General features: G+C 70.0%; 48 protein-coding genes and 2 pseudogenes (1 of these 50 running past the window's edge). 31 read left to right on the top strand and 19 right to left on the bottom strand.

All coding sequences use genetic code 11. From position 1 onward, the window contains the following. The 3 genes in view from IU449_RS18165 to IU449_RS18155 are tightly spaced (at most 39 nt apart) and all read right to left on the bottom strand, a layout consistent with a single transcriptional unit that may run on beyond the window. Positions 1-9, bottom strand: partial view of a hypothetical protein gene (locus IU449_RS18165; RefSeq protein ID WP_195003318.1) — the beginning only. Its footprint begins 1,146 nt before the window's first position; the window shows 9 of its 1,155 coding nt (coding positions 1-9); its start codon is at positions 7-9; its stop codon lies beyond the left edge, outside the window. 39 nt (positions 10-48) lie between these two features. Continuing rightward, the gene (locus IU449_RS18160) at positions 49-2,628 is read right to left on the bottom strand and encodes a LuxR C-terminal-related transcriptional regulator (protein WP_324188309.1); all 2,580 of its coding nucleotides are present in this window, start codon (positions 2,626-2,628) and stop codon (positions 49-51) included. Continuing rightward, positions 2,567-4,303 (bottom strand): Hsp70 family protein, encoded by a 1,737-nt coding sequence (locus IU449_RS18155; RefSeq protein WP_195003317.1) that lies wholly within the window; start codon positions 4,301-4,303, stop codon positions 2,567-2,569. Before IU449_RS18155 ends, IU449_RS18160 begins: the two co-directional genes overlap by 62 nt. Positions 4,304-4,633: 330 nt before the next feature. Between IU449_RS18155 and IU449_RS18150 the strand changes: the two genes are divergently transcribed. The 8 genes from IU449_RS18150 (at position 4,634) to IU449_RS18115 (ending at position 16,179) form a co-directional block, all read left to right on the top strand. Beyond that, positions 4,634-6,646 (top strand): IniB N-terminal domain-containing protein, encoded by a 2,013-nt coding sequence (locus IU449_RS18150; protein ID WP_195003316.1) that lies wholly within the window; start codon positions 4,634-4,636, stop codon positions 6,644-6,646. A gap of 43 nt (positions 6,647-6,689) precedes the next feature. After that, on the top strand, positions 6,690-8,579 hold the full coding sequence (locus IU449_RS18145) for a dynamin family protein (RefSeq protein ID WP_195003315.1): 1,890 nt from the start codon (positions 6,690-6,692) through the stop codon (positions 8,577-8,579). After that, positions 8,576-10,105, top strand: a complete 1,530-nt coding sequence (locus tag IU449_RS18140; RefSeq protein ID WP_195003314.1) for a dynamin family protein — start codon at positions 8,576-8,578, stop codon at positions 10,103-10,105. Before IU449_RS18145 ends, IU449_RS18140 begins: the two co-directional genes overlap by 4 nt. 411 nt (positions 10,106-10,516) lie before the next feature. Next, on the top strand, positions 10,517-12,361 hold the full coding sequence (dnaK, locus tag IU449_RS18135; RefSeq protein ID WP_195003313.1) for a molecular chaperone DnaK: 1,845 nt from the start codon (positions 10,517-10,519) through the stop codon (positions 12,359-12,361). Then, a complete protein-coding gene (gene grpE, locus IU449_RS18130) occupies positions 12,358-13,050 on the top strand; it encodes a nucleotide exchange factor GrpE (protein WP_324188308.1) in 693 nt (230 codons plus the stop codon). Before dnaK ends, grpE begins: the two co-directional genes overlap by 4 nt. A 37-nt stretch (positions 13,051-13,087) precedes the next feature. Continuing rightward, positions 13,088-14,251, top strand: coding sequence for a molecular chaperone DnaJ (gene dnaJ / locus IU449_RS18125; RefSeq protein ID WP_195003312.1), 1,164 nt, complete (start codon positions 13,088-13,090; stop codon positions 14,249-14,251). Then, positions 14,251-14,646, top strand: coding sequence for a heat shock protein transcriptional repressor HspR (locus IU449_RS18120; RefSeq protein ID WP_067852289.1), 396 nt, complete (start codon positions 14,251-14,253; stop codon positions 14,644-14,646). Before dnaJ ends, IU449_RS18120 begins: the two co-directional genes overlap by 1 nt. 360 nt (positions 14,647-15,006) lie before the next feature. After that, positions 15,007-16,179 carry an FAD-binding oxidoreductase gene (locus tag IU449_RS18115; RefSeq protein WP_195003311.1) on the top strand — a complete coding sequence of 391 codons (1,173 nt, stop codon included), beginning with the start codon at positions 15,007-15,009 and terminating at the stop codon, positions 16,177-16,179. 6 nt (positions 16,180-16,185) lie between these two features. On the opposite strand, the gene IU449_RS18110 is transcribed toward IU449_RS18115, so the two are convergent. Both IU449_RS18110 and IU449_RS18105 read right to left on the bottom strand, forming a co-directional pair. Next, positions 16,186-16,968 carry an FAD-binding oxidoreductase gene (locus IU449_RS18110; RefSeq protein WP_195003310.1) on the bottom strand — a complete coding sequence of 261 codons (783 nt, stop codon included), beginning with the start codon at positions 16,966-16,968 and terminating at the stop codon, positions 16,186-16,188. Positions 16,969-17,039: 71 nt separating this feature from the next. Further along, positions 17,040-18,200 carry an FAD-binding oxidoreductase gene (locus IU449_RS18105; protein ID WP_195003309.1) on the bottom strand — a complete coding sequence of 387 codons (1,161 nt, stop codon included), beginning with the start codon at positions 18,198-18,200 and terminating at the stop codon, positions 17,040-17,042. A gap of 476 nt (positions 18,201-18,676) precedes the next feature. On the opposite strand from IU449_RS18105, the gene clpB reads away from it, so the two are divergent. The 10 genes from clpB (at position 18,677) to IU449_RS18055 (ending at position 29,121) form a co-directional block, all read left to right on the top strand. Continuing rightward, positions 18,677-21,256 (top strand): ATP-dependent chaperone ClpB, encoded by a 2,580-nt coding sequence (gene clpB, locus IU449_RS18100; RefSeq protein WP_195003308.1) that lies wholly within the window; start codon positions 18,677-18,679, stop codon positions 21,254-21,256. 164 nt (positions 21,257-21,420) lie between these two features. Continuing rightward, positions 21,421-22,248, top strand: coding sequence for a hypothetical protein (locus IU449_RS18095; protein ID WP_195003307.1), 828 nt, complete (start codon positions 21,421-21,423; stop codon positions 22,246-22,248). 23 nt (positions 22,249-22,271) lie between these two features. Next, positions 22,272-23,327 (top strand): hypothetical protein, encoded by a 1,056-nt coding sequence (locus IU449_RS18090; protein ID WP_228805149.1) that lies wholly within the window; start codon positions 22,272-22,274, stop codon positions 23,325-23,327. Between the two features lie 241 nt (positions 23,328-23,568). After that, the gene (locus IU449_RS18085; RefSeq protein WP_195003306.1) at positions 23,569-24,381 is read left to right on the top strand and encodes an SDR family NAD(P)-dependent oxidoreductase; all 813 of its coding nucleotides are present in this window, start codon (positions 23,569-23,571) and stop codon (positions 24,379-24,381) included. Positions 24,382-24,397: 16 nt separating this feature from the next. Then, positions 24,398-24,970 (top strand): orotate phosphoribosyltransferase, encoded by a 573-nt coding sequence (gene pyrE / locus IU449_RS18080; protein ID WP_195003305.1) that lies wholly within the window; start codon positions 24,398-24,400, stop codon positions 24,968-24,970. Positions 24,971-25,021: 51 nt separating this feature from the next. Continuing rightward, positions 25,022-26,086, top strand: coding sequence for a beta-ketoacyl-ACP synthase 3 (locus IU449_RS18075; RefSeq protein WP_195003304.1), 1,065 nt, complete (start codon positions 25,022-25,024; stop codon positions 26,084-26,086). Next, positions 26,079-26,801, top strand: a complete 723-nt coding sequence (locus IU449_RS18070; protein WP_324188307.1) for a lysoplasmalogenase — start codon at positions 26,079-26,081, stop codon at positions 26,799-26,801. The genes IU449_RS18075 and IU449_RS18070 overlap by 8 nt, the downstream gene beginning before the upstream one ends. Beyond that, the gene (locus tag IU449_RS18065; protein ID WP_195003303.1) at positions 26,798-27,127 is read left to right on the top strand and encodes a DNA translocase FtsK 4TM domain-containing protein; all 330 of its coding nucleotides are present in this window, start codon (positions 26,798-26,800) and stop codon (positions 27,125-27,127) included. Before IU449_RS18070 ends, IU449_RS18065 begins: the two co-directional genes overlap by 4 nt. Positions 27,128-27,175: 48 nt before the next feature. Continuing rightward, positions 27,176-27,865 carry a TrmH family RNA methyltransferase gene (locus tag IU449_RS18060; RefSeq protein ID WP_195003302.1) on the top strand — a complete coding sequence of 230 codons (690 nt, stop codon included), beginning with the start codon at positions 27,176-27,178 and terminating at the stop codon, positions 27,863-27,865. 167 nt (positions 27,866-28,032) lie between these two features. After that, on the top strand, positions 28,033-29,121 hold the full coding sequence (locus IU449_RS18055) for a glycoside hydrolase family 76 protein (protein WP_195003722.1): 1,089 nt from the start codon (positions 28,033-28,035) through the stop codon (positions 29,119-29,121). 213 nt (positions 29,122-29,334) lie between these two features. On the opposite strand, the pseudogene IU449_RS18050 reads toward IU449_RS18055, so the two are convergent. Together IU449_RS18050 and IU449_RS18045 are read right to left on the bottom strand one after the other, a co-directional pair. Further along, a pseudogene (locus IU449_RS18050) lies at positions 29,335-29,952 on the bottom strand (DedA family protein); the annotation flags it as partial. A 4-nt stretch (positions 29,953-29,956) separates the two neighbouring features. Then, the gene (locus IU449_RS18045; RefSeq protein WP_195003721.1) at positions 29,957-30,655 is read right to left on the bottom strand and encodes a VTT domain-containing protein; all 699 of its coding nucleotides are present in this window, start codon (positions 30,653-30,655) and stop codon (positions 29,957-29,959) included. 202 nt (positions 30,656-30,857) lie between these two features. Here IU449_RS18045 and fbaA point away from each other — a divergent pair, with 202 nt between their 5' ends. The 3 genes from fbaA to IU449_RS18030 all read left to right on the top strand — a co-directional run bounded on the left by fbaA (position 30,858) and on the right by IU449_RS18030 (position 34,748). Further along, complete coding sequence (gene fbaA, locus IU449_RS18040; protein WP_228805147.1) at positions 30,858-31,907, top strand: class II fructose-bisphosphate aldolase; 1,050 nt, start codon at positions 30,858-30,860, stop codon at positions 31,905-31,907. A gap of 51 nt (positions 31,908-31,958) precedes the next feature. Continuing rightward, complete coding sequence (locus IU449_RS18035; RefSeq protein ID WP_195003300.1) at positions 31,959-33,074, top strand: BTAD domain-containing putative transcriptional regulator; 1,116 nt, start codon at positions 31,959-31,961, stop codon at positions 33,072-33,074. A gap of 219 nt (positions 33,075-33,293) precedes the next feature. Next, the gene (locus tag IU449_RS18030) at positions 33,294-34,748 is read left to right on the top strand and encodes a DUF4185 domain-containing protein (RefSeq protein ID WP_195003299.1); all 1,455 of its coding nucleotides are present in this window, start codon (positions 33,294-33,296) and stop codon (positions 34,746-34,748) included. Positions 34,749-34,787: 39 nt separating this feature from the next. On the opposite strand, the gene IU449_RS18025 is transcribed toward IU449_RS18030, so the two are convergent. Then, positions 34,788-35,852 carry a fused (3R)-hydroxyacyl-ACP dehydratase subunits HadA/HadB gene (locus tag IU449_RS18025; protein WP_228805144.1) on the bottom strand — a complete coding sequence of 355 codons (1,065 nt, stop codon included), beginning with the start codon at positions 35,850-35,852 and terminating at the stop codon, positions 34,788-34,790. A gap of 98 nt (positions 35,853-35,950) precedes the next feature. After that, positions 35,951-38,695 carry a hypothetical protein gene (locus IU449_RS18020; RefSeq protein ID WP_195003297.1) on the bottom strand — a complete coding sequence of 915 codons (2,745 nt, stop codon included), beginning with the start codon at positions 38,693-38,695 and terminating at the stop codon, positions 35,951-35,953. 112 nt (positions 38,696-38,807) lie between these two features. Here IU449_RS18020 and IU449_RS18015 point away from each other — a divergent pair, with 112 nt between their 5' ends. Both IU449_RS18015 and IU449_RS18010 read left to right on the top strand, forming a co-directional pair. Further along, positions 38,808-39,260 carry a DUF3151 domain-containing protein gene (locus IU449_RS18015; protein WP_195003296.1) on the top strand — a complete coding sequence of 151 codons (453 nt, stop codon included), beginning with the start codon at positions 38,808-38,810 and terminating at the stop codon, positions 39,258-39,260. A gap of 7 nt (positions 39,261-39,267) precedes the next feature. Continuing rightward, entirely contained in the window at positions 39,268-40,425 is a 1,158-nt protein-coding gene (locus tag IU449_RS18010; protein ID WP_195003295.1) for an FUSC family protein, read from the top strand. 136 nt (positions 40,426-40,561) lie between these two features. On the opposite strand, the gene IU449_RS18005 is transcribed toward IU449_RS18010, so the two are convergent. After that, positions 40,562-41,338 (bottom strand): site-2 protease family protein, encoded by a 777-nt coding sequence (locus tag IU449_RS18005; RefSeq protein WP_195003294.1) that lies wholly within the window; start codon positions 41,336-41,338, stop codon positions 40,562-40,564. Further along, the gene (locus IU449_RS18000; protein WP_228805142.1) at positions 41,335-41,994 is read right to left on the bottom strand and encodes a hypothetical protein; all 660 of its coding nucleotides are present in this window, start codon (positions 41,992-41,994) and stop codon (positions 41,335-41,337) included. Before IU449_RS18000 ends, IU449_RS18005 begins: the two co-directional genes overlap by 4 nt. A gap of 426 nt (positions 41,995-42,420) precedes the next feature. On the opposite strand from IU449_RS18000, the gene IU449_RS17995 reads away from it, so the two are divergent. The 4 genes from IU449_RS17995 to IU449_RS17980 all read left to right on the top strand — a co-directional run bounded on the left by IU449_RS17995 (position 42,421) and on the right by IU449_RS17980 (position 47,031). Next, positions 42,421-43,710 carry an adenylosuccinate synthase gene (locus IU449_RS17995; protein WP_195003292.1) on the top strand — a complete coding sequence of 430 codons (1,290 nt, stop codon included), beginning with the start codon at positions 42,421-42,423 and terminating at the stop codon, positions 43,708-43,710. Positions 43,711-43,844: 134 nt separating this feature from the next. After that, the gene (locus tag IU449_RS17990; protein ID WP_195003291.1) at positions 43,845-46,445 is read left to right on the top strand and encodes a helix-turn-helix transcriptional regulator; all 2,601 of its coding nucleotides are present in this window, start codon (positions 43,845-43,847) and stop codon (positions 46,443-46,445) included. A 110-nt stretch (positions 46,446-46,555) separates the two neighbouring features. Further along, entirely contained in the window at positions 46,556-46,699 is a 144-nt protein-coding gene (locus IU449_RS17985) for a hypothetical protein (RefSeq protein WP_195003290.1), read from the top strand. A 65-nt stretch (positions 46,700-46,764) separates the two neighbouring features. Next, entirely contained in the window at positions 46,765-47,031 is a 267-nt protein-coding gene (locus IU449_RS17980) for a hypothetical protein (RefSeq protein ID WP_195003289.1), read from the top strand. A gap of 22 nt (positions 47,032-47,053) precedes the next feature. Here the strand turns inward: IU449_RS17980 and IU449_RS17975 are convergent, their stop codons facing one another. Both IU449_RS17975 and IU449_RS17970 read right to left on the bottom strand, forming a co-directional pair. Further along, complete coding sequence (locus IU449_RS17975; protein WP_195003288.1) at positions 47,054-47,659, bottom strand: class I SAM-dependent methyltransferase; 606 nt, start codon at positions 47,657-47,659, stop codon at positions 47,054-47,056. Positions 47,660-47,673: 14 nt separating this feature from the next. Continuing rightward, positions 47,674-48,552: an alpha/beta fold hydrolase gene (locus IU449_RS17970; RefSeq protein ID WP_195003287.1), complete on the bottom strand. Its 879-nt coding sequence runs from the start codon at positions 48,550-48,552 to the stop codon at positions 47,674-47,676. Between the two features lie 235 nt (positions 48,553-48,787). Between IU449_RS17970 and IU449_RS17965 the strand changes: the two genes are divergently transcribed. Further along, positions 48,788-49,807 carry a fused (3R)-hydroxyacyl-ACP dehydratase subunits HadA/HadB gene (locus tag IU449_RS17965; protein ID WP_195003720.1) on the top strand — a complete coding sequence of 340 codons (1,020 nt, stop codon included), beginning with the start codon at positions 48,788-48,790 and terminating at the stop codon, positions 49,805-49,807. A 51-nt stretch (positions 49,808-49,858) separates the two neighbouring features. On the opposite strand, the gene IU449_RS17960 is transcribed toward IU449_RS17965, so the two are convergent. The 3 genes from IU449_RS17960 to IU449_RS17950 form a co-directional block, all read right to left on the bottom strand. Beyond that, complete coding sequence (locus IU449_RS17960) at positions 49,859-50,488, bottom strand: PaaI family thioesterase (protein WP_324188305.1); 630 nt, start codon at positions 50,486-50,488, stop codon at positions 49,859-49,861. A 131-nt stretch (positions 50,489-50,619) separates the two neighbouring features. Further along, positions 50,620-51,210: a methylated-DNA--[protein]-cysteine S-methyltransferase gene (locus tag IU449_RS17955; RefSeq protein ID WP_195003285.1), complete on the bottom strand. Its 591-nt coding sequence runs from the start codon at positions 51,208-51,210 to the stop codon at positions 50,620-50,622. A gap of 268 nt (positions 51,211-51,478) precedes the next feature. After that, a complete protein-coding gene (locus IU449_RS17950; protein ID WP_195003284.1) occupies positions 51,479-51,688 on the bottom strand; it encodes a hypothetical protein in 210 nt (69 codons plus the stop codon). A gap of 62 nt (positions 51,689-51,750) precedes the next feature. Here IU449_RS17950 and IU449_RS17945 point away from each other — a divergent pair, with 62 nt between their 5' ends. Further along, positions 51,751-53,256: a PLP-dependent aminotransferase family protein gene (locus IU449_RS17945; protein WP_195003283.1), complete on the top strand. Its 1,506-nt coding sequence runs from the start codon at positions 51,751-51,753 to the stop codon at positions 53,254-53,256. A gap of 72 nt (positions 53,257-53,328) precedes the next feature. Here IU449_RS17945 and IU449_RS17940 read toward each other — a convergent pair whose 3' ends face one another. Beyond that, positions 53,329-54,429 (bottom strand): CaiB/BaiF CoA transferase family protein, encoded by a 1,101-nt coding sequence (locus tag IU449_RS17940; protein ID WP_195003282.1) that lies wholly within the window; start codon positions 54,427-54,429, stop codon positions 53,329-53,331. Between the two features lie 207 nt (positions 54,430-54,636). Between IU449_RS17940 and IU449_RS17935 the strand changes: the two genes are divergently transcribed. After that, positions 54,637-55,119, top strand: coding sequence for a DUF456 domain-containing protein (locus IU449_RS17935; protein WP_195003281.1), 483 nt, complete (start codon positions 54,637-54,639; stop codon positions 55,117-55,119). 48 nt (positions 55,120-55,167) lie between these two features. Continuing rightward, positions 55,168-55,812 (top strand): LysE family translocator, encoded by a 645-nt coding sequence (locus tag IU449_RS17930; protein WP_195003280.1) that lies wholly within the window; start codon positions 55,168-55,170, stop codon positions 55,810-55,812. Between the two features lie 6 nt (positions 55,813-55,818). Here the strand turns inward: IU449_RS17930 and IU449_RS17925 are convergent, their stop codons facing one another. Together IU449_RS17925 and IU449_RS17920 are read right to left on the bottom strand one after the other, a co-directional pair. Then, complete coding sequence (locus IU449_RS17925; RefSeq protein ID WP_195003279.1) at positions 55,819-56,685, bottom strand: amidohydrolase family protein; 867 nt, start codon at positions 56,683-56,685, stop codon at positions 55,819-55,821. 120 nt (positions 56,686-56,805) lie between these two features. After that, positions 56,806-57,671 (bottom strand): annotated as a pseudogene (locus IU449_RS17920) (pyridine nucleotide-disulfide oxidoreductase); the annotation flags it as partial.

Genomic DNA, 57,671 nt, shown 5'->3' with positions numbered 1-57,671 from the left:
TGTGGCCATCACATCCCTCGCTTCGGCGTAGATCGGCGCGCGCGGTACTCACACGAGCAACGACCCGTGGCCCATGGCGCGGAGCATCGACAATAACTCCGATCGCGATCCGGCACCGATTCGACGCCTGATCCTGGCCACATGGTGCTCCACGGTCTTGGCCGAGATGTAGAGTCGCGCGCCGATCTCGCGGTAGGTCAGCCCGAGCAGGACGAGTTCGGCGACTTCGCGTTCCCGGTCGCTGAGCACAGCGGGCTCGGCCTCGGCGGAACGGGTCGCTCGCGCCGATCGGGTGGCGGGGGCCTGGGCGGCCGGTTCCTGGGGTCGGGCCCGGGTGCGCACAGTGCGCGCCAGTTTCAGCAGTGCGGTCGCGGTCGCGGAGTCCGGGGCCGTGAGCGCGGCTTCGCTGGCCAGCCGGGCGGCGTCCCAGACCAGGCCCGCTCCGGACAGCCCGGCGACCGCCGCCGTCACCGACGGCAGGTCGGCTTCGCCACGCAGGACGAGCACCCAGGTGCGGCCCGCGTCGGCGAGCACGGCGGCGTGTCGGTCACCCGCCTCGGCGGCCTGTTTGAGCGCGTGCGCGGGCGGCAGCAGTTCGTCGGGACGCTCGCGGGCGATCGCGGCCTGCACCCCGTACCAGTGGAAGGCGTTGGACCACGCGGGCGGACTGCCCTGGCGGCGCAGCAGTATCTCGGTCGCCTCCACCAGGGGATGGACCCGCGTTTCGTCGCGCAGCCGGATACCGGCGAGCAGCAGTTCGCCGACGGGCAGGACGGTGAGCAGGTCGGCGTCCACGTCGTCGAACAGCGGGCAGGCGGCGTGCCACGCACGGGTCAAGGCGGTGTGGTCACCGGCACGCCGGGCCAGCCCGACAGCGGCGCCGTGGGCGAGCAACTGGTCGCGCCGGTCCAGACGGGCGAAATCCGCCGAGGCCAGCGTGCGTGCGGCGGCTTTCTCGTTGCCGCCGAGCATGGCTGTCCAGGCGGCGAGCACGGTCAGCTGGGGGGTGCGCAGTCCGGAAGCCGCCGCCCGGCGCAGCGCGTCGCCCGCCCGGCGCGGTTGCCCGCAGCTCAGGCTCAGCAGGGTCGCGACCGGCAGCGCGCCGCACGGCAGGAACCGGGCGATCCCCGCGTCGGCGTGCACGGTCTGGATGAGCGCGGAAATGGCTGTCGCGCTGTCGGACTCGGAACCGTCGAGGCTGCCGCCGAGGGCGGTCGCGATGATCCGGGCGTGCTCGCCCGCCTCGGTGGGCGGCCACTGTCCCGCGGTCGAGGACAGTCCGTGCGCTCCGGCGGGGTCGCCGGTCAGATTCAGCACCGTGGCACCCACCGCCCAGTCCGGGCCCACTCGATCCGCGCCGAGCCAGCGATACAGCTTGGCCGCTCGGCCCGCCAGACCACGCCGGGTCAGCACGCCCGCACAGATCCGCACCGCCGCGGCCAGGTCGTCGGCGGTCGCGTCGGGGTCGGCGAGCACCGGCTCGGCCAAGCGCATCGCGGTCTCGCCGTCGCCGGCGAGGGCGGCGGCCTCGGCCCAGCGCAACGCCAGACGCGCCGGGTCGGCGCCCGCGGCCGTGGCGGCGGCGTAGTAACGCACGGCGGAATCGCCGTGGCGTTCGGCGGCCTCGGTGAGGAAGCCGGCCAGCCGTGGATCGCGCACGCCGGATTCGGCGAGCATCAGCGCGGTGTTGTCACGCAGCAACCCGGACTCCAGCCGGGTGGCCAGCAGGCTGCGCTGCACGGCCACGAACCGGCGGTCGCCGAGCATGGTGCGCAGCGGTGACAGGGCGGGTTCGAGCAGCAGATCGGCGTCGGTCACCAGGGCGGTGGCCCGCGCCCGGTCGATGAGCGAACGGGCGTCGTCGGCGCGCACCGCGAGCACGTCGGTCAGTTCGCCCGCGTCGAGACCGGAACCGGTGATGGCTACGGCGAGGACTTCCAGCAGGTCGGGTTCGAGGCTCTCCAGCTGGGTGCGGGCCCAAGTCGCGACCGCCTCGTCGACCGCGCGCATGCTCGCGTCCAGCCGGGCCGAGCAGGCCGCCGACAGTGCCGCCACGACCCCGCCGCGGATGCCGCCGGTCTGCTGATAAATGCGCTGGACCACCGGGCGCGGCACCATCATGCCGAGTTCCCTGGCGAAGGGCAGCAGCTCGTTGACCCCGAGCGGTCGCAGGTCGAGCACTCGGCCTGCCTGTGCCATCGTCTCGGTCAGCGCCCGCAGGCGCGGATCGTGCGGGCGCGGCTGCATCGCCACGATCACCGTACGATCGCCCGCCTCGACCTCGGCGCGCAACGCGTCCAGTTCCTCCGCGCCCAGCGTGTGGGCGTTGTCCACGATCAATGCCGCGTCATCGTCGCGGGAATCGCGCGGGGAGCCGTCGCGAGCCGACCCGGCCCGGTCCTGGATGCCGATGCCGCCGCCACGCAGCCTGGATCGGATCAGCGTGAGCAGCGTCGACTTGCCGGTGCCGGAGCGCCCCCGGATCAGGCAGGTGACCGGTTGTGCCTCGCGGTCGTCGAGGTCGCGCAGGATCTCGCGGACGTAGGGCATGGAATCGATCGCGATCTCAGCCACCGAGGCCCCCGAGCACGCCGCCGACGCCGTCGCCGATGCCTTCGCCCAGTTCACCGACTCCTTCGCCGACCTTGCCGACGCCCTCGCCCACGCCCCCGACCACTCCACCGAGAGTGTCGCCGACGGTGTCGCCGAGGCCGTCGACGGACGGGGCGGGCGGTGGCGTGTAGCCGCCACCGGGCGAGGGGGCGGGCTGGGGTGCGGGGACAGCCGTGTCGGCGGGGGCTTGTGCACCCGCGGGGACGCCAGGGGCGGGCAGTCCCGCGCCGGGTAGCGCGGTGGCCGATGGTGACCCCGGTTGCACCGCCGGCGAATCGGAGCGCGCGGGTGTTTCCGGGCGGCCGGCGGCCGGCGTGTCACCGGCCCCGGGACCAGAAATGTCCTGGACGTTCGCGGCAGCGGGTGGCACGGGGGCGGTTGCGCCAGAAGCCGGCGGCACGGTGGTCTGTTCGGACGAGGCGGGGGTGGCGGCCTCGCTGGGCAGTCCCGGGCCGACGGCGACAGTGCCCGTGGCGAGCAGGGCGAGGGCGGCGACGGCGGCGGCGAGGACTCCGGCGCGCTGTCCGCTGCCGAGCCTGCGGGGCCGAGGGGTGCGGGGAAGCACGGGGGCGGCGGTGCCTGTCGCAGCGACAGCGATTTCCGCGGTGTCGGCCGCCGCGAGAGTGTCGGGCACGGTGTGGGCGAGGAGGTCGGCGGCGACGACGGCCGCCCCCCTGGCCGCGGTGTGCGCAGGCTGCGGGGCGGCGACCACGGGGAGGCCGAACTCGCCCGATATCAGCTCGGTGACCAGAGGAATCGTTGCGCCGCCGCCGGTGAGCAGCACCCGGTCGAGATCACCGGGCCCGAGTCCCGCCCGGTGCACCACATCGCGGACCAGATCGAGGCAGGTCAGCAGACGCCCGCGTAGCAGTTCCTCGAGTTCGTTGCGCACCAGTCGAATGCGAGCAGCCGAGCCGTCCAGGGGAAACCGAACCGTCGTCGCGGTATTTCCGGACAGAATTTCCTTTGCGGCGCGGCAATTTTCGCGCAATAGCGCGAGCCTGCGCTCGGTGGCCGGATCGAACGGATCGATATCCCTGTCGCCGAGTGCGTTTGCCAATACGTAGCGCATGGTCAGCAGGTCGAATTCGTCGCCCGCCGCGTCCTCGGTGCGGGCGGTCGCCAGTACGGCCGATTGTGATCCGGTGCGCACGACCGTCGCGCTCGTTCCGGTCGCGCCGAGATCGAGGACGACGATCGCCGCGTCGGCGAGCGCTCCGTGCGCGCTCTCCAGCCAGCGGGCCGCCGCGAGCGGTTCGGGCATCAGCGTCACCTCGGTGACGGCGTCGGCGAACGCCGCGCGCTGCAGTTCGACGGTGTGCGCCGACCACCAGACGGGATGACAGAGAACCGCTGCCGCCGGCCGATTCCCGGTGGCGGCAGCGGCCTCGTCGATCAAGCACGCGACCGCGGTGGCCACCAGATCGTGGGCGGCATGCCGGGAACCGTCGTCGGCCAGGATGTCCACCGGGTCACCGACTCGGGACAGAAAGCCTTCCAGCACAACATCGTCGGCTCGCGGCTGCCCGGCGTCGGCGAAATCGATACCGCCCGTGCGGTTCACGCGTAACCCGCTGCGATGGGTCAGCACGAGGCCGCCGCTCACCGCATCGCCCCCCGTGACCGTGTCCGCGATCGCGACCGACCCGGCCGACCCGATGGTGATGCCGAGCGCCTGAAGCTCTGTCATAGGAACCTCTTCGGAGACTGGGTGATCCGCTGGGGATCGCGGGGTGCGGCGATGTCCCGCTGAGCGCGGGGCGGCGCCGTTGCCTTGCTGCGGTGCGGCCCGAGGGGCCGACCGAACCTGCCTCTCTTTCGGTTGCTGACGCCCAGCCGTTACTCACCCCGGGAATTTTGGGGGAAATTCCCCTAACGCGACACGACCCCCTAATGCGTTCGAAAGCCGGATCTCGGGGGTCTTCCCCGTTACGCCGTAACGCTTCGGCTACCTAGCGTGACAGGTATTCCAACGAGCGCGGAACGCTTCGGCCCCGCCCATTCCCAGGAGACGATCCGAATGACTCCCAACGCCATTCTCGAGTTCATCCTCGGCCTGCTGCGCGACCGTGAGGCCGCCACCGGCTACTGCGCCGACCCCCAGGCCGCCCTCACCGCCGCGGGCCTGGCCGAGGTCTCGGCCGAGGACATCGCCGCCGTGGCTCCGATGGTCGCCGAATCGGCACTGGTCAGCGGCGGCTCGCAACTCTCGGCCATCGTCGCCGCAGGCGGCGCCGGTACTGCCGCAGGCGGCGCCGGCACTGCCGCAGGCGGCGCCACCACGGCTGTGGCCACCGGCGCAGCGGTAGCGGGCGCAGCCGCGGACGCGGGCATCGACGTCGCCACCGGCGTCGCCGCCGACCTGGGTTTGAATCTCGGCGCGGACGCCGGAGCGGGTCTGGACATCGGTGTGGGCCTCGGCTCGGACGGAGGTCTCGACATCGGCACCGGCCTGGACCTCGGCCTCGGCCTCGGCGCGGCGATCGGCACCGGCGTCGAGGCGGGTGCCGGTCTCGCGGGCGGTGTGGGGGCCGGTGTGAACGGTGCGGTGGGCGCGGTGAGTGATCTGACCGCTGGTCTCGGCGGCGCTCTGAGAGGAGGCGCGGACTTGGCGGCAAGTATCGGTGCCGGTGTGAACGGTGTGGTCGGCGCTGTGGGTGACATGACTGGGGCTCTCGGCGGCGTGGCGAGCGCGGGTGCAGGTCTCGCCGCGGGTGTAGGTGCGGCTCTGAACGGTGCGGTGGGTGCCGTCGGTGATGTGACCGCTGGTATCGGTGGCGGGCTGGGAATCGGCGGTGATCTGGCCGCCGGCGTGAACGGTGCGGTGGGCGCCGTCGGTGATCTGGCCGCTGGTCTCGGTGGTGGCGTGGGCGTGGGTGCCGATCTGGTCGGGGGTGTTGGTGCGGGTCTGAACGGTGCGGTGGGTGCTGTCGGTGATGTGACGGCTGGTATCGGTGGCGGGCTGGGAATCGGCGGTGATCTGGCGGCCGGTGTGAACGGTGCGGTGGGCGCAGTCGGTGATCTGGCCGTGGACGCCGATGGTGTGCTCGGTGCCGACGGCGGCCTGACAGCGGGTGTGGGTGCGGTGCGCGACAGCGTGGTCGGAGACGTGTCGGCCGGTCTCGGCGGCGCGTTGGACGCCGCCGCGGGCATCGGGACAGGACTCGATGTGAGCGCGGGCGCGCAGGTTGTCAGCGGCTTGGAGACGAGCGTGACGGCGGGGCTGGGTGCTGTCCTGGGAGCCGGTGGCGAGTCGCCCGGTTCGATGGACGGCGGTGTCGGCGGCGGGCTGGACGGCCTTGTCGGAGGTGGTCTCGTTTCGGGTCTCGGCGGTGGGCTGACCAGCAGCGGCGGAATCGGCGCCGCATGGGATGGTGCCGTGGACGCCGGGGTGGAGACCGGTCTGACCGGGACTGCCGGGGGATCAGCAGATCTCTCCGGCGAGCTGGATGGCGCCATCGATGCCGCCGCCGGTCTCGGTGCCGGTTCAGGGGCCGGGTTGGAGTCGGGACTGGGGGCCGGGTTGGAGTCGGGACTGGAGGCCGGGTGGGAGACCGGCCTGAGCGCCGGGTGGGAAACCGCTCTGGGAGCGGGAGCGGGACCGGACTCCGGCCTGGCCGTGACCGATGCGGGTGCCGCGTTCGGCGGTGGTGTGACGGCTGCTGTCGAGACCGGTCTCTCGGGCGCGCTGTCCGGTGGCGCGGAAACGACCGGCGCGTGGGCAGGCGGTGCGACGGGGGCGGTGGATTCCTCCGGTGCGCTGGGCGGGTCGATCTCCGGCACGGTCGACGCCACCGCGGGTTACGGTGGCTCGACGGCCGGTTCGGCGGAGGCGGGGCTGGGCGCGGGATTCGATTCCGGCGCGTCCGGGGCGGCGGGCACCTGGTCGGCGGTCGACGTGTCGAGCGCGTTCGGTTCGGGTCTGGGTGGCTCGATCACCGGATCGGGTGAGGCCGGACTGTTCGGCACGGCCGATTCCGGTGTGCAGGCAGGTGCCGCCGCCGACCTGACCGGCGACGGTTTCACCTACTGAGGCAACAGAATTCAGCGCATCTCCCGGAAGGTCTGCACGAGCGATGGCGAGTATCACCCAGCCCCGAGCCGTACCGTTGCTGCCGGTACTCGCCGAGACCGTCGCGGTGGCGCGGGCCGCCGGGCGCACGGATCTGGTGGCGCGATTGGCGGCGGCGAGCGAACGGCTGCGTGATCCGCGGCGACGGATCGTGGTGGCGGGGCTGCTCGGGCAGGGCAAGAGCCGGTTCGTCAATGCGCTGCTGAACGCCGATGTCTGCCCGGTCGGCGACGACGCCACGACCACCGTCCCGGCCGTGCTGGCCGCTGGGCCGGCGGCATGCGCCGAACTCGTCTGCCTCGATCCGGGCGACGGCCGGGAACACCGGGTGCCCGTGCCGCTGGATCACCTCGCCGAACTCGGCGAACGTACGCCGCTCGCCGAGGGCAGGCGGGTCGCGCGTCTGGAGTTGCGGCTGCCCAATGCGCTGCTCGACGACGGAATCGTCCTGGTCGATACGCCCGGTGTGGGCGGCCGGGCGGGCGCGGGCGCGACCACCGTGCTCGCCATGGTGCCCTCCGCCGACGCGGTGCTGGTGCTCTCCGACGCCTCCACCGAGCTGACCGAACCCGAACTCGGCTTCCTGCGCCAGGTCCGCGAGTTGTGCCCGGCGGTGGCGCTGGTGCTCACCAAGACCGACCTGTATCCGCACTGGCGTCAGGTGCGCGACGCGGACCTGGCTCATCTCGAACGCGCCGGCCTCGACGTGCCGATCGTGCCGGTCTCGGCTTTGTTGCGCGCGCACGCGATGCGCACCCAGGACAGGCAACTGGGGCTGGAGTCCGGCTACGGCGAGCTGTACCGGTTTCTGCGTGAGCAGGTGGTCGCGCGAGATCTCAGCGCGAGCCGTGCCGCACTGGCCCGCGACATCCACTCCGCGGCCGAGCATCTCGCACTCGCGCTGGGCAGCGAGTTGCTCGCCCTCCGCGACCCCGAGCAGGGCGCGGCCGCGATCGCGGAACTGCGCTCGGCCAAGGTCGCCGCCGAGGATCTGCACCGTCGCACCGCCGCCTGGCAGCAGACTCTCGCCGACGGCATCACCGACCTGGCGGGCGACGTCGACCACGACCTGCGCGATCGCCTGCGCGGCATCGCCAGAACCGGCGAGGAGTGGATCGACGACCACGACCCCGGCAGGCATTGGGCACTGATCGCCGAATGGCTCACCGATGCCGTGGACACCGCGCTCGGCGAGAATCTGCTGTGGACCCACAAACGCGCGACCGCGTTGGCCGGCCGCGTCGCCGAGCACTTCGCCCACGGTGGCACGGTCGAATTACCGGACGTGCGCCACGGTGTCGGCGGTGAGAGCGGCGCGGTCGCGGCCGCGACCCTCGGCGAGCTGGAACCCGACATCGGCTTGGGCAGCAAGCTGCTGGTCGGCATGCGCGGCTCCTACGGTGGTGTGCTGATGGTCGGCCTGGCCAGTACCTTCGCCGGACTGGCCATGTTCAACCCGATCTCCCTCGGCGCCGGAGTACTGGTGGGCGGCAAGGCCTTCCGTGACGACAAGCAGGCCCGACTGGCGCGCCGACGAGCCGAGGCCAAGACCGCGGTGCGCCGCTTCGTCGACGACGTGGCGTTCCAGGCGGGCAAGGAGTCCAAGGACCGGCTGCACCGCATCCACCGCGGCCTGCGCGACCACTACGCGGGCGTCGCGGACCGCAGCCTCCGCTCCATCGACGACTCCCTGCGCGCCGCCCAGGACGCCGCCTCCATGGAATCGTCGCGCCGCGCCGCCCGCTGCGAGGAACTCGAACGCCAACTGCGCGTGGTGGGCGAATTGCGCGGATACGCCGAGCTGATGGGGCACTCGCGGCAATCCGGTGCCCACGACCACACGGCGGGCGCGGACGTGGCGGATCGCGGCGACACCGGGGCGGTCGCCCGGTGAGAGCCGCCACGCAGCCCGCGCCGGGAATCGTCGGCGAGGCCCATCGACTCATCGCCCTGGCCGGGCAGTCCTTCGCCGATCGACCGCGCCCGCGCGCCTTGCTCGCCGAGTGCGCGCGGCGGCTCGACCAGCCGCTGCGGGTGGCGCTGGCGGGGTCGATCAAGGCGGGCAAATCCACCTTGCTGAATTCGCTCGTCGGCCAGGACATCGCCCCGACCGACGCGACCGAGTGCACGAGGCTCGTCACCTGGTACCGCCACGGCTCCCTGCCCGGCGTCACCGCGGTCGCCCCCGACGGCGCGACCGCGGATGTGGCGGTCCGGCGCGGCAGTGGCGGACTGACCTTCGATATCGCCACGCCCGCCTGGAATCGGTCCGGCCCGCACGAGGTGGACCACCTCGAGGTGCGGTGGCCCGCGGCGACGCTGGCGCGCACCACGCTCATCGACACCCCCGGCACGTCGTCGCTGTCGCGGGAGGTCTCGCGGCGCACCGCCCGGCTGTTGACTCCGGCCGCGGAGGACGACGGCGATCAGGTCCACGTCCCCGGCGCCGACGCGATCGTCTACCTGCTGCGTCGCCTCGACACCAGCGATCTCGATTTCCTGGAGCGGGTCGGCGCGGGCAGCGGCTCCGCGGCCGGTCCGCTCGGCGTCATCGGGGTGGTCTCGCGGGCCGACGAGCTCGGCGCGGGCGGTCTCGACGCGCTGCACTCCGCCCGGGACGTGGCCGCTCGATTCGCGGGCGAGCTGGAGCGCACCGGACTGTGCCAGGCGGTGATCCCGGTGGCGGGCCTGCTGGCCTTCGCCGCCGCGACGCTGCGCGAACAGGAGTTCATCGCCTTCCAGGCGCTGGCCGCCGTGCCCGCCGAAGAACTGGGGACGGCCCTGCTCTCGGCGGACCGGTTCGTTCGCCCCGATCTCGCGCTGCCCGTCGACCCGCGGGTGCGGGCCGGGCTGGCGACGCGGTTCGGCCTGTTCGGAATCCGCATGGCGGTCACGCTCATCCGGCTCGGCGTGCGCGATTCCGCCACGCTCGCCGCCGAATTGGCCGACCGCAGCGGAATCGAGGAGTTGCGGGCGGTCCTCGACGTCCAGTTCGCCCAGCGCGCCGATCAACTCAAGGCGCACTCCGCGCTCACCGCGCTCGCCGGTGTCCTCACCGCGTGCCCCGGCACCGCCGCCGACGCACTGCTGCCCAGGGTGCGCACTCTGCTCGCCGATGTGCACGGTTTCGCCGAACTGCGCCTGTTGAGCCGCCTGCGTGCCGGAGAACTCCCGCTGCCACCGGACGACCTGGCCGAACTACACGGCCTGCTCGGCGGTGCCGGGGTCGCGCCGCATCTGCGGCTGGGGCTGCCCGCCACCGCGCCCGCCGCGGTGGTGCGAGGGCGCGCTGCCGAGCTGGTGCGCAAGTGGCGGGACCGCGCGTCGCATCCGCTGGCCGACGGCCGCACCCGCGCCGCGTGCCTGACCGCCGCCCGCAGCGCGGAAGGCATCCTCCCGATGCTCCGGCCCGAGCGCTGACCTGCCCGCCGAGCGCGTCGCCCGGATCCCACAGCCCGACCGCTTCGGTGCGGCCGGGGGCGGGTCAGCGGGCGAGTCGTCCGTGGTGCTCCGAGCGCGTCGTGGGACGCGTTCACCTCGGCGTCGACCGCGAATTCGCCGGAGAGCCTGCGGGTGGTCGGTGATCGTCGCCCGGACCTGGGTAGACCACAGGGAGCGAGAGGGCCGAAAAAGTATTTTGCCCCGTCGTGGAATAGATCCGCTGGGCGGTCGGTTGTGCTCACCGTAAGACTTGAGCGTAAGCAACTCAACTTGTAGTTGACGCCGGGGGAGACCGGGTGCAAGATTGAGCCGACCCCGCTCAGTGTTGAAGTGAGTAAGACGCCGAAGCGGCTGACCAGTCGCGGGGCAAACCAAGAGGAGGAAACACCCATGGCTCGTGCGGTCGGAATCGACCTCGGGACCACGAACTCGGTCGTCGCCGTTCTCGAAGGTGGTGAACCGGTCGTCGTCGCCAACTCCGAGGGTTCGCGTACCACGCCCTCCATCGTGGCGTTCGCGAAGAACGGCGAAGTGCTGGTCGGCCAGCCCGCCAAGAACCAGGCGGTCACCAACGTCGACCGGACCATCCGGTCGGTCAAGCGTCACATCGGCACCGACTGGTCGGTGGAGATCGACGGCAAGAAGTACACCCCGCAGGAGATCAGCGCGCGCACGCTGATGAAGCTCAAGCGCGACGCCGAGGCCTACCTCGGTGAGGAGATCACCGACGCGGTCATCACCGTCCCGGCCTACTTCGAGGACTCCCAGCGTCAGGCCACCAAGGAAGCCGGCCAGATCGCCGGCCTGAACGTGCTGCGCATCGTCAACGAGCCGACCGCGGCCGCGCTGGCCTACGGTCTGGACAAGGGCGACAAGGAGCAGACCATCCTGGTCTTCGACCTCGGTGGCGGCACCTTCGACGTCTCGCTGCTCGAGATCGGCGAGGGCGTCGTCGAAGTACGCGCGACCTCCGGTGACAACCACCTCGGTGGTGACGACTGGGATCAGCGCGTGGTCGACTGGCTGGTGGAGAAGTTCAAGGCGAGCTCGGGTATCGACCTGACCAAGGACAAGATGGCCCTGCAGCGCCTGCGCGAGGCCGCCGAGAAGGCGAAGATCGAGCTGAGCTCCTCGCAGAGCACCTCGATCAACCTGCCCTACATCACCGTCGACGCGGACAAGAACCCGCTGTTCCTCGACGAGCAGCTGACCCGCGCCGAGTTCCAGAAGATCACCTCCGATCTTCTCGACCGCACCCGCGCGCCGTTCCAGCAGGTCGTCAAGGACGCGGGCATCAAGGTCGCCGACATCGACCACGTCGTCCTCGTCGGTGGTTCGACCCGTATGCCCGCCGTCTCCGACCTGGTGCGTGAGCTGACCGGCGGCAAGGAGCCCAACAAGGGCGTCAACCCCGACGAAGTGGTCGCCGTCGGCGCCGCGCTTCAGGCCGGTGTCCTCAAGGGCGAGGTCAAGGACGTCCTGCTGCTCGATGTCACCCCGCTGTCGCTGGGTATCGAGACCAAGGGCGGCGTGATGACCAAGCTCATCGAGCGCAACACCACCATCCCGACCAAGCGCTCGGAGACCTTCACCACCGCCGACGACAACCAGCCCTCGGTGCAGATCCAGGTCTTCCAGGGTGAGCGCGAGATCGCCGCGCACAACAAGCTGCTCGGCTCCTTCGAGCTCACCGGGATCCCGCCGGCCCCGCGTGGCGTGCCGCAGATCGAGGTCACCTTCGACATCGACGCCAACGGCATCGTGCACGTGACCGCCAAGGACAAGGGCACCGGCAAGGAGAACACGATCAAGATCCAGGACGGCTCCGGCCTGTCCAAGGAGGAGATCGACCGGATGGTCAAGGACGCCGAGGCGCACGCGGCCGAGGACAAGGCCCGCCGCGAGGAGGCCGAGACCCGCAACCAGGCCGAGTCGCTGGTCCACCAGACCGAGAAGTTCATCGCCGACAACACCGACAAGGTGCCCGCCGACGTGAAGGCCAAGGTCGAGGCGGCCATCGGCGAGGCGAAGGAAGCCCTCAAGGGCACCGACATCGCCGCGGTCAAGGCGGCCGTGGAGAAGCTGGCCACCGAGTCGCAGGCGCTGGGCCAGGCGATCTACGACGCTCAGTCCGCCGACTCCGCCGCGTCGGGTGATTCCTCGACCGGCCAGGCCGACGACTCGGTCGTCGATGCCGAGGTCGTGGACGAGCCTGTCGACACGGAGAAGAAGTGACCGAGAAGGAGCCGATCACCGTGGTGGACAACCGCAAGATCGACCCCGAGACCGGTGAGGTCCGCACGGCGGGCGTGGACGAGCAGTCCGCGCCCGATCCGGCGGCCGACGGTGCCGCGACCGCAGCGCCCCCGGAGGCCGAAGTCGTCGAGGTCGAAGCCGAGTCCGTGGCAGACACGTCCAAGGCGGGCATGTCCGCGGGCGATGTCTCCGGTGAGCTCGCCGAGCGCACCGCCGACCTGCAGCGCCTGACCGCCGAGTACGCCAATTACCGGCGTCGGGTGGATCGGGACCGCAAGGCCGCCGTGGATGCCGCCAAGGCCGCCGTGGTCACCGAACTGCTCGGTGTCCTCGACGACCTGGACCGGGCCCGCGCGCACGGCGACCTCGAGTCCGGGCCGTTGAAGTCGGTGGCCGACAAGCTCGTCGAGGCCCTGCGCAAGCAGGGGCTCGAGGAGTTCGGCACCGAGGGCGACGCCTTCGACCCGACGCTGCACGAGGCCGTGCAGCACGAGGGTTCGGGTCACGATCAGGTGCTCGGCACGGTCATGCGGAAGGGCTATCGGTTCGGCGAGCGGGTGCTGCGGCACGCGCTGGTCGGCGTGACCGATGGCGTGGCGGACGCGACCGCGAAGGTCGCGTCGGACGGAGCAGGGGCATCGGATGAAGATGCCGCGAACAAGGATTGACATATCCGGCGCGACGAGCGGAAGGAGGGACTGACCGATGAGCCAACGGGAGTGGGTCGAGAAGGACTACTACAAGGAACTCGGCGTCTCCTCCTCCGCCTCGCAGGACGAGATCAAGAAGGCGTATCGCAAGCTCGCCCGTGATCTGCATCCGGACGCGAATCCGGGGGACACCAAGGCCGAGGAGCGCTTCAAAGCGGTCAGCGAGGCCCACGCGGTGCTCTCCGACCCGGCCAAGCGCAAGGAGTACGACGACACCCGCAGGCTGTTCGCCGGCGGCGGCTACCCCCGCGGCGGGTTCACGCCCGGCGGGGCGGGCGGCTTCTCGCAGGAGTTCAACCTCGGCGACATCTTCGGCGCCGGTGGTTCGGCGGGGGACGGCGGGCTCGGCGACCTGCTCGGCGGCCTGTTCAACCGAGGCGGCGCCCGCACCGGTGGCAGCAGGCCGCGCCGCGGGTCCGACGTGGAGACCGAGACGACTCTCGGATTCCGCGAAGCCGCACAGGGTGTCACCGTCCCGCTGCGGATGACCAGTCCCTCGCCGTGCACCACCTGCCACGGCAGCGGTGCGAAGCCGGGGACCAGTCCGCGGGTCTGCCCGCTGTGCAACGGCACCGGTGCGATCAGCCGCAACCAGGGCGCGTTCGGGTTCAGCGAACCCTGCGACGGCTGCCGGGGGACCGGTTCGATCATCGACGACCCGTGCGTGGACTGCCATGGCAACGGCATCCAGAACCGGACCCGCACCATCACGGTGCGGATTCCGCCCGGCGTCAGCGACGGGCAGAAGATCCGGCTGGCGGGCCAGGGCGAAGCCGGCCTGCGGGGCGCGCCGTCGGGCGACCTGTACGTGACCGTGCACGTCAGCCAGGACAAGGTCTTCGGCCGCAACGGCGACGACCTGACCCTGGTCCTGCCGGTCAGTTACGCCGAACTGGTTCTCGGCACCACGGTGTCGGTGCCGACCCTGGAGGGGCGCGTCGGGGTGAAGGTGCCGCCGGGCACCGCCGACGGCCGGACCCTTCGGGTGCGTGGGCGCGGTGTGCCCAAGCGCGGCGGCGGAGCCGGTGACCTGCTGGTCACCGTCAAGGTCGCGGTGCCGCAGAAGCTGGACGACGCCGCCGTCGAAGCGCTCGAGCGTTATCGTGAGGCGGAGAAGGCCGCCGGATTCGATCCGCGGGCGGGATGGGCAGGTGCGTGATGTCCGACGATCCGAAGGCGTCCGCCGGGGCGCGAGCCGAGTTCTTCATGATCTCGGTCGCGGCCCAGCTGGCGGGCATGCACGCGCAGACACTGCGCACGTATGACCGGCTGGGGCTGGTGACGCCGCAGCGCACTTCGGGCGGCGGGCGCCGGTACTCGGCCAGGGACGTCGAGCTGCTGCGCGAGGTGCAGCGGCTGTCCCAGGACGAGGGCGTCAATCTGGCGGGCATCAAACGCATCATCGAGCTCACCAACCAGGTCGAGCGCCTCCAGGAAGAGGTCGCCGAACTGCGAGCCGAGCTCGAGCGGGCCAGGGCGGGCTACCGGCCCGACCTCGCGCCCTCGCAGCGCAGCACCGCGCTGGTGGTCTGGAAACCCCGCCACCAGCGCTGAACGTCGACGAAAGGGCCGGGGCCGCGCCGAACGCGCGCCCCGGCCCTTCGTCGTTCGCAGGGCGGTCACAAAATTAGCCGAACGGCTGCTGCCACGGTCCGGGCCGACCAGTCTGCCGGAAAAACGGAGTCTATCGGGATCGTGGTCTGTTATATGGCGTGAATTTCCACGCCTTTCATGTTTCGGCGGAATTCGGTGCGCGCTGTCGTTTGTTATCGTTCCGTTGCCCAGCCCCCTCGCCTACACTCCTTGTGTTATCGGCTGCTGTCGAGTGCGCCGCACCACGTGCACTTCGAGCCCGGCAGCGCAGCACTCGCCGACGCTGTCAGTGTTCGAATGCGAAATGAGGTTGTGGCGCCAATGGATTCGCGGACCGTCGCTTTGATCAGAACTACCTTCAAGGCGGTGGCAGCGGAAGAGGACGGGCACGAGCGCCTGGCCAAGGCGTTCTACGCCACCTTGTTCGCCAACCATCCCCCCGTGCGCGATCTCTTCCCCGCCGCGATGGACGTGCAGCGTGACCGGCTGGTCAACGCCATCTCCTACGCGCTCGACCAGCTCGAGGACCCGGACGAGCTGATCCCCTTCCTCGCCCAGCTCGGTCGTGACCACCGCAAATACGGGGTCCGCGGCGAACACTACGTCGCCGTGACCACCTCGCTGAAGTCCGCGGTGCGCCGGTTCGCGGGCACCGAGATGTGGACCGACGAGGTCGACCGTGCCTGGGACGAAGGGCTCCAGCTCATCTCCACCACCATGCTCGGCGCCGCCGAACAGGAGTCCGCACCAGCGGTATGGTCCGGCCGGGTGGTGGAACACAGAGCGGTACTGCGGAATCTGTCGGTCATCCGGCTCCGACTCGATCAGCCGATGGAATACGCCGCGGGCCAGTACATGAGTGTGCAGATTCCCTCGCGCCCGCGCATGTGGCGATATCTTTCCCCGGCGGTACCGTCGAATCCTCAGGGCGAGATCGAATTCCACGTTCGCGGCATCATGGGTGGCTGGGTGAGCCCGGCGATCATCAGTCAGACGCGGATCGGCGACCAATGGCTGATCGGCTCCCCGCTCGGTGCGCTCGGCGTCGCGCGAAATGCCAGACGCAAGATGCTGATGGTCGGCTGCGGCACCGGCATCGCCCCGTTGCGCGCCCAGTTGCTGGAGATGGCGCAGCGGCGCAGCAATCCCAAGGTGCACCTGTTCGTCGGCGGCCACCACCCGTGCGATCTCTACGACCTACAGATCCTGAACGCGCTGGCGACGGAGCACGGTTGGCTCACCGTCACCCCGGTCGCCGAGAGCGAGGAGAACCCGTGGTGGTTCTACCGCGCCCCGGGCGAGCCGGAACCACATTTCCCGGGCTTACAACCCCGGCTGATCGGGCAGATCGGCAAGCTCGTCGCGGAGGCGGGCCCGTGGACCGATCACGACATCCAGATCGCCGGCTCCCCGTCGATGGTGCAGACCACCCGGTTCCGGCTCATGTCGGTCGGCGCGCGGGCCGAGGACATCCGCCACGACCCGATGTTCTGAGCCGGGTCACATCCCTTCGTACTGAATGGCCCCGCGCGGGGTCCCGGTCTCCACCAATCGGTCGACCGTCGCCCTCGTCATCGCGGGCGAGCCGCACACCAGCACCTGATGGTGATCGAACGCGCCGTGCGAACCGACCACATCGGCCAATGTGCCCTCGAGCAGATCGTCGGCCGGGAAGTCCACGTCGACCTCGGCCCGTGCGTGCTCATACCATTCGTCGGCCCAGTTGGGGTCCGAAAGCCGATCGACGACAGGAACCACGGTGAGCCAAGGTAATTCGGCCGCCAGCAGCACCAGCATGTCCGAGGCATACAGATCGCGCGGGCTGCGTCCGCCCACGAACAGGTAGGTGTGCGGCGGCTGCGGCGCGCGGGCCAGCTCCAGGATCTGCGCGCGCATCGGCGCCAGCCCGGTACCGCCCGCGATCATGACCACCTCGTCGCCTTCCGGATCGACGTGGAAGGTGCCCGCCGGCGCGCTGATCCGCCACTCGTCCCCGGCCTCGGTGTCGGCGACCAGGCTGCCGCTGAGCCACCCGCCCGGCACCGTCCGCACGTGGAACTCCAGCTTTCCGTCCAGCGAGGGCGGCAGCGCGGGGGAGAGCCTGCGGCGCACGCCGGGCTGCCCCGCGGTGCGCACCTCCACCGACTGCCCGGCGCGGAACGGCACGAACTCGCCGATCAGCCGGATGACGGCGATGTCGTGGCGTAGGCGATGGTGCCCGACCACGGTCGCCGTCCACTCGCTCTGCGCGACACCCTGATCGAGCGCCCCAGGCTCTGTCATTCGAACCGCTCCGTCATCCCGAACTCCTGTCCGCGCGGTCCGGCCGCGCTCTCCCGTCCGGCGATCATGCCCTATGCGATCGGGTCGCTGCTGATGATGTGCTCGGGGGTGCCGACCGCGATCAAGGCCCGCCGGGTGTCGGCGATCATCGACGCGGACCCGGCGATCTGGATCTGCCGGTCCTCCCACGCTCCGAAGCTGGCGACGACCGCGCCCAGGTTGCCGATCAATGTGCGGTGCATGCCGTAGGGCGCGTCGGTCGGCGGGTGCGGGTACCACCACGGATTGGTCTTCTGCTCACACACCGGCACGATCGTCAGCCACGGGTTGCTCTGCGAGAGCTGCCACATGTTCTCCACGTCGTACAGATCGCACGGGTAGCGCCCGCCGATGAAGAAATGCACCCGCGGATTCACCCCGCGCTGGCTCATCTCGATCAATTGCGCGCGCAACGGCGCGATACCGGTGCCCGAACCGATCAGCAGCACATCCTTGCCGCTGTCGCGGTCGATGTGCAGGCCACCGAGCGGTCCGCCGATCAACCAGCGATCACCCACCTGGGTTTCGTTGACGATCGCCGGGCTCACCCAGCCGCCACGCACCTTGCGGACATGGAATTCGATCTCGCCGTAGGGATTCGACGGAATGGCGGGCGAGAAATACCGCCACATCTTGGGCCGCTGCGGCACCGCGACCGGCACGTACTGTCCGGCCTGGTAGGGCACCGGGGTATCGGATTGCAGCCGCACGATCGCGAGATCGTCGAGCACCCGCCGATGCCCGACCACGGTCGCCTCCCAATACGGCTGGGATTTGTCGGAGTTGGCGCCGATCGCCATGGACGCCGAGATCAAGATGCACACATCCCGCCAGCCCTCTTCCAATTCTCTGGTCCAGGCCGGGCCGTTGTAGGTGCGGAACGCTTCCAGCAATGCGACCCCGGCCAAGTCGTAGTGCTCGGCGGTGACCCCGTATTTCCGATGGTCGCGGGCCAGTTGCTCCAGAAAGTTCTGCGCCCGGTCCCAGTCCTCGAGGTGGTCGAGAACGAAAGCGATCGCCGTCGCCAGCCGCTTGGGCTGCATATCCATGGCGGGGGGGAAGAGTTCGCGAAGCCCTGCGTTGTGAGCGAACATATGACCATAGAACGCACTGATCAACCGCTCGGGTCCGCTCGGTGACTGAATCACCGCACGGAGATTGGCGCGGACCAGCGCTGCCGAACGCGCATCCACGACAGGAGCTTCCTTTCTTCCCGTTCATCTGCGCATTCTTCGGTCACGTGCGCAGGGACCGCCGTGATCCGGCGGTCCATCGGCTCCCAGTATCCCTGAAAAACCGCCAGGTCGGGTGGACGGATTTCAGACCGCCCCACCGACGTGCGGGAGACCCCGGCTTCCCGGGCTACCGGTGCCTCGACCACGCTGCCTTCCACCGTCGACGGGACCACTGACGGGGGATGGGACGTGGTACGACGAACGGCCGGTCTGCAAGTGAGGCAAGTCACCTCGAAAGAGATTCGGCTATCACGCGAGAGAAACGGCCTACCGGATGTCGCGCGGCGTAGCGTGAAGGCTGTTGACCTGCTCATTTGCCGAATCGGCCGGGTGTGCGAGGGGCGGCGAGAATTTATAACTTGAGCGGAACAGACTCAACTTCGTATACGTTGAAGCAAGCAACACAACCGCACACGACCTCGAGAGGTGATGAGGTGGACTCGTTCAATCCCACCACTAAGACCCAGGCGGCTCTGACCGCCGCACTGCAGGCCGCCTCGGCCGCGGGGAACCCGGAGATCCGTCCGGCGCACTTGCTGGTGGCGTTGCTCGATCAGACCGATGGCATCGCGGGTCCGCTGCTCGAGGCTGTCGGCGTGCAGCCCGCGGCGGTACGGCGCGAAGCCCAGGATCTCGTCGATCGGCTGCCGCGCGCCACCGGTGCCACCACGCAGCCGCAGCTCGGCCGCGACGCGCTGGCCGCGATCACGGCCGCCCAGCGCCTGGCCACCGAGCTCGGCGACGAGTACGTCTCCACCGAGCACGTCATGGTCGGCTTGGCCGCGGGTGATTCCGACGTGGCCAAGCTGCTGGTCGGCCACGGCGCGCCCGCCGACGCGCTGCGCGAGGCGTTCACCAAGGTGCGCGGCAGCGCCCGGGTCACCACCGCGGACCCGGAGTCCACCTATCAGGCGCTGGAGAAGTACTCCACCGACCTCACCGAGGCCGCCCGCACCGGCAAACTCGATCCGGTGATCGGCCGCGACACCGAGATCCGCCGGGTCGTGCAGGTGCTCAGCCGTCGCACCAAGAACAACCCGGTGCTGATCGGCGAGCCGGGTGTCGGCAAGACCGCGATCGTGGAGGGCCTGGCCCAGCGCATCGTCGCGGGCGACGTGCCGGAATCGTTGCGCGGCAAGAAGGTCGTCTCGCTGGATCTCGGTGCGATGGTGGCCGGCGCCAAGTACCGCGGTGAATTCGAGGAGCGGCTCAAGGCCGTGCTCGAGGACATCAAGAACAGCGCGGGCCAGATCATCACCTTCATCGACGAGCTGCACACCATCGTGGGCGCCGGCGCGACCGGTGAATCGGCGATGGACGCGGGCAACATGATCAAGCCCATGCTGGCCCGCGGCGAGCTGCGGCTCGTCGGCGCCACCACGCTCGAGGAATACCGCCAGCACATCGAGAAGGACGCCGCCCTGGAACGGCGCTTCCAGCAGGTGCTGGTCGGCGAGCCGTCGGTGGAGGACACCGTCGGCATCCTGCGCGGCATCAAGGAGCGCTACGAGGTGCACCACGGCGTGCGGATCACCGACTCCGCCCTGGTCGCCGCGGCGGCGCTCTCGGACCGCTACATCACCTCGCGCTTCCTGCCGGACAAGGCGATCGACCTGGTCGACGAGTCCGCGTCGCGGCTGCGCATGGAGATCGACTCGCGTCCGGTCGAGATCGACGAGGTCGAACGCGCGGTGCGCAGGCTCGAGATCGAGGAGGTCGCGCTCGAGAAGGAGACCGACGAGGCGTCCAAGGTGCGCCTGGCCAAGCTGCGTCAGGAACTGGCCGACGACCGCGAGAAGCTCAACCAGCTGACCACCCGGTGGCAGAACGAGAAGAAGGCCATCGACCAGGTGCGAGTGCTGAAGGAGCAGCTCGAGTCTCTGCGCGGGGAGTCCGAGCGCGCCGAGCGCGACGGCGATCTGGGCAAGGCCGCCGAGCTGCGCTACGGCCGCATCCCGGCGCTGGAGAAGGAGCTCGCCGCGGCCGAGAAATCCTCGGGCGAGGCCTCCGGCGGTGAGCTGATGCTCAAGGAGGAGGTCGGTCCCGACGACATCGCCGAGGTGGTCTCGTCGTGGACGGGCATCCCGGTCGGCAGGCTGCTCGAGGGCGAGACCCAGAAGCTGCTGCGGATGGAGGACGAACTGGGCCGTCGCGTCGTCGGCCAGCAGGCGCCGGTGCAGGCGGTCTCCGACGCGGTGCGGCGAGCGCGCGCCGGGGTCGCCGACCCCAACCGGCCGACCGGCTCGTTCCTGTTCGTCGGCCCGACCGGCGTCGGCAAGACCGAGCTGGCCAAGGCGCTGGCCGACTTCCTGTTCGACGACGAGCGCGCGATGGTGCGCATCGACATGAGCGAGTACAGCGAGAAGCACGCTGTCGCCCGCCTGGTCGGTGCCCCTCCCGGCTATGTCGGCTACGACCAGGGCGGCCAGCTGACCGAGGCGGTCCGGCGGCGGCCGTACACGGTGGTGCTGTTCGACGAGATCGAGAAGGCGCATCCCGACGTCTTCGACATCCTGCTGCAGGTGCTCGACGAGGGACGGCTCACCGACGGCCAGGGCCGCACGGTGGACTTCCGCAACACCATCCTGATCCTCACCTCCAACCTGGGCGCGGGCGGTGACGAGGAGTTCGTGATGAACGCGGTGCGTTCGGCCTTCAAGCCGGAGTTCATCAACCGGCTCGACGACGTGGTCATGTTCCACCACCTCGACGAGGACCAGCTCCAGAACATCGTCGACATCCAGCTCGACCAGCTGCAGAAGCGGCTGGCGCAGCGTCGCCTGACCCTCGAGGTCAGCCCGGCGGCGCGGATGTGGCTGGCGGTGCGCGGCTACGACCCGGCCTACGGTGCGCGGCCGCTGCGCAGGCTGATCCAGCAGGCCATCGGCGACACCCTCGCCAAGGAACTGCTCGCAGGCAAGGTCGCCGACGGCGACACCGTGCACGTGGGTGTCAGCGCCGACGGCGCGGAACTGGTCGTCGGCCCCGCCGCCGATGCGCCCGCCGCCGTCTGATCACCGAGCGTCACCGCCTGAGCGCGGGACAGCGCAGACACATCCCCACCGGTCGGATCCGGTGGGGATGTGTCGTGTTCACGGGGCTTGCGCCGACCGCGGCACGAGCGGTCCCGGACCGGGAACGTGCGGCGGATCGTCGCGCGCACCCCTAGTCTGAGAGCATGACCAACCCGAAGGATCCCTGGGGGCAGCGGCCGGGCGATGCGCCGACCGAACACCTCGGGTCGCCGGGGGCCTTCGGGCACGGTGAATATCCGGGCACCGAGCAGTACGACCCGTGGTCCACGCCGCCCGCCGGGGCGACCCGCGAGATCCCGGCGCTGGACAGTCAGTGGGGCGCCTACGAGCCCGGCGGTCAGTGGCAGGGCGAACAGCAGCAATGGGCCGGTGCCCAGCAGCAGCAATGGGCGGGCGTGCCGGGACAGCCCGGGATGCCGAGTCAGCAGCCGCCGGGGGCGATCCCGCCGGCGGACTACGTGCCGCCGGGGCAGCAACCGCACAAGGGCAACACCGGCCTGTGGATCGCGCTCGGCCTGGGCGTGCTCGCGCTGGTGGGCGTGGTCGGCGTCGGCGCGGGGCTGATGTTCGGTGGTTCGGGCGACACCGATACCGACACCGCCGCCGCCGGTGGCACGAGCACCACGTACACGCTGCCGTTCCAGGCCGCGCCGAGCACCACGATGCCACCCGGATCGTCCGGCCCCGGTGGACTACCACCGGGATTACCCGATCTCGGCCTGGAGGAACTCGGCGCCACGGTCGGCACCATCACCGCCAACGACGGCGGCATCCTGACCATCAGCACGATGACCGGCGGAGAGGTCACCGTGCGCACCGACGACGCGACCCAGGTGATTTCGCTGTCGGTGCTGCGAGCCGCGGATCTGCCGGTGGGCGAGATGGTCGTGGTGCAGGGCGAGACGGGCACGGACGGCACGATTCAGGCCAGAATCATCGTCAGCACCGCGTTGCCCGGTGGCGGACGATGACCGGGATATTAGGGTAGACCGCGATGACGGCTATGTGGTTCGGGTTGGCGGCGATCGCGCTCGTGGGTGCGGTCGTACTGCTGTATTTCGATCGGGTCCAGCGGCAGCGGTCCGGTCACGCGCGCCAGGTGTGGGCGAAGGCCCAGGGATACACCTACGTGTCGGTGGAACCGGCGCTCACGTCGACCTGGCGGCGCGGTGCGCTGGCCAAGCTCGGCTATCTGTCCGCCGTGGACGTGGTCTCCGGCATCCGCAAGGGCGAGAAGTTCGTGCTGTTCGACCTCGAGGACGCCGCGACGCTGGTGGCCGTGCGCCGTCAGATCGGCTCGGACATCGACGTCGACATGCGCCTGAAGACCGCGTCCCCGCCCAAGGACGCCGATCTGGAGCTGCTCGGCGCGATCGGCGACCGGGTGGTGTTCGCGACCAACCCGGAGATCGCCCGGCACGCGGTGGACCAGCGGATGGTGGCGTTCATCGAGACATTGCCCGACACCGTGCAGATGCTGTGGAGCGAGGGCAACTGGACACTCGGCATGCTCAATGTCGGCACCGTGGCCCGGGATTGGGAGACCGCGATCGACGCCGTGCTGCGCCTGTCGGGCCTGCTGCACGTGTTGCCGCCGGTCAGCGAAGCGCGCGAGCCCGAGCGTGGCCGTCCGCGGCCGCCGGCCCGCGATCCGGAGTCCGACGATGTCGACGATGACCTCGACGACAACCTGGACGACCTCGACGACCGTGCCGACGGTGATCGGGAGTACGGCGACCGTGCCGACGAGCGCGCTGCCGACGACGACCGCGACATCGACGCGGGCGACGAGATCGCCGCGGCCAGGGCGGCGCGGGGCGAGGCGGAAGGGGCCCGGCGGCCCTCGCTGGCCGTCGTGCCCGATCGCGCTCGGGAGGAGCGTGCGGGCGAGGTCCGCGACGAAGAGCGCGACCGCGCTGCTCGCGACGACGCCGATTCCGATTCCGATTCCGATTCCGACCAGCGTTCCCGTCCCGCGTCGCCGGGCGATCGCCCCGGTGGACCGTTCCACCCGGGATTCCGCCCGTACCAGGGCCCCGTGCCGAAGTGACCCGGCCCCGTGCCGCGTCGACTCGGCCGGGTGCCGAGATGCCGGAATTCCTCGCCGTAGCGATGCGGGTTCGGGCCGAAGTACCCCTGTTCCGGGGCGAAACGGCCAGGATCGGTGCCGCTGTGGTGCGGCTCGGTGGCGAGGTGGTTGGATCGACCACGGACACACCCGAGCCCGCTTCGGCCGCGGCGACTCGGCACCGTGCCACCACGATCACCCCGTCGACCGGATTGGCGATGTCATGACCGACACCCCGCCCCCCGCGCGCCTGCCGGGCGCCACCCGACCCATCGCCCTGATCACCGGACCCACCTCCGGCATCGGCCAGGGTTACGCGTCGAAGCTGGCCGCTCTCGGCTACGACCTGGTGCTCGTCGCCCGCGACGTGGACCGGCTCCGGGCGCTGGCCGAGGAGCTGGAGCGCTCCTACGCCACCCGTTCGGAGGTGTTGTCCGCGGATCTGGCGAAGGCGGAGGACCGCGATCGTGTCGCCGCCCGGGTGGCCGATGGCATCGAATTCCTCGTCAACAACGCGGGTTTCGCGCATTCGGGCGAGTTCTGGGAGCTGCCCTACGAGCAGCTGCAGGCTCAGCTCGACGTCAATGTCACCTCGGTGCTTCGGTTCACCCACGCCGCGCTGCCGTCGATGATCGCCGCGGGCAAGGGGTCGATCGTCAATGTCGCCAGCGTCGCGGGCCTCATCCCCGGCCGGGGCTCGACCTACTCGGCCTCCAAGTCCTACGTCGTATCCTTCTCCGAGGGACTGGCGGGTGGACTGGCGGGCACGGGGGTGCGCATCCAGGCGTTGTGCCCCGGTTTCGTGCGCACCGAGTTCCATCAGCGGGCGGGCATCGAGATGTCCTCGCTGCCCGAGCCGCTGTGGCTCTCCGTCGATCAGGTCGTCAGCGGTTCGCTGCGCGACCTGGACGCCGATCGCGTGATCAGCGTGCCCGGCGTGCAGTACAAAGCACTCACCACCGCTGTCGGCCTCATCCCCCGGGGTCTGCAGGTTCGAATGAACCGGGGCCTGTTCAATTCACGCGGACGTACCTGAAAAAGGAGACGACATCATGATCGACCAGGCGCGGGCCGCACGGCCCGAGCTGTCCGGCGCGGACCGCGATGCGCTGGCCGCACTGGTACGCGAACTCGCCGTGGTGCACGGCAAGGTCACGCTGTCCTCCGGCAAGGAGGCCGACTACTACGTCGACCTGCGCCGGGCCACGCTGCACCACGAAGCCGGGCCACTGATCGGCAAACTGCTGCGCGAGCTGGTGGCCGACTGGGATTTCGACGCGGTCGGCGGGCTCACCATGGGCGCCGACCCGGTCGCGCTGGCCGTGCTGCACGCGCCCGGCAGGCCCATCGACGCCTTCGTGGTGCGTAAGGCCGCCAAGACGCACGGCATGCAGCGTCAGATCGAGGGGCCCGACATCGTCGGCAAGCGGGTGCTCGTCGTCGAAGACACCACGACCACTGGGAACTCGCCGCTCACGGCGGTGCGCGCGCTGCGCGACGCGGGGGCCGAAGTGGTCGGCGTGGCCACTGTCGTGGACCGCGAAACCGGGGCCGATGAAGTCATCGCCGCCGAGGGGTTGGAGTATCGTTCGATCCTCGGTCTCAAGGATCTGGCGCTGGGTTAGCCTGGACGATGATCTGTCTGTCTGCGTGGTGTAAGGACGTGTGAGTCGCCAGTGGTGAGCATTGCAGTTAACAAAGGTCGCGCGAACGTCGCGATGCTCGGCATCGGTGCCTACCGGCCGCAACGCATCGTCAGCAACGACGAGGTCTGTCAGGTCCTCGACTCGACCGACCAGTGGATCTACGAGCGCACCGGCGTGCGCAACCGTCGCTGGATCAGCGGCGACGAGACGCTGCGCTCGATCGCCGTCGCGGCGGGCGAGCGCGCGCTGAACAACACCGGTATCGACCGGTCGAAGATCAGCATGGTGCTGCTGTGCACCTCGAGCTGGCTCAAGCTCACCCCGCACGGCGCGCCGACGGTCGCCGCGGATCTGGGCATGAACGGCGTCGCGGCCTTCGACCTGACCTCCGGTTGCGGCGGATTCGGCTACGGCCTCGGCGTGGCCGCGGATCTGATCCGCGCGGGCTCGGCGGAGTACATCCTGGTGATCGGCGCCGAGACGATGACCGTCGGCCTGGACCCGACCGACCGCGGCACCGCCATGATCTTCGGTGACGGCGCCGGTGCGGTGGTGGTGGGCCCGAGCGAGGAGAACGGCATCTCCCCGACGGTCTGGGGCAGCGACGGCGAGAACGCCGACGCCATCGCCCAGGACATCGACTTCCTCGCCTACATGCACCGCGCGCAGGAACTGCAGGGCACCGACCCCGAGGTCGAGCCGGTGGGCCGGATGTCGCTGCGCATGGAGGGCCCCAAGGTGTTCCGCTGGGCCGCGGTCACCCTGCCACGCGCGCTGTCGAGCGCGCTGGAGGCATCCGGGGTGTCCAAGGACGACATCGAGGTGTTCGTCCCGCACCAGGCCAACGCCCGTATCAACGAGCTGATGAAGAAGAATCTCGGTCTGGCCGACGACATTCCGATGGCCAACGACATCGAGCACACCGGCAACACCTCGGCCGCGTCCATCCCGCTGGCGATGGAGGAGATGCTGGTGACCGGCAAGGCCAAGGGCGGTCAGCTCGCCCTGCTGCTCGGCTTCGGCGCGGGGCTGAGCTACGCGGGTCAGGTCGTCACGCTGCCGCCCGCTCCGAAGGAAGCCAGTTTCGGTGTCTGATTCGCGGTTGCGTCCGTTTCGGCTCGGCTATCTCGCGGCGGCGGCGGCGACCGTCTACGGCGCCGCCACCGGTCGCGACAAGGTGCAGTGGGTGGCCAAGCCGCTGCTGATGCCCCTGCTGGCCGCCGATGTGCTGACCGGCGGCGTGGATATCGAACCCACCGAGCGCACCGTCCTGCTGGCCTCGCTCGGCGCGGCGACCGTGGGCGACATCCTGCTCATCGACCCCGACGACGACGGCCGCCTGATCGCGGGCGCCTCCGCCTTCGCCATCATGCAGACCGGGTACGCCGGTCTGTGGTGGCGGCGCGGGGCGCGGCCGAGCAAGGCGATCGCCGCGCAGCGCGCGGCCGCCTGGCTCGGCGCGGGCGTGCTCATGCGGCTGCGCGCACCGGCGGTCGCGATTCCGCTCACCGCCTACGGCGCCACCCTCGCCACGGCGGGCGTGCTGGTGTCGGACCCGGAACTGGCGCCCGAGGCGGCGAACATCGGTGGACTGAACGTCCCCGACGGCGACCCGCGCAGCCGACTGGCGCTCGGCTCGCTGCTGTTCATCCTCTCCGACGGCCTGATCGTCTTGCGGCGCGTCTTCGCCCGCTCGATCCGGGCCCGTCGCGGTACCGAGGCCGTCATCCTCGGCACCTACGCCGCCGCGCAGTTCCTGCTCGCCGACCCTCGGGCGCACGCCCGCGCACACTGGCATCGGACGACATGACCTATCCACCGCACTACGGAAATCCGTACGCGTCCTACGGCCGGCCGCCGCAGGATCACCCACAGGCGACCACCGTACTGGTGCTCGGCATCCTCGGCCTCGTGCTGTGTCAGTTGTGCGCGCCCTTCGCGTGGTTCATGGGCAAGCGGGTGCTCGACGAGATCGATGGCTCCGGCGGCGCGATCGGCGGGCAGGGGACGGCGAAAGCCGGCTACATCTGCGGCATCGTCGGCACCGTCCTGCTGCTGCTCTACGTGCTCGCCATCGTCCTCGTGGTCGTGCTCGTGCTCATCGGCGCCATCTCGTCGTCGGGGTCGACCTACTGACGAGGGCGCGCGCCGGTCCCGGGGTCGGGCGGATCTAGCATCAGCGGCGTGGAAGAGCAGTCACCGCCGCAGACCTCCGGGCAGCCGGGAGCCGGGCCGACCGAGTGGGGTGAACACCCGCACGGCCTCGGCCCGTGGGTCGCCGAGTTCGGCACGCCGCCGCCCGCCGATCCCCGCCTCGACCCGGAACTGCTCGCCCACGGCGACCGGCGCAATGTGGTCGACGCCTATCGGTACTGGACCCGTGAGGCCATCGTCGCCGACATCGACAGCCGCAGGCACCCCTTCCACGTCGCGATCGAGAATTTCGCCCACGACGCGAACATCGGCACCGTGGTGCGCACCGCCAACGCCTTCGCCGCGGCCGCCGTGCACATCGTGGGCAGGCGCCGGTGGAATCGCCGGGGCGCCATGGTCACCGACCGCTACCAGCACATCGAGCACCACACCGATATCGACGCGCTGCGCGCCTACGCCGACCGGGCCGGGCTCACCGTGGTCGCCGTCGACAACGTCCCCGGCGCGGTGCCGCTGGAGACCGCCGAACTGCCGCGCGAGTGCCTGCTGCTGTTCGGCCAGGAAGGGCCCGGCGTCACCGAACACGCCAAGAATGCCGCCGCCATGACCGTCTCGATCGCCCAGTTCGGTTCCACCCGCAGTATCAACGCGGGAGTCGCGGCGGGCATCGCCATGCACGCCTGGGTGCGCGCGCACGCGGATCTGTCCGAGGCGTGGTGAACGGTGGCGCCGTGCCGCGGTCCGGGTACGGATTCGGCCGCCATCTGGTAACAATTCAGCGGCAGGAATCGTGGTGTACCTGGCACCATTGAGCTATGACCACGCGGAGCCCGCTGCCAGGGCCGGAGACAGCACCGACCCCCGCCCTGTGGTCCGAACGCGCGGACATGGCCGAATGCTCCATCGTCTCCCGGCACCTGCGCGCGTTGTGGGCTTGTCCCGGAACGGAATTGGCGGTTGTCGGTTGGCCCGCCACCCGGCGTGAACGGTTCTTCGCCTCCTGGCACTACTGGTGGCAGGCGCATCTGATCGAGTGCGCCGTGGACGCCGTCAACCGGAGGCCGACTCCGGCGCGGCGCGCCAGGATCGCCGAACTGGTGCGCTCACACCGGATGCGCAACATCACCGGCTGGACGAACAAGTACTACGACGACATGGCGTGGCTGGCGATCGCGCTGGAACGGGCCGAACGCACCCAGGGCGTCACCACCGCGCGCCGCGCGCTCGTCGCGCTGGAGAAGAAGCTCTACAGCGCTTGGCGGCCGGAGGTCGGCGGTGGCCTCCCGTGGCGGGAGCGCTCGGACTACTACAACGCTCCGGCCAATGGCCCGGCCGCGATCGCTTTGTGCAGGCTCGGCAGGCTCGCCCGCGCGCAGGAGATGTCGGACTGGATCGACGACACACTGCGCGACGAGAACACCGGCCTGGTCCTCGACGGCATCCACCTGCCCTCCGGGTTGATCGAGCGCCCCACCTTCACCTACTGCCAGGGTGTCGTGCTCGGCCTGGAGGCCGAACTCGCCGTGCACACCGACGAGCCGCGGCATCTGGAGCGGGTGCACCGGTTGCTCGGCGCGGTGGAGGAGCACATGACCTCCGGCGGGGTGATCGCGGGCGGTGGCGGTGGCGACGGTGGATTGTTCAACGGCATCCTGGCCCGCTACCTTGCGGTGGTGGCGCTGATGCTGCCCGGTGCGGGGCGCACCCAGGAGGCCGACCGGCGCACCGCGGCCTCGCTGGTGCGGGCCTCCGCCGCGGCGGCCTGGGGGAATAGGCTCGACATCGAGGGCGAGCCACTGTTCGGCGTCGACTGGACGAAACGGGCGCGGCTGCCCGGTGGGGCCGGCGGCGCGGGCCACTTCACCCAGGGCGGTTCGGTGACCGCTTCGGAAATCCCCGAACGTGATCTCTCGGTGCAGCTGAGCGGATGGATGCTGATGGAAGCCGCGTATCAGGTGAGCGCGGCGGGCCTCTAGGACGCGAGGTCAGCGGGAGGTGCCGGGCTCCCAGCGCGGCAGCACCACCGTCGGTGGATCGATCTCGCGGCGCGCGTCCATCGCGTATCGCATGGGCGCGGTGTCGGCGGTGGCGTCGACGGCTGCGAACGTCGCCGAGTCGTGGTTCGCCGTCCCGTAGTTCGCCGTGTCGTTCGTCGGGTTGTGCGCCGCATCGTTCTGGAGGGTATTGCGCATCTCCTGGCGGTAGCCCCGGATACCGACGATCGTGCCGACGACCACCGCGATCACCAGCGCCGCCGTCACGCCGTGCATCAGCCACGGTATCCGGGCGAGATGGCTGCCGGCGTAGAAACCGATCAGCAGCAACACCGGCGCCCAGACGATCGCGCCGATCGTGCTGGCGAGGGTGTAGCGACGGTGATCCATCCGCGCGGCCCCCGCCACCAGCGGGCACAGGGTCCGCACCCACGGAATCCAGCGGGCCACCAGCACGGCCCAGAAGCCGTGCCGCTGCAGCATGGCCGCGACCCGTTCCAGATTCTGGGCATTGACGTATCGGCCGTTGCGCCGGGCCACGAATCCGGTGCCCGTCCGTTGCCCGATCACATAGCCGACCTGGTTGCCTGCCACGGCCGCCGCCATCGCTCCGACGGCCAGCGCCCAGATGTGCTTCTCGCCCATCTGGTGGCCTGCCATCACGATGCCCGCGGTCAGCAGCATGGAATCGCCGGGCAGGAACAGGCCGATGATCACGGCGCACTCGAGGAAGACGAAGCTGATGACAACGGTCCACACGAGGGTGGGACCAGCGGATTCGAGAAAACTCATCCCGCTTGCCGCGGTGGTCATGTGCTCAGCTCTGACCGGGGGTGGATTTCACCACCGCGATCTCATCGGTGTCGGCATCGGCATCGGAGTCGGCGGTGTCCTCGCCCTTGCCGCGCCAGCGCTTGAAAACCTCGAGGATGATCGGCACCACCGAGAAGAACACGATGAGCAGGAAGATCAGGTCGACGTTGTCGCGGATGAACTGGATCTGGCCGAGCAGGTAGCCGAGCATCGTCACACCCGAGCCCCACAGGATCGCGCCGATCGCGTTGTAGACGACGAACACCTTGTAGCTCATCGCCGACGCGCCCGCGACGACCGGGGCGAAGGTGCGCACGAACGGCACGAAGCGGGCCAGGATGATGGTGATCGGGCCGTGCTTGACGAAGAAGGCGTGCGACTCGTCGATGTACTTCTTCTTGAAGAAGCGCGACTCGTTGTCCTTGAACAACGCCGTGCCGCCGCGCTTGCCGATCATGTAGCCGACCTGGTCACCCGCGAAGGCCGCGATCGGGATCAGCACCAGCAGCGCCCAGATCGGTGCGAACGGATCGATGTCCTCGGACTTCGCGGCCGCGATCAGACCGGCGGTGAACAGCAGCGAGTCACCGGGCAGCAACGGGAACAGCAGACCGGATTCGATGAACACCACCAGCAGCAGCCCCGCCAGCACCCACGTGCCGAAAGAGTTGAGCAAGTTCACCGGGTCGAGGAAGCCTGGCATCAAGGCGAGATTGGTCGTCAGGGTCTCCGAGCCGGCCAGCGCAATCACGTGGCCAAGGGTACCGATATTCCGAGACCCTGCCTAATTGTGGCGCGAGTCGCACTGCGGCTTTCGGGGTCCCTGTCGAGTGGGGCATCGTCTCGCTTAGGCTGATCAGCAGGATCAGCACCCGTCCCGCGCCGGCGGGCGGAGAGCGTCGTACATGGAGGTCTGTTCAGTGCCCATCGCAACCCCCGAGGTCTACGCCGAGATGCTGGCTCGCGCCAAGCAGAACTCCTTCGCCTTCCCGGCGATCAACTGCACCTCGTCGGAGACGGTCAACGCCGCCATCAAGGGTTTCGCCGACGCGGGCAGCGACGGCATCATCCAGTTCTCGACCGGTGGCGCGGAGTTCGGCTCCGGCCTCGGCGTGAAGGACATGGTGACCGGCGCGGTGGCCCTCGCCGAGTTCGCGCACGTGGTCGCGGCGAAGTACGACGTGACCATCGCGCTGCACACCGACCACTGCCCCAAGGACAAGCTCGACGGCTTCGTCCGCCCGCTGATCGCGATCTCCCAGGAGCGCGTCAACGCCGGGGGCAACCCGCTGTTCCAGTCGCACATGTGGGACGGCTCGGCCATCCCGATCGACGAGAACCTCGAGATCGCCAAGGAGCTGCTGAAGGCCACCGCGGCGGCCAACATCATCCTCGAGGTCGAGATCGGCGTCGTCGGCGGTGAAGAGGACGGCGTCGAAGCCGAGATCAACGACAAGCTCTACACCTCTCCCGAGGATTTCGAGAAGACCATCGACGCGCTCGGCGCCGGTGAGAACGGCAAGTACCTGCTGGCCGCCACCTTCGGCAATGTGCACGGCGTGTACAAGCCGGGCAACGTGGTGCTTCGTCCCGAGGTGCTGGCCGAGGGACAGCGCGTCGCGGCCGCCAAGCTGGGCCTGGGCGCCGACGCGCAGCCGTTCGACTTCGTCTTCCACGGCGGCTCCGGCTCGCTGAAGTCCGAGATCGACGACTCGCTGCGCTACGGCGTGGTGAAGATGAACGTCGACACCGACACCCAGTACGCCTTCACCCGCCCGGTGGCCGGTCACATGTTCACCAACTACGACGGTGTGCTCAAGATCGACGGCGAGGTCGGCAACAAGAAGACCTACGACCCGCGCAGCTACCTGAAGAAGGCCGAGGCCGCGATGGCCGAGCGCGTGGTCGAGGCGTGCAACGATCTGAGGTCGGCGGGACGGTCGATCAGCGCCTGAGCGCACGCGCCCGATCCCTAGGCTCTGATCGAATAGACGAGGCCCGAGCTCATGAGTCTGGACGTACGTGTGCTCGGGCCCGTCCGGTTGTTCGTCGGCGGCGAGCCGGTGGCGGTCGGCGGGCCCAAGCCGCGAGCTCTGCTGGCCGCGCTCACCGTCAACCGGCGGCGCGCGGTGTCGTCGGCGGCATTGGCGGACATGGTGTGGAACGAGGATCCGCCGGATTCCTACGCGGCCAGCCTGCAGGTCTTCGTTTCCAATATCCGCAAGGCGCTGCGCACCGCCGGGGTCGACCCGGCGACGGTGTTGCGCACCGAGTCCTCCGGATATCGCCTGGAAATCGCCGAGGACTGCTGTGACATCGGCCGTTTCGAAGCGCACTGCGATACCGGGGCCAAGGCCGCCGACATCGGCGACCACACCGGCGCTTCGCTGGCCTACGGTCGCGCGCTCGAGGAATGGAGCGGGCGCGCGCTGTCGGATCTGAGCGGTCTGCAGTTCGCCGAGAGCTTCGCCACCGCGATGGAGGAGGAACGGCTGCTGGCCGCCTCCGCCCGTATTGACGCCGAAATCGCTTGCGGGCGCGCATCTTCGGTGATCGGCGAGCTGGTCGCCATGACCACCGAGCATCCGCTGCGCGAGCCGCTGTGGGGTCAGCTCATCGCCGCGTTGTATTTGTCCGGGCGTCAGGCCGACGCGCTGGACGCCTGCCGCCGGGTGCGCACGGTGCTCGCCGACGAACTCGGTATCGACCCCGGCCCGGCCCTGGTGGAGTTGGAACAGCGGGTGCTGCGGCAGGAACCGTTGAGCACCAAGGAGTTCAAGCAGGTCGAGCGGATGGCGGCGGCGATGACCGAGACCGTCACCGAGGGCCCGCGCACGGTGCGCAGCGGTCAGCTCCGGCTGCCCGACGGCCGGGTGCTGCCGATCTCGCACGCGGGCATGCGTATCGGCCGGATGACCGACAACGATCTGGTCCTCGACGACCCCAAGGCAAGCCGCTACCACGCGCACATCATGCCCAGTCGTGCCGGTCTGCTGATCAAGGATCTGCATTCGGCCAACGGCGTCCACATCAACGAGGAAACGATCGAGAGCGCGCTGCTCGCCGACGGCGACATGATCCGCATCGGGTCCACCGTGCTCACCTTCAAGGCATCGTCCTAGCCGCGGTGCCCGCGCAGCGCGGGCGTCGTCTCGGTGCCGCGTCCTGATCCGGCATCGTCCTGACGCGGCGTCCTCCTGCCCCGGTACAGGCGGGGGTCGCCGCGCCGGGCGCCGCCGTCGTCGGAGTTCGCGCCCGCGGAACCCTGTGTGCCGGGTAGGGTCTGCGCTGATCACAGGCCTGCCGCTGATCGCGAGCGGTTTCCGACACGAGAGGTTGCGATGTCCATGCGGGTGAGCGCCGCGCTCGGCGCCGCGGGTTTGTTCGTTGTGTTGCACCAGGGTTCGGCGTGGGCCACGCCGGACGAGCGCGTGCCCATTCCCGGCACCGGCCCCTGCGTCACCGATCCCGTTCCGGTGCACGAGGATCTGATTCCCGAGACGGTCGAGATGCCGATCCCGTATCCGGTGATCACCGTGCTGCCGCCGCAAGCGCCCGAGCCGGAACCGGTGCGCGTCGAGATGGCGCTGCCGGAGAACCCGTGCGACAACCCCTGTCCCGATCTCACCGATCTGCCCGAGCCGCCGCCGAATCTCGCCGAACAGCTCGGGATCCCGCAGCTCCTGCTGAATCCCCAGCCGTTCCACTTCGCGCTCCCCGGTCCCAGCCCCGATCCGGGTGAGGGCCCGCCGCCGCCCGCACCGGTCACCCCGCCCACCGAGGCGGCTCCGCGTGCGGTCGCACCCGCCGCGCCGCACGTCCTCCGGGTGCAGGAGATCGCCAAGCAGACCGGTGCGAACTCGGTGAACCGCACCGACAAGCGCTGGCAGGTCGACGGCACCGACCTGGGCATCATGTGGGAGAGCGGGCCCGGGGAGATCGCCGTCGCCTTCGGCGACACCGTGGGGCGCGGCTTCCATCCGCCCGGCGGCTTCGGCGGGGACTGGCGCAGCAATGTGCTGGCCTTCAGCACCGACACCGACCTGTCCGACGGCATGGTCTTCGACCGAATGGTCACCGACAGCCGCTGCCACGCCGCCGAGGTGCTCTCCAGCCGCAAACTCGACAACATCGAGATGACCACCATCCCGACTTCCGGGTTCGCGATCGACGGCAGGCAGTACATGAGCTACATGTCGCTGCGCACCTGGAACAGCCTGCCCGGCACCTTCTACACGAACTACGGCGGCATCGCCTACTCCGACGACGGCGGGCAGACCTGGACCAAGGACCGCCACGCCCGCTGGGACAACATCTTCGGCTTGGCGAGTTTCCAGGTGAGCGCGATGGTTCCGCACGGCGAGCACGTCTACATGTTCGGCACGCCGAGCACCCGGCTCGGCTCGGTCGGGCTGGCCAGGGTCGCCAAGGACCAGATCCTCAACACCACCGCCTACCAGTACTGGCGGGACGGACAGTGGACCCCGGTCGGGGGCGCGGCGGGGGCGACCCCGGTCGTGGACGCGCCGGTAGGTGAGTTGTCGGTGCGCTACGCGGCCGACCGGGGTGTCTGGCAGATGAGCTACCTCGACACCGCCCGCGCCGCCATCGTGGTGCGCGAGTCGGCCACCCCGCAGGGCGCGTGGTCCGCGCCCTCACCCACGGTGACCGTGCTCGACCACCCCGAGCTCTACGGCGGTTTCATCCATCCTTGGTCCCGCGGCAACGAGCTGTATTTCACCATCTCGACCTGGAGCGACTACAACGTCTACCTGATGCGCGCCGAACTGGGGTGATCACCGGCGCCGGACCGCGCGCGGTCCGGCGCGCTCGGCTCAAGAGAGCCGGACGTCGGCGATCGCGCGGCCGAAGAGCTTGCGGCCCTGGGACGTCGCGCCGAGCATCACGGTGGCGGCGCGGCGATCGGGGTGCAGCGACTTGATCTTGCCGGAGAACTCGATGAGGGCCGGCTTCTGGACATCTACCGGGACGAACCCGGAGAAGCGGACGCTGAACGTCTCGATCGCGGCCGGATCGCCGAGCCAGGAGGTCAGGTAGTCGGCGGTCAGGCCCATGGTGAGCATTCCGTGCGCGACCACCGTCGGCAGGCCGACCAGCCGGGCGGCCTCCTCGCTGAAGTGGATCGGATTGGGGTCGCCCGCGACGCCGGCGTAGTTGACCAGGTCGCCGCGGGTCAGCCGGGCGCTGCCGGCGGGCAGTCGGTCGCCTTCGGCGAGTTCGGCGAAGGCCGCGGCGGTGTGCACCTGGGGCAGGTCGGCCATGCGCGCCTCCGGACTCTCGCCGTCGAGCGCGATCAGCGCGCCCGACTCGGCGAGATCGGCGGCTGGGGTGACCGGTCGGGAATGCATGAAGATGTTCTGCACCATCTTCGCCAGGTCCGGATCGATCTCCGCACCGCGACGGGCGACGATCGTGGTCGTGGCGATCTGCACGATCTCGTCGTGCTGATCGGTCATCTCGGCGCGCACGCAGATGAAATCGTTATCGCCGAAGGTACGGATCGACTCGATGATCACCTGGGTGCGGATGGCGTCGCCGGGCAGGAACGGACGGCGCAACTCGAAGGTCTGATCGGTCTGCAGCACCTGGGCCAGGTCGTATTCCAGCAGCACCGAGTCGAGCAGTGCGTTCGTGGCCGCCATACCGATCACCGAGGAGAAGGTGGGCGGGGCGATGAGCCGCTCGAAGCCGAGCCGGTTGGCGTCGGCGTCGGACTGGTGCGCGCCGTGCCTGTTCTGCACCGCCCGCGCGAACTCGCGCACCTTCTCCCGGCCCACGTGATAGGGGTCGCGCATCAGAAAACGGCGCCCCGCCAGCGTCTCTGTTGCTGTGATCCCCGGCGACCCCAGCGCTGAAGCGTCGGTTTCCGGTGCCGTCATCGTCTGTTCACTGCCCATGATCCCGGCCATGTTAGTGGCCGGGACGGCCGGTTGACCAGGTGAGTGTGACGACCGCTACCGGGCGCGCCGGGGCGGGATCACGGCGACTCGGTGGGCCGGTCGCATACCTTCCAGCCCTCCCCGGTGTTCTCCAGATCGAACGTCCGCTGCGAACGATTCCCCGGATCCGCGGCGGTGTACACCGTCGCCAGTGCCAGCGCGGTGCTGTCGGTGATCTTGATGGCGTCCACGCTGGCCACCACCGGAATGCTGCCCTGGTCCACCGACAGTTGATGCACCCCGGCGAACTGGTCCGCGGGCAGATCCCGGTAGAAGTCGTGCAACGTCCCGCAGGTGCTGTCGCGCAGGCCCTCCAGGTCGCCGTCGTGGAGTGCCGAGGTGTAGTCGCCGATGGCGGTCCGCACCTGGTCCTCCGGCGAGTCACCGCCGCCGATGACCGTCGCCGCCACACCGATCAACGCCAGCACGAGCACCACCGCCGCACCGACCGCGAGCAGCCACCGTCGCGACTGTCCGGCCTCGGACTCCGCCTTCGCCTTCGCCTGCGCGGCAGGCGGCGCGGAAGCCGGTGGCACCCGCTGTGGCTGTGCGATCTGCCGTGGCCGATCGTCGAGCGGTTGAGCGGGGCGGGTCGCGTTCTGATCCGCCGGAGAGGGGGCGCTGCCCGACTTCACCAGCGGCGGACCGCCCGGTCCGACCCGGACGGGGCCTTGCTGTGCGCCGTGCTGGGGTCGCTGGGGACCGCCCTGACCGGGGCCCTGCTGATGACCCTGCGTCGGAGCCGGACGCTGGGGACCGCCCTGCGGCGAACTCTGCGCACCGCCTTGCGCGCCGGGGCCCTGGGGTCCGCCCTGTCCCGGACCTTGCGTCCCGCCCTTGACGAGTCCTTGCGGCCCGCCGTGCCCGGAGTTCGGCGGCCCGCCGCGTCCCGCCCCCTGGGGTCCGCCTTGACCGGGGGCAGACGGCCTGCCCGGGGTCGTCGGTCCCTGCGGTCTGCCCTGCTCGGGACCATGCGGCCCGGCGGGCGGTGGACCCGAGGGCCCGGCCTGCTTGGACCCGGCCTGCCTGGGCCCCGACGTGGGACGCGGCGTGCTCGGCGGCTTGCTCAACGGCGGCCGCCCGGTCACCCGATCGGTCTGATCCGGTCGCTGGATCGGCAGCGCTGTCGTCTTCTGATCCTCGATCGGAACCATCGGCATGGCGACTGTCGCCGTGTCGTCGGCCGCACCCGCGTCACCCGGGAGGTCCGGTTGGTGTCCGGCCTTCCGCTCTCCGGCCGGGGCCTGCGCGTGCGAACCCTTCGCGCCCTCAGCGGCCCGGCCCGGCTTCCCGGGGAGGTCGGACCGCCGAATCACCACCGTCTGGTTCGTATCCGCCGACGGCGCGTCCGGCCCGGCAGCCCGAGCGGCGGAACCCGCCGCACCGGCCGCCGCCGTCGCGGCCGAGGTGACATCGTCCCGTCGGATCACCGCCGTGGGCGCGTCGGCATCCGCATCGCCCGTGCCCGGCTGTTCGCCACCCGCTCGACCGCCGACGGCGTCGTCCCCGCCGTCCACCCGACCCGCATCCGCTGGAGGCGCGGCCGGAATGGACACGGTCCGATCCGGATCGCCCTGGTCGTTCGCGGAAGCAGATGTGGTCGCTGCAGCCGGTGTCCGCTCCGAACCGGGTGGTATCGGATTCGCGGTGCTGTCTTCTTCGGGCTCAGCGTCTTTCGTCCCCTCGCCGACGCCGGTGCGCTCCCCGTCCGAAGCCGCCTGTGTCGTGCCGGAGCCCTCGGGCGGGTTCCCGGCCGTCGGTGTCTCGGCATCGTTCGCCGCATCCGAGACCGTGGCTTTCGCGTCGGCCGTCGAATCGGCGGCGGCAGGCGCGCTCGCGTCCTTGTACTGCTCCGACCCCGGTTCGTCTTCCGTGGGACCCGGAGAACCGGCAGCGGTGGCCGTCGCCGCACCGCCCCCCTGCGACGAATCGATCCGCTGAGTGACGGCCTCGTCGTGGCGCTTCGCATCGGGCACCGACGCCGGGCCGGGGGCCGCCGCCTCCGGGGCCGATTCCGCGCCGGAAGCCGCCGCCTCGGCGGTCGGCTCTGCGCCCGCATCCGGCTTCGCTGTGCCCGCATCCGGCTTCGCCTCCGCCGCCCGTTCCGCTGAACCGTTCGGCGATTCGGCCCCTGGGCGCGCGATCTTCCGCGTGGGCGCGGAATCGCTCGAATCCGTTCCGCTCGCCGCCTCGACGTCGGACGAGGGATCTGTCGCCGGGGAAGAGGTCGCCGCGGTGCCGGGCAGAGGGATCTGCTGGGTGGGCGCGTGACCGCTGGGATCGCTCGCGGCCGAGGGATTGCCGGATGTCGGCGCGCCAGATGCGGCCGGGTTGCCGGAATCCGCGGCCGAACCGGGCCGCTCGCCCGCAGGAGTCGGCTCCGGTCCGTCCGCCGCCCCCGCGGCCGGGCGCGGCGCACCGGTTGCGGGCGCGGGCGGCCGCTCGCCACCGACGACGGTCGTGCGGGTGAACGGGGCTCCCTGAGTACGGGCGGCGCCCTCGCCTGCGGCCGAGTCCGGACGTTCCCACTCATCCTGCCCGCTGGGGGCCGAACCACCGGCCGTGGACCCGGCCGCAGGGGCGGACGAGGCCGTCGCGTCGTCGGAGGTGCTGGTCGAACCCGGCTGCCGACCAGGGGTTTCGGTGGTCGAGGAGGTCGAACCGGACGAGTCGGCGGGCGCCGGGCGGCCGGTGGCGGCACTCGATTCGGTGGCCGCGTCCGGCCGGGCGCCGGAACCGGCGCCCTCGCGCGCCGGGTTCTTCTCGTCGTTCGGGTCGGACACCACTACCCCTTGCTCGCGCCGATCTGAAGTGAACTCGACGGCCAGCCTATCGACCGCGCGGGGTGGGGGCACCGATTCCCCCGTCGCCGCGGCCCGGGCGAACCGGTGCACAATGAACCGCATGACCTCGTTCGGAGACCTGCTCGGACCCCAGCCGGTGTTGCTACCCGAAAACTCCGAGGCGGAGGAGGCCTTGCTGAACAAGGCCGACCCCGTTCAGGTGGTGGCCGAACATCCGGCTGCCTCGATCGCGTGGGCGTATCTGGCCGAAGCCGCGCTCGAGCGCGGCGCGGCCGCGGACGCCGCGGTCAACCACGACATCGTCTCGGCCTACGCCTTCGCCCGCACCGGATACCACCGGGGCCTGGACCTGTTGCGCCGCAACGGCTGGAAGGGTTTCGGCCCGGTGCCGTGGAGCCACGAGCCCAACCAGGGCTTCCTGCGCAGCGTCGGTGCGCTGGCGCGGGCGGCCAAGGCCATCGGCGAGAACGACGAGTACGCCCGCTGCCTGGATCTGCTCGAGGACTGTGATCCGCGGGCGGCGGCCGAGCTGGGCCTCGACTGACCCGGGAGTGACCCGCGCGGACTCCCGCTTCGGAGCGGCCAGGGCGAGCGGCGCGCAGCGATTGCGCGCCTCCTGGGCGCGGCTGCGGTTGTCCGCGCTACCGATCGTGCAGTGCGCGCTCGGCGCGGCGCTGGCCTGGTTCATCGCGCACAACGTGATCGGCCATCTCAACCCGTTCTTCGCTCCTACCGCCGCCGTCATCTCGATCGGCCTGTCGTTCGGGGCGAAGATCCGGCGCTCGGCGGAGCTGGTGGTCGGCGTCGCGGTGGGCATCGGCATCGGCGACCTGTTCATCTCCGCGGTGGGCACCGGCGTCTGGCAGATCGCGCTGGTGGTGGTCGTCGCCATGGCCCTGGCGGTGTTCGTCGACGGCGGTTCGATCATCAGCATCCAGGCGGCCGGTTCGGCGGTGCTGGTCGCCACGCTCATGCCGCCTTCGTCGAACGCGAGTTTCGACCGCATGATCGACGCGCTGGTCGGTGGCCTGGTGGGCGTCGTCGTGGTCGCGGCGATCCCGGCGCATCCGGTGCGCCGGGCCCGCGAGCACGCCGGGAACGTGCTGAAGGTGGTGCAGGAGGCGCTGGCGGACAGCGCGGACGGCCTGCTCGAACAGGACCCGCGCAAGATCGGTCACGCACTCGAGACCGTTCGCGGCACGCAGTCGGCCATCGAATCACTGCGGTCGAGTCTGGAGGGCGGCAAGGAGATCAGCCGGATCTCCCCGCTCTACTGGAATTCCCGCCCGCGCCTGGACCGCCTGCGCGCCACCGCCGACCCGGTCGACAACGCGGTACGCAACACCAGAGTGCTGCTGCGCCGTTCGCTGACGCTGGTCCGCGACGACGAGATCCTCGATCCGCGCCTGATCGAGGTGGTCGCCGCCCTGTCCGAGGCCGTCGACGTGGTGCGCCGCTCGATCCTGGCCGAGCCGGGCGAACAACCGGATCAGGCCGAGGCCGCGCGGGTGCTGCGCTCGGTGGCCCGGCAGGCGCGCCCGGAACTCGTCGAAGGCGCCGGACTGTCCGCGCACGTGGTTTTCGCGCAGGTCCGCTCGATTCTGGTGGACCTGATGCAGGCCTGTGGGATGCAGCGCATATCGGCGATCGCGTTGCTGCCGCCGACGGTCCCCAATCCCTATGTCCGCCCCCACCATTCGATCGAGTAGTGCGCTACTCGCGATCACCGGCGTTCTCACTCGTAGCGTCGGCGGTGGCCGGGGCGACGAGGGGTGCCGCGGCCGGACACCGGAAGCGCTCCGGTCGCCCGTCGCGACCGGAGCCCGGTTCACCGCTCGCCGAAGCTCACATCCAGAACCGGACGAGCCCCGCCCCGCGCGCCACCCACAGATCCGGCACGCCGAACAGTTCGCAGATCGCGTAGATCGCGTCGAAGAACGGACCGTTCACCGCCGGGGTGAGGATGAGCGCGAACAGCAGCAGCATGCCCAGCGGCTTGAGTTGATCGAGCGAACGGCGGGTCTGGTAGCTCAGCGAGGGCTCGAGGATGCCGTAGCCGTCGAGGCCGGGAATGGGCAGCAGGTTCAGCAGCGTGGCGGTGACCTGGAGGAAGCCGAGGAACGCCAGGCCGTACCAGAACGCGGAATGGCTTGTGGCACTGCCGAACAGCGTCACGGTCAGCAGGATGACCACACCGCAGACGGCGTTGACCGCGGGCCCGGCGCCGCTGATCATCCGCTGTTCGCGCGGGCTCACATTGTGGGAGTGCACGTAGACCGCGCCGCCGGGCAGGCCGAAGCCGCCGAGGGCGATGAACACCACCGGCAACACGATCGACAGCAGTGGGTGGGCGTATTTCAGCGGGTTGAGCGTGAGGTACCCGCGCAATTCCACTTCACGGTCGCCCGCTCGCCAGGCGAGATAGGCGTGCGCGAACTCGTGCAGGCACAGCGTGACGATCCAGCCCGCCACCACCAGCACGAACACCCCGATACCCGCGGTCGTGCTGCCGGTCTCGGAGAGCCAGGCCAGCACGCCACCGGCCACGGTGACCGCGACGACCAACAGGAAGACGGGGCTCGGTCGCACCGCGCTGCGACCGAGCGGAGAAGACAGACTCATCGCACCAGCAGCCAGGGTTCGTGATGACGGTAGAAGGTGGAGCGCGGCACGGCGCGGGGACCGCGGACACCGTCACGGGTCACCACCGCGCCGGGCGAGCCGAGCTGCGCGGCCCTGCCCTCGAGCCAGCGTCGTTTGCGCAGTCCCTTCGCCACCGCGGCCCGGACGCCGGGCATGTGCAGGGTGGGGGAGATGTGCATGGCATTGACCTGGCCGGTGAACAGCAGCGTGTCGTCGACGTAGGCCTCGCCTTCGAGCTTGCCGCCGTCGGGGCCGGTGATGCTGGCCCGGCCGACCAGCACCGTACCGGTGTCGTCGCGGATCAGCGGTGTCTCGGCGGCCTTGCCGCCGATCGCGCGCTTGGCCGCGGAGTTCCCGGTGCCGGTCTCGTAGGCTCGCGCGCCGTAGGTCCGGTCGATGGGGACGTAGCCGATTTCGACGTGCAGGCGTTCGGTGCGCATCAGGTGGGTCAGCACGGCCGCGAGCGCGGCGTCCTCACCGAGCACGATCAGGCGCGGCAAGCTGTCCGCGGCGAGCACCGGCAACAGTTCGTCGATCACCGTGGTGTCCGGGATGGCCGCCGTCTGAGTGGTCGCCAGCGCCGCTAGCGCGATCGGGACCGGCGCCCGGTCGCAGCGGAGAACGTGGGTACTCAAACCGCCGTACACCCTCCTGGTTTCCGGCCGACCCGAAGTCGGCCCTCACGCATGAGCGGGCCGTCCATCCGGCTCGCCCGCAGCAACCATAGTCTCGTTCGAGCGCTCACGCCCGGGCCGAGTCGTCATTGTGATCGCAGCTGCGACGGCCCTCGTGAGTACAGCCGCGACGGCCCTACCGAGTACAGCCGCGACGGCCCCTGTGAATACACCGCGACAGCCCTGTGGATACAGCGGCGCCGGTCTGGTGGATACAGCCGGTGCAGCTGGATACAGGCCGGATCGGATTCACCAGGACGGGGCGCGGGGTGCCTGGTTGGCGGCACCTCGAGGGCACTTGGGTAAACTGTCCTTCCGGCCACCGCCTCGAGACGGCAGGTAGCCGCAGCACAGACGTGCTGCGTGTCGATCCGTAGGAGACCCACAATGCCGGCAATCGTCCTCATCGGCGCCCAATGGGGCGACGAGGGTAAGGGCAAAGCGACCGACCTGCTCGGTGGCCGGTTGCAATGGGTGGTCCGATACCAAGGTGGCAACAACGCTGGTCATACCGTCGTTCTGCCCAACGGCGACAAGTTCGCGTTGCATCTGATCCCGTCGGGCATCCTGACCCCGGGCGTGCGCAATGTCATCGGCAACGGTGTCGTGGTCGACCCGGGTGTGCTGCTCGAGGAGCTCGAGGGGCTGGAGAAGCGCGAGGTCGACACCTCGGGTCTGTTGCTCTCGGCCGATGCCCACCTGATCATGCCGTACCACGTGGCCATCGATAAGGTCACCGAGCGATTCCTCGGCAACAAGAAGATCGGCACCACCGGCCGCGGTATCGGCCCCTGCTACCAGGACAAGGTCGCCCGGGTGGGCGTGCGGGTCGCCGACGTGCTCGACGAGAAGATCCTCACCCAGAAGGTCGAGGCCGCCCTGGAATTCAAGAACCAGGTGCTGGTGAAGATCTACAACCGCCGCGCGCTGGATCCCCAGCAGGTCGTCGACGAGGTGCTCGGTCAGGCCGACAGGTTCAAGCACCGCATCGCCGACACCCGCCTGCAGCTCAACGAGGCGCTCGAGCGCGGCGAGACCGTGCTGCTGGAAGGCTCGCAGGGCACCCTGCTCGACGTCGACCACGGCACCTATCCGTATGTGACCTCGTCGAACCCGACGTCGGGCGGCGCGGCCGTCGGTTCCGGCATCGGGCCCAACAAGATCAGCACGGTGCTCGGCATCCTCAAGTGCTACACCACCCGCGTCGGCTCGGGTCCGTTCCCGACCGAACTGTTCGACGAGCACGGCGAATTCCTCGCCAAGCAGGGCGGCGAGGTGGGCGTGACCACCGGACGCGCCCGGCGTTGCGGCTGGTTCGACGCGGTCATCGCCCGCTACGCCACCCGCGTCAACGGCATCACCGATTACTTCCTCACCAAACTGGATGTGCTGTCCAGCCTGGACCGGGTGCCGATCTGCGTGGCCTACGAGATCGACGGGCAGCGCGTGGAGCAGATGCCCACCACACAGACCGATTTCCACCACGCCAAGCCGATCTACGAGGAGATGCCGGGCTGGTGGGAGGACATCTCGCAGGCCCGCACCTTCGAGGATCTGCCCGCCAACGCGCAGGCCTACGTGCTGCGGCTCGAGGAGCTGTCCGGCGCCCGGATCTCCTGCATCGGCGTCGGTCCCGGCCGCGATCAGACGATCGTGCGCCACGACGTGCTCGGCTGAGCCCGAACGGTTCGAAGCCGGAAACGCTGTCGAGCGGAAGCGAATTCGCGCGAAACCGTTGCGGACCGGTATCGAGTTGTCCCGAGGCAGGCGAGTTCCCGCGCGGGAGCGGGGCGACGCTCTAGAGTTGCCCCATGGCTCGGAACTGGCCGATGGTCGAGCGCGAGACCGAGTTCGAGACAATCCGCGCGGCCATCACCGGCCCCCGATATGTGGGCGCCGTACTCACCGGTGATGCCGGTGTCGGCAAGACAACGCTCGCCCGGCAGGTGGGCGCCGCGATCGGCGGCCGGATCCGCTGGGTGGCGGGCACCGAATCCGCCCGCGGCATACCCCTGGGCGTGTTCGCGCACATGGTCGGCGCCTACACCGCCCATGATCCGGTCACCTTCATGTCCGCCGCGCGCGAGGCGCTGCTGGCCGACGGCGCGACCATCATCGGTGTCGACGACGCCCACCTGCTCGACCAGCTCTCGGCCACTCTGCTGCTGCAACTGGCCATCGACAAAGTCGTGCGCGTGGTGGCGACCGTGCGCGGCGGCGTGCCGGTGCCCGACGCGATCACCTCGCTGTGGAAGGACGGGCATCTGCTGCGCGTGGATCTGCGGCCGTTCACCGAGCAGCAGAGCGTGCAGTTGGTGGAGTCCGTGCTCGGCGGCCAACTCGAGGGTTTCACCGCGAACCTGATGTGGGAGTCCTCGGGCGGAAATGCCCTGTTCCTCAGGCATTTGGTGGAGGGAGCGCTGGAGGCGGGCACGCTGCGGCAGGTCAACGGGGTGTGGCAGTTGCGCGGCCGCGCCGCGGTCACCTCCGAACTGGCCGCCCTGCTCGAGGACCGGGTGGAGCAACTGCCCGATTCGGTGCTGCGGGTGCTGGAACTGCTGACCTTCTGCGAGCCCATCGATCTCGACGTCCTGGCCGAGCTGGCCGGCGAGGAGGCGGTGGAGGCGGCCGAGACCCGCGGTGTGGTCAAGGTTGTCGAACACGGTCGTCAGCTGACCGTCCGCTACAACCATCCGCTCTTCGGCGAGGTGATCCGCCGCAGGCTCGGTATCGCCTCGACCCGCAGGCTGCGCGGCCTGCTGTTCTCCGCGCTGCGGCAGCGCCCGGTGCACTCCGCCTCCGAACGCATCCGCCTGGCCGAATTGGCCTTGTACAGCGACAAATCCGCCGACCTCGCCCTGTTCGAGGCCGCCGCCACCGATGCCATCGCGGTCGCCGACCTGCCGTTGGCCGAACGTTTCGCCCGGGCCGCGGTCGAGCGCCGGGGCGGGGTCCAGGCCGCGGATCTGCTGGCCCGCGCGCTGCTGTGGCAGGGCCATCGCATCGAGGCCGAACGCACCCTGGCCGCGTTCGATCCGGGCGAGCTCACCGAACCACAACTGGCTCGATGGGGCGGCACGCGGGTGTCGAATCTGTTGTGGTCCATGGGCGATGCCGATCGCGCCGACGAGGTGCTCGCCCGAGTGCGCGCGGGCGTGAGCCACCCCAAGATCGTGGCGATCATGGCCGGTCTGTCCTCGGCCTGCGCGGTGAACGAGAACCGCGTCGACGACGCGCTGGCCGAAGCCGAAGCGGTGATGACCGATCCCGGTGCCCCGCCCTGGGCGGTGTGGTGGGCCGCGTTCGGCGGCGGGCTCGCGCTCGCGCTCACCGGTCGTGGCGCCGACGCTCGTCGCTACGCCGCGCGCGGTCACGCAATCGACCACCACATCGACGGTCTCAACCGCTTCATGACCACCCACGCCGAGGTGCTCGGCCTGCTCTACACCGGTGACTACGACGCCGCACGACGATGCGCCGCACCGCGATTCAGCTATTCGGCGCCCGGTCAGTACCTGGCGTGGGGCATGTCGAAGATCTTGCAGGGCACGGTAGACGTGGCTCAGGGGCGTTTCCCCGACGGCATCGAACATCTCGAACAGGCGTTGGCGGCCTTGACCGCCGAAGGCGCTGCCGCCTGGACCTTTCCGGCCCGTATCCGCCTGGCGGAAGCGTATGCCGCACTCGGCCGGACCGTCGAGTGCGCCGAGTCGATCGCCGAGGCACACCGGAGGGGCGGCAGGCACAGCGCCGTCTACGAGCCGCAACTCGCCATCGCCGAAGCCTGTCTCGCCGCCGCCGAAGGCGCCGTCAGTACCGCTGTGCGTTCGGCGCTCGATGCCGCCGATGCCGCCGCACGCGCGCACCAGTACGCCATCGAGGCCATGGCCCTGCACGTCGCCGCCCGCTTCGGCGAACACTCGGTGGCCGACCGCCTGACCGAATTGGCGACCAGGGTGGAAGGCAGGCTGGTCGTCGTGCAGGCCGCCCACGCCCGCGCGCTCGCCGCGCACGACGGCGCGGGTCTGGATGCCGCCGCCGCCGATTTCGAACGGGTCGGTGCGCTGCTCTCGGCTGCCGACGCCGCCGCTCAGGCAGCGTCCGCGCACGAACGCGCCGATGACAGGCGGCGCCTGACGGAGTCGGCCGCCGCCGCGAACCGATTGGCCGCGGCCTGTGGGGGCGCGAGCACCCCTGCCCTGCGCGCCGCGGCCCAACCGCTGCCCCTGACCGCACGAGAACGCGAGATCGCCAATCTCGTCGCGGCAGGCCTGTCCAACCGCCAGATCGCCGACCGGCTCACCGTCTCGGTGCGCACCGTGGAGGGTCATCTCTATCGTGCCTGCGGGAAGGTGGACGTGACCGACCGCGAGGCGCTGGGCGCACTCATCCGCGGCGAAACGAACCGGTGACCGATCGCCCCCGGATGCGCGCGGGTACTACGGACACCCCCGCGGGGCGCGGGTCCGCTGTGCGCAGGTCCGCTGTGCGTGAAGACAGCGCAACGGGGTAGGCGCAGAACATGACGTCCCCCGAGAACACCTCCGCGAACCCCGAACCCACCGAAGCCACCGCCGGGAAGAACCCCGATGTGGAGCTGATCGGGTACTCGGTGCCGCCTGCCGACGATCCGGACAATCCGGAAGAAGGTCCCCGCGGCGAGTAACCACTCCGGCCCTGTCCACCTCTCCGGTTACGCTGACTGCTCCCGGTCGGCACGGAGGGCTGAAAATGGACAGACTGGTTCACGTGGTCGGCGCCGTGGCGGCCGTCCTGACTCTGAGTGCCTGCACCGAGTCCGGTTCGCCGGTTCCGGCCACGTCCCCTGTCACCACCTCCTCGGCGTTGTCCCCCGAGCAACAGGACAACCTGCGCATCGTCGAGCGCTTGGCCGAGCTCGGCTGCGACACCAGCGGCTGTATCCAGACCTATTTCGCCTGCAAAGACGGCTATCTCACGGGCGAGGCCTGCGACTTCTACCGCAAGAACCCGATGTGATCGACGATGGCCTGATGCGCACTCACGAGGGCACGGAGGGTTTGCGCCAGGTCAGCGTGTAGCGGAAGTGGAACCGGCGGCGGAGTCGGTGGCCGGGGAGAATCGCCGAGGCGGTGCTTCGGATCTCGTCGATCGACTCCTTCGGCTCCGCGATCACCATGCCGGGGTAGGCCGACTCGCGGCGGATTCTGCTGACGACCATCACCGGGACGCTCATCGCGGCCGCGGTGAGATGGTCGGCGATCGTCTTGTTCTCGGACAACCCGACGATGTGGAGCGTGCCCCCCGTGCCCAGTAGTTCCCTCATGCGTTCCAGGGCGGGGGCGAGCGGCATGTGGTGCAGGGCCGCCACGCAGGTGATGAGGTCGAAGGGCGGTCCGTCGAATGCGGTGTCGAGGAAGTCGCCGTGGACAACCTCGGCGCGAGGTGTCTTCGCCAGCCGCGACCGTGCGGAGATGACGGCCGCCTCGTCCGGATCGATCCCGACGACGGAACCCGCTCTCGCCGAGAGTCTGTGGAGGAGAAGCCCGTCCCCGCAGCCGATGTCGAGAACTCGTGCGGCCGGGCCGGGGACGGCGGCGACCAGTTCGGGATGGAAGGCCGTGTTGTGATTCCAGTACGCGGACATCGGTTTTCAGTGTGTCAGAGCGCGCCGTCCCCGGCGGCCCATTCGGCGACGGGAGCGGCGATGAGTTCGGCGTTCTGGTCGTGCCCGAGGTGGGGCAGTTCGCGGTGATGGGCGAGCGGTAGCGCCTTCGCGGTCGCGTCGGCGGCGGTTTTGATGTTCGCGGCGCTGTCGGCGCCGGACAGGACCAGGGTCGGGACCGTCAGACCGGACCAGTCGGCCGGGCGCAGGGCCTCGCCGCGGGTGTAGGGCCCGATCACGGCCCAGTCGTGGGCGGTGGAGGCGGCGAGCGCTTTCATGGAGCGCCAGTAGGGGGTCAGGCGCATGGCGGTCACCATCGTCGGTGGTACCCCCATGACCTTGCGCAGGTAGAAGGCGGCGGCGCGGCCGGACTTGCCTTCGGCGATCAACTGCTCGAGGCGGGTTCCGAGATCGGCGGGCGGAACGTGGCCGGAGCGGTCGACGACGAACGGCGGTTCGAACGCGACCACCCGCGTGACGCCGGGAACCCGGCCCGAGGCCGCCGCGCGCAGGGCGAGCACCGCTCCGGCGGACCAGCCGAACAACGTCACCGGCTCGCCCGCGGCCGTCACCAGGGCCGCCAGATCGTCGATCTCGTCGCCCGCCTGGTAGACACCCGGGGTAGCACCGCTGTCGCCGCGTCCACGCCGGTCGTAGACGATCACCGTGATGCCGTGCCGCTCGGCCAGCAGCCGGGCCAGCTCGGTGAGCTTGGGAGAACGCCTGTCCTCGAGCGCGCCGCCGACGAGGATCACGGTGCCCCTGCCCGCCCCGTCGCCCGCACTCTCCGCGCCCGCACTCTCCGCGCCGGCACTCTGCGCGCCGATCCGGTCGAACGCGATCGTGGTGCCGTCCGCCGAGGTCACCGTCTCCATGCGTGTGTGCTTCCTTCCGGTGTCGTCGTCCCGGCCACTCCTCCGGCCGCGCCCTTCCATCATCCGGTGCGGTGCGCGGTTTCCCGGCACCGCCTCCACAGTGCCCGCGATGCCGAGGTGACGCCCCGCGCGTCGGCGGTATTGATAGCGCAATCACATATGTGAGCGGGCGGCGTCGGAATGATTACGATGGCTCGGATCCGGAGGAAGGCAGCTTGTGACAGCAACATTTGACGTGGGTGCGCATTCGCAGTCGCTGGTGGGACACCACTACCGGCTCGACGACTACTACGAGGTCGGGCGGGAGAAGATCCGTGAATACGCCCGCGCCGTGCAGGACTACCATCCCGCGCACTGGCAGGAAGCCGCCGCGAGCGAGCTCGGCTACACCGGCTTGGTCGTCTCGCCCACCTTCTTCTCCATTCCGGCGATGCTGGCCAACCGCAGGCTGTTCGAGTCCGTCGTCACCGGCTACGACGTGTACGTGCAGACCGATCAGGTCTTCGAGTGGTACGCCCCGGTCGTCGCGGGCGATCGTCTGACCAGCGATGTCGAGCTGTCCTCGGTGCGGCGGATCGCGGGCAAGGATCTGCTGACGGTCACCAACACCTTCACCGACCAGTCCGGCTGTGTGGTGCAGGCCATGCACACCACCGTCGTCGGCATCACCGCCGACGAGGTCGATCCCGGCATCGGCGAGGCCATGAAGAGCGTTCTGATGCACGGGCTCGACGTGGCCGCCCCGGCCACCACCGTCGACGAGGGCGCCGATCGGTCGCCTGCCGCGAACGGCACCCTCTCGACCAGGATCGCCGCACCCCGCACCCCGCACACCGCGGTGCGCTTCGACGACGTGGCGGTCGGTGACACGCTCCCGCCCCGCACCGTGGCCCTGACCCGCGGCGACCTGGTCAACTACGCCGGTGTGTCCGGCGACGCGAACCCGATCCACTGGAACGAGCGCATCGCGAAGCTGGCGGGCCTGCCCGATGTCATCGCGCACGGCATGCTCACCATGGCCTGCGGCGCGGGCTTCGTCACCGACTGGCTCGGCGACCCGGGCGCGCTGGCCAAGTACACGGTCCGGCTGTCGAACTACACCGTGGTCGAGGCGAATGCCGTCGGGACCGTCGAATACACCGGCCGCATCAAGTCGGTCGATCCCGAATCCAAGACCGCCGTCGTGCTCATCACCGCGAAATCGGCGGGGCGCAAGATCTTCGGCCTCGCCACCGCCGAGGTCCGACTCTCCTGAGCCGCTGTCGCGTGGCGCCCGGTCGTCGTCGGACGGCCGGGCCGGCCGGGCTCATCCGGCCCGGTTGCGGACCCAGGAGGGCTGGATGAAGATCGCATCCGCTTCGACCGTGACCCCCTTGTCGGTCGACAGGGAACCGACGACGAACGTCTTCGCCCCCTCGACTCGGTCGACGCGCGCCTCGACGCGGATCTTCCCCAGGGGCGTCGGCTTCCGGTATCTCAACGTGAGGGTGCCGGTGAACGAGGGCTGTCCGCCGTGCGCCGCTGCCTCGCCGAGGATCTGGTCGAGCAGCAGGGCCGAGATCCCGCCGTGCACCAGTCCGGGCGGCCCCTCGTAGGCGGCGCCCAAGGTGAGTTCGGCCCGGTGCAGGCCGGTGCCGTCTCGTTCGACCACCATCGGCGGCGCGATCGGATTGCGGACACCCACCGCCGCATTGCCCCACGGCAGCATGGTCCCGTCGGAGGTGAATCGGGCCCCGAAGGAGCCGTCGATCTGTTGCGCGCGCAGCCTGGCGGTCGCCGCGCGGACGGTCGCCTCGACCTCGCGAATGGTGTCCTCGTCGACCTCGGTGCGGATGGTCGCGTCCGCGAGCTCACGGACCGCCTGGGTGAGTGGACCGTACAGTGCGATACGACGGTCGATTTCGGCGGCGTCGATGTCGTCGAAGTGGATCTGCACGTGCTTTCCTGCCGTTTGATAGCCGATCGGGTCCGGTGGCCGTCGAGACGGGCCGGGCATCCGGTGACCCGGATTGCCGGATCGTAACGCAGGCCCGTGCCGCGCCCGCTCCGGCTGTGTCCTCGGTCGACTCAGAACAGTGTCGGTTCGCCGAACCCCGGGGTGCGCTCGATCTCGAGCAATCGGGCCTTCGTGCCGATCCCACCGGGTGCGGAGAATCCGTGCAGCGCGTGGTCGGCGGCGAGCACCCGGTGGCACGGGACGATCAGTGCGATCGGGTTGCGGCCCAGCGCCTGCCCGACCGCCTGCGCCGCTCCCGGCAGCCCGGCGCGTTCGGCGACCTGCCCGTAGCTGAGTGTGTGGCCGGGGTCGATGGCCCGGGTGATCTCGTACACCGTGCGGTGGAAGCCCGGTAGGCCGGTCAGGTCGAGCCGGATCCAGCGCAGATCGTCCAGTTCACCCGTGAGGTGGGCGCGGACGCCCTCGATCGCCGCGCGGATGTTCTCGGTCGGCTCGGACTGCGTGGCGCCCGCTCGCCGCAGCCGTTCCCGCGCGGCGTCCGGGTCGGCCTCCGGCAACCGGAACCCGACCACGGCATCGGCACGCCAGCTGATGGCGCAGATGCCGATCGCTGTGTCGAACAGCGCGATGTCGGCGCGCGTGGGATCCGGCGACGCGGCCCCGGACAGCGCGCGATCGATCCGACGGGCGGGGGTGCTCATAGGACCAGTGTGCACCGGGGGTACGACGGGAACAGAGCCGTGCGGGAACGGGTGCGGCAGCGAGCCGGGAGTCCCGGCCGAGATCGTGCTGCCCGCCGTGCGCGGCGACTACCAGGCGGTGGAGACCTACGACCAGCGCGGCGGAGAGCGGACACGGAGTCCAGTCCAGTCCAGTTTTGCGCAACTGGACTGGACTGGTTTCCGGTCGCGCGCATGGCGCGGCACGGACCGGCGAACGGACGGGCCTGCGTGCTGCCGCGAGCGCGGTTCAGGCGGCCTCGTCGAGCTCCTCGTGGGTGCGCACGGCCGTGATGTCGCGCAATTGTCGCTGGTGGTCGTAGAATCCGGGATCCGAGTCGCGGGGAACGACCGCGCCGAACAGCGCGTGCACTCGCGCGCCGACCGGTTCGCGGCGGACGGCCCGGTAGGCGAGGAGGGTGACGGCGAGGGCGATCAGGAGCGGCAGCGCAGTGGTCATGTCTTTCAGAGTCGGACCACTGGCCTTGCTTTTGAATATCCACTACCCGAATACTGGACTCTATGGCGACTCGAGTGATCGGTGCGGCCGGGCTGGCACGCGACCTGGGCAACTGGCGCACGGTGGGCGCGGAGGAGACCACGCACCGCGGCAGGCCCGCGTACCTGGCGCTGGCCGAGGGCATCCGGCTGCTCATCCACGACGGTCGCGCACCGCTCGGTGTCGCGCTGCCCAGCGAACGCGATCTGGCCGCCACCCTCGGCGTCAGCCGCACCACCATCACCTCAACCTACGCCCTGCTGCGCGAGCACGGCTACCTGATCAGCAGGCAGGGGTCGCGTTCGACCGTGGCGCTGCCGCCCAGCGTGCCGAGCGACGGCACCAAGGCCTCGCGTGGCATTCTCGCCACGATCATGCAACCGGAGCTGACCACCGTCGATCTCACCTATGCCGCCATGACCGCGCCGGAGGGCATCGAGAACGCGTATTCCGATGCTCTGCAACGTCTTCCGACCTACCTGGGCACGCACGGCATGGATCCGGTCGGCATGCTCGCCCTCCGTGAGGCCGTCGCCCGCCGCTACACCGCCCGCGGCCTGCCCACCGATCCCGACCAGATCCTGATCACCCTCGGCGCCCAGCACGGCTTGCGCCTGCTGCTCAACGTGCTCGCCGCGCCCGCGGCCCGGGTGCTCATCGAACACCCCACCTACCCGAACGCCATCGAGGCCATCCGCGATGTCGGTGCCCGCCCTGTCCCGGTGCCGCTGCTGCCCGAGAATCCCTCCGCCGGTTGGGATCTCGACGGCATTCGCAGTGCCGCCCGGCAGACCGCGGCCACCCTGGCCTACCTGGTGCCCGATTTCAACAACCCCACCGGCATGATGCTCGACGGCGAGGGGCGCGCCGAACTGGCCGCCATCGCCCGCGAGACCCGCATGACGATCATCGTCGACGAATCCATGGTCGATCTCGGCCTCGACCCGCACACCGAGACCATGCCGCCCCCGGTGGCCGTGTTCGGCAAGGGCAGCGAGATCGTCACCATCGGCTCGGCGTCGAAGTCGTTCTGGGGCGGCCTGCGGGTGGGCTGGATCCGCACCGGTACGTCGTTGATCACCAAGCTGCTCGGCAGCCGATCCACTGTCGACCTCGGCACCCCCGTGATGGACCAGCTCGCCACCGTCCACCTGCTCGAACACGCCGACGATGCCCTCGCCCTCCGCCGTGACCAGTTGCGCGCCCAGCGCGGTGCCCTGCTCGACGCCCTCGCCGAGGAACTGCCGGACTGGAAGGTGCAGCCGGGTGCGGGCGGCATGTCGGTCTGGGCGCAACTGCCCGCCCCGGTCTCCACCGCGCTGGCCGCCACCGCGCCCAATCACGGTGTATTGCTGGCCGCCGGGCCGCGCTTCGGTGTCCAGGGCGCCTTCGAGCGCTTCGTGCGCCTGCCCTACACCCACCGCGAGTCGGAACTGCGCCTGGCCGTCAAGTCGATGGCCTCGGCCTACGCCGCGCTCACCCCGCGCGCCGCGCAACCGCTCGACCCGTTGAACCTCTCCGTGCGCTGAACGACGGGCCCGCCACATGCGAACGGCCCCGCGCGCGAATGGAAGTCGCGCGCGGGGCCGTTGCCTCGGATCTCAGTCCGCCCAGACGGTGTCGATCGGGGTGCCCTCGTTCGGGGGCGGGGTCGGCACGGCCGCCGGGGTGCGCGAGAAGCGCGGGGCGGGCGCGTGCTGGACGACGCCGTCGATCTCCACCAGGCCGGTGCGCGCGACGATGTGCTCGTTCTCGGTGGCCTCGCTCAGCGTGAGCACCGGGGTGGTGCAGGCGTCGGTGCCCGCGAAGATCTCGGCCCACTCGTCGCGGGTCTTGGTCTTGAACTTCTCGGTGAAAAGCTTGCGCAGATCTTCCTGGGCATTCGGGTCGATCTGGGCGGGCAGATCCGCCGGGTCCAGCTCGAGGCCCTTCAGCAGTTCGGCGTAGAACTGCGGCTCGATCGCGCCCACGGCCATGTACTTGCCGTCGGCGGTCTCGTAGGTGTCGTAGAAGGCCATGCCGGTGTCGAGCAGGTTGGTGCCGCGCTCGTCGGACCACAGGCCCACGCCGCGCATGCCCCAGATCATGTGCGAGAGCGCCAGCGCACCGTCCACCATCGCGGCGTCGATGACCTGACCCTTGCCCGAGCTCTGGCGTTCCACCAGCGCGGCGAGGATGCCGAACACCAGGAACATCGAGCCGCCACCGAAGTCGCCGACCATGTTCAGCGGCGGCACCGGCCGCTCACCCTTGCGGCCGATGGCGTTCAGCACGCCGGTCAGCGAGATGTAGTTGATGTCGTGGCCTGCCCGGTCGGCCAGCGGGCCGTGCTGGCCCCAGCCGGTCATGCGGCCGTACACCAGGCGCGGGTTGCGGGCCAGGGTCTCCTCGGGACCCAGGCCCATGCGCTCGGTGACCCCGGGACGGAAGCCCTCGATCAGCACGTCGGCCTTCTCGATCAGGCGCAGCACCTTCTCGATGTCGGCGGGATCCTTGAGGTTGGCCTCGACGATCGTGCGGCCGCGCCATTGCGGGCGCTCCATCAGGCCGGGGAACTGGCCGGGCCGCTGGACGCGCACCACGTCGGCGCCCAGGTCGGCCAGCAGCAGCGCCGCGTGCGGGCCGGGACCGATACCTGCCAGCTCGACAACGCGGATGCCCGCCAGCGGGCCCTGCCTGGTGGCGGTGGATGAAGTGCTCACGCCTTACCTCGGTTCGTCGTTGATCCAGGTCACCGGCAACCGGTGCCTCCCGCCGGAGCGGGCCCGGCGAGCTGTATTGACAGTATGACAATAGCCTCGGCGACAACAGCGGGGCCGCACACCGGCTCTGCCCCACGTGCGCGCGACGGCACGATCGGCGAGAATCGCCGACGGCGCGCGACAGCGGGCGGACGGAGGGATTCGAACGTGAGTGTGTGGGGCGAAATCGTTGTCGGCCTGGTGATCCTGCTGGGATTGGTGGGCATCGTCGTGCCGGTGCTGCCGGGTGTGCTCGCGATCTTCGGCGCGATCCTGGTCTGGGCGATCATGACCGGCGGGACCACGGCGTGGACGGTGTTCGCTGTCGCCACGGTGCTGCTGGTGATCTCCGGGGTGATCAAGTACCTGTGGCCCGGCCGCAATATGAAGGAAGCCGGAGTGCCCAACCGGGCCCTGTTCCTCGGCGCGGCCCTGGCCCTCGTCGGTTTCTTCGTGATACCGGTGGTCGGGTTGTTCGTGGGCTTCGTCCTCGGCGTCTACCTCAGCGAACTGGAACGGTTGAACGACAGCAACCAGGCGTGGACCTTCACCGTGCACGCCCTGAAAGGCGTGGGCCTGTCGATCCTGATCGAACTCGCGGGCGCCCTGCTGGCCACCGGCGTATGGGTGATCGGCGCGATCGCGGCTTGAACCGGGCGCTGTTGCCCGCTCATCGGACGGCGAATACCGTTGTCTCGCATGGTGACGTGGACGCAGATCGTGACCTTCGCAGGACTGGCGTTCGTGATGGTGGCGCTGCCGGGGCCGAGTGTGCTGTTCACGATCGGCCGGGCGCTCACGGTCGGAAGGCGGGCCGCGCTGTACACGGTGGTGGGTAACGCCGCGGGGGTGTACGCGCAGATCATCGCCGTCGCGTTCGGGCTGGGGGCGGTGGTGATGGCTTCGGCGACGGTTTTCACCGCGATCAAGCTGGCCGGCGCGCTGTACCTGGTCCATCTCGGGGTGCAGGCCATCCGGCATCGCGCCGAGCTGGCCCGAGCCTTCGAGACGACCACGGCAGCGCCCACCATCGCCACGTCGACAGTGCTGCGCGACGGGTTCGTCGTCGGCATCACCAATCCGAAGACCATCGTCTTCCTGGTCGCCCTGCTCCCGCAGTTCGTCGACTCCGCCCGCGGCACGGCGACCGGTCAGATGCTGGTACTGGGGATCTGTATCCCGGCGTTCGGACTGGTCTGCGACACGGTGTGGGCGCTGGCCGCCGATTCCGCACGGACCTGGTTCGCTCGCACACCTCGCCGCCTGGCCGCCGTGGGCGGAACGGGCGGGCTGGTCATGATCGGCCTCGGCGCTTCTCTCGCGCTGACCGGCCGCAAGGACTGAATCCCGTCAGCGCTCGATCGCGCCGAACGGGATGGTGTCGGCCGGATCCCGCGGGGATTCGTGCCGGATCGGCCCCATCGCCTCGGTCGCGGGCAGCGGCAGGGTCGGATCGGGGTCCTCGAACTCGGGACGCTGCCTGGCGGGCAGACGGTAGAACGCGCGTGCGTTGTCCTCGAGCACCGCGTGCATGTCCGCGCCGACGACATCGCAGAGCAGGTCCACGTCCGAGTCGCGGAACGGGCGGCCCGCCCTGGTGCCGGGCAGGTCGCTGCCGAACATGAGCGCCTCGGGATTGACCGCGTGGATGCGGCGCAGCGTGTCGGCCACGTTCATCGACACCCGGCCGAAACCTGTCGCCTTCACCCGCGCGCCCCGGTCGACGAGGTCGAGCAGGTAGGGCAGACCCTCCTCGGACATGCCGAGATGGTCGACCGAGAGCGCGGGCAGCTTGGTGATCACCGGTTGCAGCGAGGCGAGCATCTGCCCGTCCACATAGACCTCGACGTGCCAGCCCGCCAGTTCGTGGGCGCGCAGCGCCTGGACGGTCATGCCGGTGATGTCGGTGGCGGCCCGCTTGAGGTTGAAGCGCAGCGCGCGCACGCCGACGCGGTCGAGTTCGACGATCTCGTCGTCACTCGCGTCGAGGTCCAGGCGCGTCACGCCCACCCAGTTCTCGCCCAGCTCGGCCAGCGCCGCCTCGAGGTAGGCCTGATCGGTGCCCTGGAACGAAGCGCTGACCACGGCTCCGCCCTGGACGTCGAAGCGCGCCATCCGCTTTCGATAGTCGGCGATGGTGTACGGCTCGGGCAGATAGCCCTCGTTCTCGGTCAGCGGGAACCGCGGATCGATGATGTGGACATGTGCGTCGAACACTTGTACAGAATGCCTCGAGATCGCGTCGCTGTCGCACCCGTCCCATCGGGAGACGACCGCAAGCGGACATGGGAGAGGGGCGCACGCCGCGCCCCTCTCGGAGGATGAATTAGAAGAGAACTAGACCTTGTTCGGTTCGCTGGCGCGCAGCATGTCCTCGCGCTCGACGACCTTGACCCGCTCGCGGCCTTCCGGCTCGCCCAGCGAACGCTCGTGCGCGTCCAGGCGATACCACCCGGCCCAGGTCGTGAACGGCAGGCCCTTGCCCTCCAGGAACTCGATCACGGCCTGCGGATCGGGGTTCTCGGCCGGGGTGAACGACGGCGCGTCGTCGAGCAGGCAGGCGATGGTCTCGTTGGCGTCGCCCTTGGTGTGACCGATCAGGCCGACCGGGCCGCGCTTGATCCAGCCGGTGACGTAGGTGGCCGGGACGTAGCGGTCCGCGCCGTCGGCGTTCTCGTCGGCCAGCACGCGACCGGCCTCGTTCGGCACGGTGCCCGCTTGGTCGTCGAAGGGCAGCTCGCTGATGTTCTGCGAGAGGTAGCCGACGGCGCGGTAGACGGCTTGGATGTCCCAGTCCTTGAACACGCCGGTGCCTTTGACGTTGCCGGTGCCGTCGAGTTGGGTGCGTTCGGTGCGCAGGCCGACGACCTTGCCGTTGTCGCCGAGGATCTCGGCGGGGGATTCGAAGAAGTGCAGGAACAGTTTGTGTGGGCGGTCGCCCTGGTCGCGGATGGCCCACTGTTCGAGGGTGTTGGCGACCATGTCGACCTGCTTGGAATGGCGGCGGGCGGCTTCGGAGCCTTCGTCGTAGTCGATGTCGGCGGGGTCGACGATGACCTCGATGTTCGGGGAGTGGTCGAGTTCGCGCAGTTCCAGGGGGGTGAACTTGGCTTGGGCGGGGCCGCGGCGGCCGAACACGTGCACCTCGAGGGCCTTGTTGGCCTTCAATCCCTCGTAGACGTTCGGTGGGATCTCCGTGGGCA

This window comes from Nocardia higoensis (genome assembly GCF_015477835.1).
Classification (GTDB): Bacteria; Actinomycetota; Actinomycetes; order Mycobacteriales; family Mycobacteriaceae; genus Nocardia; species Nocardia higoensis_A.
The sequence above is the reverse complement of the archived record's forward strand: the minus strand, read 5'-3'. Positions and strand labels throughout refer to the sequence as shown.

Bases quoted from the DNA above. Each gene is read 5' to 3' on its own strand.
- IU449_RS18115 (WP_195003311.1), top strand. From the start codon at position 15,007: ATGGATTCGCGGACCGTCGCTTTGATCAGAACTACCTTCAAGGCGGTG.
- IU449_RS18155 (WP_195003317.1), bottom strand. From the start codon at position 4,303: ATGACAGAGCTTCAGGCGCTCGGCATCACCATCGGGTCGGCCGGGTCG.
- IU449_RS18045 (WP_195003721.1), bottom strand. From the start codon at position 30,655: ATGCCAGGCTTCCTCGACCCGGTGAACTTGCTCAACTCTTTCGGCACG.
- IU449_RS17950 (WP_195003284.1), bottom strand. From the start codon at position 51,688: ATGACCACTGCGCTGCCGCTCCTGATCGCCCTCGCCGTCACCCTCCTC.
- IU449_RS17980 (WP_195003289.1), top strand. From the start codon at position 46,765: ATGGACAGACTGGTTCACGTGGTCGGCGCCGTGGCGGCCGTCCTGACT.
- IU449_RS18005 (WP_195003294.1), bottom strand. From the start codon at position 41,338: ATGAGTCTGTCTTCTCCGCTCGGTCGCAGCGCGGTGCGACCGAGCCCC.
- IU449_RS17990 (WP_195003291.1), top strand. From the start codon at position 43,845: ATGGCTCGGAACTGGCCGATGGTCGAGCGCGAGACCGAGTTCGAGACA.
- IU449_RS17930 (WP_195003280.1), top strand. From the start codon at position 55,168: ATGGTGACGTGGACGCAGATCGTGACCTTCGCAGGACTGGCGTTCGTG.
- IU449_RS18145 (WP_195003315.1), top strand. From the start codon at position 6,690: ATGGCGAGTATCACCCAGCCCCGAGCCGTACCGTTGCTGCCGGTACTC.
- IU449_RS17985 (WP_195003290.1), top strand. From the start codon at position 46,556: ATGACGTCCCCCGAGAACACCTCCGCGAACCCCGAACCCACCGAAGCC.
- IU449_RS18150 (WP_195003316.1), top strand. From the start codon at position 4,634: ATGACTCCCAACGCCATTCTCGAGTTCATCCTCGGCCTGCTGCGCGAC.
- IU449_RS17955 (WP_195003285.1), bottom strand. From the start codon at position 51,210: ATGAGCACCCCCGCCCGTCGGATCGATCGCGCGCTGTCCGGGGCCGCG.
- IU449_RS17995 (WP_195003292.1), top strand. From the start codon at position 42,421: ATGCCGGCAATCGTCCTCATCGGCGCCCAATGGGGCGACGAGGGTAAG.
- IU449_RS17975 (WP_195003288.1), bottom strand. From the start codon at position 47,659: ATGTCCGCGTACTGGAATCACAACACGGCCTTCCATCCCGAACTGGTC.
- IU449_RS18085 (WP_195003306.1), top strand. From the start codon at position 23,569: ATGACCGACACCCCGCCCCCCGCGCGCCTGCCGGGCGCCACCCGACCC.
- dnaJ (WP_195003312.1), top strand. From the start codon at position 13,088: ATGAGCCAACGGGAGTGGGTCGAGAAGGACTACTACAAGGAACTCGGC.
- IU449_RS18035 (WP_195003300.1), top strand. From the start codon at position 31,959: ATGAGTCTGGACGTACGTGTGCTCGGGCCCGTCCGGTTGTTCGTCGGC.
- IU449_RS17970 (WP_195003287.1), bottom strand. From the start codon at position 48,552: ATGGAGACGGTGACCTCGGCGGACGGCACCACGATCGCGTTCGACCGG.
- IU449_RS18110 (WP_195003310.1), bottom strand. From the start codon at position 16,968: ATGACAGAGCCTGGGGCGCTCGATCAGGGTGTCGCGCAGAGCGAGTGG.
- IU449_RS17945 (WP_195003283.1), top strand. From the start codon at position 51,751: ATGGCGACTCGAGTGATCGGTGCGGCCGGGCTGGCACGCGACCTGGGC.
- IU449_RS18030 (WP_195003299.1), top strand. From the start codon at position 33,294: ATGTCCATGCGGGTGAGCGCCGCGCTCGGCGCCGCGGGTTTGTTCGTT.
- pyrE (WP_195003305.1), top strand. From the start codon at position 24,398: ATGATCGACCAGGCGCGGGCCGCACGGCCCGAGCTGTCCGGCGCGGAC.
- IU449_RS18090 (WP_228805149.1), top strand. From the start codon at position 22,272: ATGACGGCTATGTGGTTCGGGTTGGCGGCGATCGCGCTCGTGGGTGCG.
- IU449_RS18120 (WP_067852289.1), top strand. From the start codon at position 14,251: ATGTCCGACGATCCGAAGGCGTCCGCCGGGGCGCGAGCCGAGTTCTTC.
- IU449_RS18095 (WP_195003307.1), top strand. From the start codon at position 21,421: ATGACCAACCCGAAGGATCCCTGGGGGCAGCGGCCGGGCGATGCGCCG.
- IU449_RS18065 (WP_195003303.1), top strand. From the start codon at position 26,798: ATGACCTATCCACCGCACTACGGAAATCCGTACGCGTCCTACGGCCGG.
- dnaK (WP_195003313.1), top strand. From the start codon at position 10,517: ATGGCTCGTGCGGTCGGAATCGACCTCGGGACCACGAACTCGGTCGTC.
- IU449_RS18055 (WP_195003722.1), top strand. From the start codon at position 28,033: ATGGCCGAATGCTCCATCGTCTCCCGGCACCTGCGCGCGTTGTGGGCT.
- fbaA (WP_228805147.1), top strand. From the start codon at position 30,858: ATGGAGGTCTGTTCAGTGCCCATCGCAACCCCCGAGGTCTACGCCGAG.
- IU449_RS18025 (WP_228805144.1), bottom strand. From the start codon at position 35,852: ATGACGGCACCGGAAACCGACGCTTCAGCGCTGGGGTCGCCGGGGATC.
- IU449_RS18015 (WP_195003296.1), top strand. From the start codon at position 38,808: ATGAACCGCATGACCTCGTTCGGAGACCTGCTCGGACCCCAGCCGGTG.